Consider the following 57,671-nt stretch of genomic DNA (forward strand, 5'->3'; position numbering starts at 1 on the left):
CCATGGCTTCGCCGAGCTGACGAAGCTTGATCAGGGTGGTATTGGGATCATGACTGAAGGCGCGCTCGGCACTGGCGGTGAGTTCGATAAACACCGGATCATGCGCGGCGAGAAAACTGAAATTGCTGTCATCGCCACCGTGATCTACTTGCCTCTGCATGCATAGTCCCTGGTCCCAGTTGGCTCGGCAGCCACCGCCTGCTCTTGTAGCAGACTGAATCGGCATTACCCTAGCCTGCCACCAAAACATTATATGAGCCAGTCGGCGACAATGAGCCAAATCAGAGAGCTCATCTCATGCAAGCAATAAATCCCGCTAGTTCCCTTTTTCTATCCTGTACACATGTCGATGGCTAAGCATTGCTTACAACCGGACGCGCTCCATGAAGCCGCCCCAGAACAGGCGCTTGCTGTCGAAGGGCAGCCCGGCCTGGTTCATCATGTCGCTGAGACGCGGATCGTCCATCAGCTCGCTGTGGATACGGTCTCGCTCCTGGCGCGAGGCATAGCGGATCCAGGCGAAGATCACCGTTTCGCCCGTCTGTAGCTTGACGCTCTGCGGAAAGGAGGTGTGTTCGCCGGGCCGGATGTCATCTCCCACGCACTCGACGTATTCCAGGGCGCCATATTCCTTCCATAGCTCGCCGACTCGGCGGGTAAAGCGCAGGTAGTCGTCCAGCTGCTCGAGGGGTACCGGCAGTACAAAGCCGTCGATATAGCTCATGATCTTCGTCTCCATGGACGCGGTGGCAACGCGACGGGGCTGCCACCTTGCATCGCGTGTTCTTCATGGAGCATGGGCCAGTGAGCCCGGGTTCGCCAATCGCTGGCCTCAGCGCCGCAGGTGCTCGTCGAAAACCTTCATCAGTTCGCGCTTGTCCTCGAAGCCGATACCGGGCATCGCCGGCATGGCAACGCCACCCTCTTCGATCGGTGTGGAGTCGGCGAAGCCGCCGAACGGTGCGAAGACCCTCGGGTAGGACTCGTTGCCGCCCAGCTTGAGGCCGGCGGCAATGTTCAGGGCGAACTGGTGACCGCCATGGGGAATGCATTGACGCGGTGACCAGCCATGCTGATTGAGCACCTCGAGCATGCGCAGGTATTCCACCAGGCCGTAGCTGAGCACCGGGTCCATCTGTAGGATGTCGCGGTCGGCACGCATGCCGCCATAGCGCAGCAGGTTGCGGGCGTCCTGATGGGAGAACAGGTTCTCGCCGGTGGCCATGGGCGGGCCGTAGTGCTCGCCGAGCTGCTGCTGCAAGGCGTAGTCGAGCGGGTCGCCGGCCTCCTCGTACCAGCGGACGCCATAGGGCGCCAGGCCCTCGGCGAAGGCCAGCGCCGTCTTGAGATCGAAACGGCCATTGGCATCGACGGCGAGACGCGAGGCATCACCGACGACCTCGATCGCCGCCTCGACCCGCTCGAGGTCTTCCGCCAGGGGCACCCCGCCGATCTTCATCTTGGTGCAGGTGTAGCCCAGATCGAGATAGTCGCGCATCTCGTCCTTGAGGGCGCTGACCTGCTTGCCCGGATAGTAGTAACCGCCCGCCGCATAGACCGACACCTTCGCATCGGTCGTCCCGTCGCCATGGCGTTCGGCCAGCAGCTGCGCCAGCGATTTGTTCTCCACCTTGGCAACGATGTCCCACACGGCCATGTCGATGATGCCTACCGCCACCGAGCGCTCGCCGTGGCCGCCGGGCTTCTCGTTGGCCATCAACACGTCCCAGACCCGGAAAGGGTCGAGGTTGGTACCACTGTCATCGAGAAGCGCCTGCGGGTCGGCTTCACGCAGCCGGGGCAGGAAGCGCTCGCGCAGCAGGCCGCTCTGCGCATAGCGGCCGTTGGAATTGAAGCCGTAGCCCACCACCTGGCGGCCATCGACCCGCGCATCGGTATAGATCGCCAGCACCGACACATCCATCTTGGCGAAGGAGATGTAGGCGTTGGCGATGTCCGAGGCGATCGACACCCGCGCCTCACGTATATCGGTGATTCTCATGCATGACTCCTGCTATGGATTGACTAGAAGAACAGACCCGTGGGCAGGCGCACGTTGAGCACCTCCGTGAAGGTCAGGTAAAAGACGCTGACCAGCGCCAGGATGATTGGGGTCCACATCAGCATGCGCTGCCAGGTGACTACCGTCTCGACCCGGGCCAGGTACCAGGTGAGCGCAAAGAAGGCGATCAGCGTGGTCAGCAGGAAGCCCAGCACCTCGACCAGCCCCCACCAGAGAAAGAAGCCGATCATCACCGTGACCAGCCGCCGCGGGCTGCCGGTGATCTCGATCTGGCGGCCGCTGGGCCTGATGAAGCCCTTGACGACCAGGGCGACCGAGATCAGCGTCAGGATCAACAGGATGGCGCGCGGGAAGATGATGCTCAGTCGCCCGATGTCCGCCCGCGGGAACCACAGCACGGCACCGAACACCAGTCCCAGAACACCCGCGGCGATATCGGTATTGAGGCGCACAATCATGACGAGCCTCCGCTGTCCTCGTCTTCGACCTTGTCCAACAGCCCCTTGCGTGCCAGCCACATGGGCACCAGTGCGGTGGCCGCGCCCAGCAGCACCAGCCCGGCGAGCACCATCGAGAGCGGGTTGCTCACCAGCCGCAGCCAGGGAATCGGGTCGACCACCGCTGCCATCAGGGTCTGCACATAGCCTTCCTCGGCAATTCCCCCGAGAATCAGGCCAAGCACGATGGGGGCGGCCTGGATGCCGATCAGCCGCAGGAAGTAGCCGGCCGTGCCCAGGATCAGCATGATCCCGACATCCAGCATGCTGTTGCGCAGCGCGAAGGTGCCGAGGATGGTCACCATGGCGATGCTCGGCACCAGGAAGTAATAGGGCGTGCGAATCACCACGCGGTGAATCACGCGCCCGCCCATCAGCCCCACGGGCAACAGCATCAATGCCGCCAATCCCATCGAGAGAATAAATCCGTTGGTCAGCACCCCCGACTGGGTGAAAAGATCGAGCCCCGGTCGCAGGCCATGCATCAGCAACACTCCGAGGATGATGGCATCGGGGGGCGCGCCGGGAATGCCCAGCGTCAACAGCGGCACCATGCTGCCCGCGACCATCACGTTGTTGCTCGACTCCGACGCCACCACGCCATCGACGTTGCCCTTGCCGAAGCTCTTGGGGTCCTTGGAGAAACGCCGCGCCTCGTTGTAGGCCACCAGGCTGGTGACGTTCCCCCCGGCGCCGGGGATGATCGCGATGACCTGGCCGATCAGGCAGGAGCGGATCAGATTGACCGGCTTGCTGAAGATATGCTTCGCGACCTTGGCGATGGACACTTCTTTCTTGCGCAGTTCGCCACCGCCGGGCAAGGCCCCGCGCCCTTCCGCAGCCATGGTCAGCAACTCGGGGATCACGAACAGTCCGATCAGCGCCACGATCAGCTCGATGCCGCCTTGCAAGGGGGGATAACCAAAAGTGAAGCGACTCTCGCCACCGACCGGCGACACGCCGATCGTGCTGAGCAGGATGCCGATGCAGCCGCCCAGCAGGCCCTTGAGCAATGAATCGCTCGACAGACTGGCGACCAGCGTCAGACCCAGCATCGCCACCCAGAACATCTCAGATGGCCCGAAGGCGACCGCCAGTCGCGCCAGCGGCGGCGCGAGAATCAACAGGAATATGACCCCGACGATGCCGCCCACTACCGAGGCGATGGTCGCCGCGGCCAGGGCCTCGTAGGCGCGGCCCTGGCGCGCCATGGGGTAGCCGTCGAAGGTGGTGGCAATCGACGAGGGAGTGCCGGGGGTATTGATCAGGATGGCGGTGAACGCCCCGCCATAGATGGAGCCCATATAGACCGCGCCCAGCGCGATCAACCCCTGCAGGGCCTCCATCGAGAAGGTGAAGGGCAGCAGCATGGCGAGCGCCATCGTGGCCGTAAGCCCGGGCATGGCGCCGATGAACAGCCCCGCCGATACGCCAATCAGCACCGTGAGAAGGCTCTCGACGGTCAGCAGGGACGTCAGCGCCTCCAGTAACATCTCCATGGGTCACCCTCCTTGCGGCCACGCGCGCGCGGCCATCATGGTGTCAAGACATGGTGCCAAGAAAAGGGGCTCCGCTCGGGAGCCCCGCGGAGGGAGGTGTGTTACTCGGCCTCTTCGAGGATCGGGGCGTAGGCCTCACGCAGCATGGCCATCACCTCGTCAACCTCGTCGCCGGTGATGTATTCCATCACGAAGCCCAGCGGCTCCTGCTTCTCGGTGATCTGGCGATTGGCCTCGGCGAAGGCTTCCTCGAGGGTTTTCACGACTTCGTCGGGGGTGTCCTTGGGCACCGCGACGCCGCGATAAGCCCCGCCGACGATGTCGTAGCCCTGCTCCTTGAAGGTGGGCGCATCGGGCAGCGCCTTGACGCGTTCCTCGGCGGCTACGGCCAGCACCTTGACGCTGTCGGCCATCTCGGTGCCGAGCATGGTGTAATTGAAGATGCCGGCGACATGGCCGCCTTCCAGCGCACCCTTCAATGGCCCGGTGCCCGAGAAGGGAATGTAGGTCAGATCGATGCCGGCTTCCTTCTCGAAGCGCAGCATGTCCAGATGGTTGGCGCTATAGGTGCCGCTGCCGCCCAGGGTGATCGCCTCGGGATTCTCCTTGGCGTCCTCGACGAGGTCTTCCAGGGTGTCGTAGGGGCTGTCGTCGGAGACGATCAAGGCGTTGGGCGTGGAGTGGAAGAACGTCACGATCCGCCAGTTGTCGGTCTCGTAGCCGGCATCGTTACGCTGGATCGGCTGGCCGATGATATGCGGGATATTGACCCCGATGATCTCGTAGCCATCGGGCTCGGCGCTGTTCTGGAATTCGCTCCAGGCCACCGCTCCCCCGCCGCCCGGCCGGTGCGTGACGTTGACCGACACGCCCAGCACTTCTTCGAGGATCGGTTCCTGGAAGCGCGCCGTCACATCGGACTCACCGCCGGGATCGAAGGGAATGATGTAGGTGATGTCTTCTTCGGGGTACTCGGCCTGGGCCAGCCCGGCAAGGCCCATGGCGGCGACGGCCGTCACGGACATCGCAAGCGTCTTGTAGGTAAATGTCATGGCATGCTCCGACTCAGTTGTATTGTCTTGTGGAGTGGTGTCTTCGTCGTTGACGGTAGCCGCGCCAATGGTTGGCCTTGTGGTGTTCTGTCTGCGGTCTACCGGGCCACACCACCTCCAGCAGCGTGGGCGGCCTCATCATTCAAGCTAGCCAAGTTGTAAAAGTTGTCAAGTTTTATCCTTCGAAGACTCGCCGGCGTGAATTGCTCAAGTGGTGTTGCATGCAGTGCGCGGCACGCTCCGCGTCGCCGGCGAGGATGGCATCGTGAATATTGCGGTGCTCGACCTGCACCTCCGGCACGTGATGCTCGGGGCGCCGCAAGCCGAGGCCGCGTGCCAGGTTCTGGCCATAGGTAATCGCCGCCTGTAGCGACAGCAGAGTGTCAGAAAAGAAGCGATTATGCGTGGCATGGGCGATGCACAAGTGAAAACTGAAATCGGCATCCACCCCCAGCGCATTGTCGCGAATACGCTGCTCGAGCAGCGCCAGTGCTTGGGTCAGTGCCACGCGCTCCTCTTCCGTCGCCTTGGCCGCCGCGAGCCGCGCCGCCTCGGTCTCTACGGCAATGCGAAACTCGAAGCAGCGCTGGATATCCGCCAGGCTTTCCAGCGGCGCGAACTCGAGCATGGCCCGATCAGGCCGGCGTTGCACGAAGCTGCCCGAGCCGCGTTGCGAGCGAATCAACGCGTCATCGCGTAGCCTCGCCAACGCCTCGCGTATGATCGGACGTGACACGCCGTAGTGGGTGGCCAATTGCTCCTCGGACGGCAAACGGTCGCCCTCGCCGAATTCGCGCTGAATGATTCGATCGACGATATCGCCGTAGACCCGATCGCTCAGCTTCTGTCCCTTGCCATCCGACCTCCCGCCGGGCGAGTCCACCGGCGTGGTCTTCTGCGTAGATGACCGCATGCGTTTCCCCAAGACTGGTGTTCCGTCAGCACTCGTTGGCTCCCTGACAGCATACGTCATCGGCGGCGTAGCCTGCCCTGCCGGCACGCCAGCCAGGCCGTCAGGCATGATAGGCTTTTTGCCAGAACTTCCACCGAGAGCCTAACCATGACCGCTGCACGATTACTTGAACGCCTGGTGGGTTTCCCCACTGTCTCGCGTGACTCCAACCTTGCCTTGATCGAATGGGTCGAGGCCTATCTCGACGACCACGGTGTCAAACACTGGCGCATCGAGAACGACGACGGCAGCAAGGCGAACCTGCTGGCCCGCATCGGCCCCCCTGTCGAGGGCGGCGTGGTGCTCTCCGGACATACCGACGTGGTGCCGGTGGACGGTCAGCCGTGGACGAGCGACCCGTTCGCCCTGGTCGACAAGAGCGATGGCCGCCTTTACGGCCGCGGCACCTGCGACATGAAAGGCTTCATCGCCTGTGCGCTGGCCGAAGTGCCGACCTGGGTGGACCTGGACCTCAAGGTGCCAATCACGCTGGCGCTCTCCTATGACGAGGAAGTCGGCTGTATCGGTGCGCCACGCATGATCGAGCGCCTGCTGGCCGACCACCCGCGGCCGGCTGCGGTGATCGTTGGCGAGCCAACCCTGATGCAACCGGTCGTCGCCCACAAGGGCAGCACCAATCTGCGTACCACCGTCACGGGACGCGCCGCCCACTCCAGCCAGGTCAATCAAGGCGTCTCGGCGATTCATGTTGCCGCCCGCCTGGTCACCCGGATCGAGGAGGTGATGGCAGACCTGCGTGCCGAGGGTCGCGTGGACGAGGCCTTCAATGTGGTGCACTCGAGTCTTCATGTCGGCAGGATCGCCGGCGGCACCGCGATCAACATCATGGCGCGGGAATGCAGCTTCGACTGGGAGATCCGTCACCTGCCCCAGGACCGCTTCGAGGATTTGTTGGGACGCGTGAACGACACCGCCGCGGAGCTGGAAGCCGAAATGCGCCAGCGTGCGCCGGAGACAGGCATCGTAACCGAGACGCTCAACACCACGGTGCCGGCGCTGGCCGATGACAACAACGCCGAGATACTGGCGATGTGCCAGGCGCTACTCGGCCAGGGGCCTGCCGGCGCCGTGGCCTATGCCACCGAGGCCGGACAGTTCCAGCGTGAAGGCCTGCCCACGCTGATCTGCGGCCCGGGGAGCATCGGCCAGGCCCATCAGCCGGACGAGTATGTCGAGATCGCTCAACTCGAGGAAGGTGTGCGCTTCATGCAAGCACTGGGCGAGCGCTTGCAGCGGTCACCGACCTAGCCATCACCAGACGCAAAGACCCCCGCACCGAAACAACTCGGTGCGGGGGTCTTGATTTTCAGCTCACTCGATGCCGGGCCAGCGGCTGGCCCGGCCGCGATCAGGCCAGTTCGCGACGACGAATCGGCGCGTCACCCTCATCGCGGCGACGGCGCGGGGCGCGCTCGGCGACACCGCCATCCTCGCTGATTTCCAAGGGACGTCCGGCGACCCGGGCGCGGCCCATCTTGCTCAGGATGCTGGCCGGCAGCGAGCTTGGCAGCTCGACGACAGAGAAGGCGTTGCGGATGTCGATACGGCCGATACGCGCGCCTTCGATGCCGCCTTCATTGGCCAGTGCGCCGACCAGTTGGCCCGGCTTGACGCCATCCTTGTGGCCCACGGCGACACGATAGCGCGTCATGCCTTCGCTGCTGCCGCGTTCACGGCGGGCCGGCTTGGCGCCATCACGAGCGGAAGGAGCACGCTCCTTACGCGGCGCCTGCAGACGACCAATCGGTGCCTCGTCGGCACGCGCCAGGCGAGCAAAGGCACAGGCCAGCTCGATGGGATCGTGACCTTCCTCGACCAGACGCTCGACCAGCGCACGCTGCTCCTCGGCACCTGCGGTCAGGGCGGCGGTGACGCTCTGACGGAAGATCTCGTCGCGGTGGGCGCGGATGGCGGTTTCGTCAGGCACGGCCATTTCGCTGAGCTTCTGGCCGGTGGCCTGCTCGATCCAGCCGACCTTGCGCCCTTCACGGAACCCGACGAAGGTGATGGCGACCCCGGTACGTCCGGCACGGCCGGTGCGGCCGATACGGTGGGTATAGGCCTCGCTGTCCTGGGGCAGATCATAATTGATGATGTGCGTCAGGCGTGACACATCAAGCCCGCGGGCGGCCACGTCGGTGGCGATCAGGATATCGACCTTGCCACGCTTGAGACGCGTGATGGTGCGCTCGCGCAGGCTCTGGTCCAGATCGCCCGAGAGGCTTGCCACGTTCAGACCGCGTGCCGACAGCTGTTCCATCAGCGTGGTGCAGGCGGCACGGGTCCGCACGAAGACGATGGCGCCGTCGACGGGCTCGACCTCGAGAATACGGGCCAGCGCTTCCAGCTTGGCACCGCCGTCCACACGAACCAGGTACTGCTCGATGCTCGCCGCCGTACCGACGGCAGAGGCGATGGCGACCTTGACCGGATCGACCAGGTAACGATTGACGATACGCTCAATTTCCGCCGGCAGGGTCGCGGAGAAGAAGACGCGCTGCGCCTCCTTGGGGGTGTCGGCGACCACACGCTTGACGTCGTCGATGAAGCCCATGCGCAGCATTTCGTCGGCTTCGTCCAGCACCAGGGCGGACAGGCCGTCAAGCTTCAGGCTGCCGCGATCGAGGTGATCGATCACCCGGCCTGGGGTACCGACCACGACCTGGGCGCCACGCTTCAGGGCGCCGAGCTGTTCGCGGTATTCCTGGCCACCGCACAGCGTCGCTACTTCCAGCCCCTTGAGGTTCTGGCCGTACTTGCTGAAGGAAACGGCCACCTGCTGGGCCAGCTCACGGGTCGGCGCCAATACCAGCACCTGCGGTTGGCGGCGCGTCAAGTCAAGACGCGACAGCAATGGCAGGGCGAAGGCGGCGGTCTTGCCGGTCCCGGTCTGGGCCTGGCCCAGCATGTCGCGTCCTTCCAGCAGGGCGGGAATGGTCTGCGCCTGGATGGGCGAAGGCACTTCATAGCCTTGCGCCTCTACGGCGGAAAGAACATCAGGCAGGAGGGCAAGATCGCTGAAAGTCGGCGAAGCGACGGAAGTCGAGGTCATGAATCACACCTTGGTAAGCCGGTCTATCCGGCATAAAACATCAATGGCATCCCCTGACTCGGTCAATACGGTCAGTTGCCCTGCCAGAGGCAGAGCAGAACATCGGAGTCGGGGACGCCGGTCGCACCTGGCATACGGCTCGTGCCATCAACGTCGATGGCCCGATACCGCTGTGGCGACCGTCTGCGCCGGTCGGTCCTGCGAGAATCGCAAGACATCTGGAGGCGCTCCATCTACACAATTTCGAACGCGCGAAGCGAGTAGCTCGGCGTTGCCGCGATCGCCTCGTTCTCGGCTGAATCAGCAGGAGAAGAGGTCGCGTCGTCATGATGGCGGGGTCAACACATGCGAGGAGGACGTATACTACCATCGCCTAATGCCACTGACCAGTCTTATCTGACCACTTATCTCCTTGATAGGCTAGATATGCCAGCTCCCTTTGATCTGCTGGCGCGCCTTTAATCCGACGCCGCCCCGTCACGAATGCCCCGGCCCGTCAAACGCCCCCGGTCGTGGGGACGTTCGAGGCCCAGCAACGGACCCTTGGGGACGATCCGCGTCGGATTGATGGTGTCGTGGCTGTAGTAGTAGTGACGCTTGATGTGATCCAGCGAAACCGTCTCGGCCACTCCCGGCCACTGATAAAGCTCGCGAAGATAGTTCGAGAGGTTAGGATAATCCTCGATCCGCCGCAGGTTGCACTTGAAGTGGCCGTAGTAGACGGCATCGAAGCGCACCAGTGTGGTGAACAAGCGGATATCGGCTTCGGTCAGCCACTCGCCGGCCAGATAACGGTTCTCGGCAAGCCGCGCCTCCATGCGATCGAGTGATTCGAAAAGCGCCACCACGTGCTTTTCGTAAACCGCCTGTTCGGTCGCAAACCCCGACTTGTAGACGCCGTTGTTGATGTGGTCGTAGACATCCGCATTGACCGCATCGATGGTCTCGCGCAGGTCCTCGGGATAAAAGTCCAGATGGTTGCCGGTGAGCTCATCAAAGGCCCCGTTCAGCATGCGCAGCAGCTCGGCGGACTCGTTGTTGACGATGCGCTGCTGCTCTTTATCCCATAAGGCCGGCACCGTAACCCGGCCGGTATAATGCGGGTCGGTCAGGGTGTAGAGCTGGTGGTGATAGTCCACACCATTGATCGGATCGCCGCTCGAGCCCTCCTCCTCGTGGTAGGTCCAGCCCTTGTCGAGCATCAGGGGGCTGACGTGGGAGACCCCGATCACGTCTTCAAGCCCCTTGAGCTTGCGCATGATCAGCACGCGATGCGCCCAGGGGCAGGCAAGCGAGACGTAGAGATGGTAGCGCCCGGTCTGGGCCGGCAAGCCCGGTTGACCGCCGGGGGCGGCGCGCCCATCCGCGGTGATCCAGTCGCGAAGCTTGGAGGATTCGCGAACGAACTCACCGCCGTGCTTGGCGGTGTCATACCACTGGTCGTGCCAGACGCCTTCGATCAACAGGCCCATGAACGAACTCCCTGGAAAAGAATGATGGCACTCAGAATAGGCCGAATTCTCCATGGCTCAAGCGCATGTTTTGCGTGCACTCATTCGACCTGATCGAACGGTCTCTCGACTCGACATTGACCCACCGCTTCTTTCAGCGCCGCGGCCATGGCGTGGGTGGCTGGCCCGGCTCTGTCGCGATCGCGGTAGATCAGTTGGATCGGCGCCTCGCGGATGCCGCCGGCGGCGAGCGGCAGCGCGGCCAGCAGGCCCTTGTCGAGGTATGCACGGATGCGTGTCTCGGGGATCCAGGCAAATCCCAACCCCCGCTGGAGCATGTCAATGGACGACTCCAGATGGCTCAGCGTCCAGCGCTGTTCGGCCTTGAGCCAGCCGGCATCCATGGACTGTCGCAGGGCCGAGTCGCGCACCACCAGCTGGCGATGCTGCTCCAGGTCGCGCAGGTCGAGCTCGCGCGCCAGACGATGCAGGGGGTGGTCGGGATGGGCCACGGCAATGAAGTTGACGGTGACCAGCGGTTCGCCCAGAAACCCCTGGGCGGAAAGCCCCGACACCACCAGGTCGGCGCTGCCGTCGTAGAGCAACTCGATGCCGCCGTTGAGCACCGTCTCGTGGAGCTGCACCCGAACATAGGGGTAAGCCTCCGAGAAGGTTTCCAGCGCCAGCGCCAGGGCATCGGGAGGAAACATCTGGTCGATGGCCAGCACGATTTCGGCCTCCAGGCCTTCGGACAAGCGAATCGCCACCTCCTCCAGTGAGGCGGCACTCTCGATCAGCTGTCGCGCCCGGCGCAGCAACATCTCCCCCGCCTCGGTCAGGCGCACCTGGCGACCCACCGGCTCCAGTACCGCCACCCCTAGTTGCTCTTCCAACTTATGGACCGCATGGTTGAGGGTCGAAGGGCTCTTGTGAATCACGTCGGCGGCACGGGCAAAGCCGCCATGGTCGATCACCGCCGCAAGCATCTGCCATTGGGCCAGGGTGACACGAGACATTTCGATTTCCTCGAATCGACAAAACAAAAAGGTGCGCTTAATTTTCGAAAAATTCGACGTGAAATGCCAGCCATCGTGGTTTTGTCGCTGATGGCCTGGCTTGGCGGCGCTGTGCTGGCGCTACTGAGCAGGTCCTGTTTCACCTAAACGGGGAAATGAGTCAAAGGGAGCCTTGCAACTTTCCCTTTATTACGATTAACATGATTACGCTTCTTAACAAACACCGTTCACTCGGTAATTAACCTCATGCACATCTGACGCTGCGTGACGGCTGACAGCTGCCCTGTACATCGATACAGTCTAGGCACGTCATACGTCATGGGGTATGGTTCGGTTGCCTTTTGTTTTCTTTCATCAGTCACTGGCCATTATATAATGTTGCGAATCCTTCATTCGCTGCCCCGCACGCACAAATTCTTATTGTTACCGGTTGCCACCATGGTCACCGTGCTGGGTGCAGAAAAAATCGTTTCATCGTTACAGGATGTCCAGCGCGAGAACCAGTCGCCCGACACCGTCTTTATCCCTCTCGCTCCTGATGCTCGCCCCGGCCTGCCTTCCTTGAACCTCGACCGAAGCCCGGTCGCCGACGCCATTGAAATCGCGTCCCAGGCCCTGGACGCCACCCGCGAGCACGTGCCGATTTCCCGCCTGTCGCCCACCGAAGTGGTCGATCTGTCCTTCGTTGAATCGGCCAGCGCCTCGGGTGAGGCGGCCGACAACGCCGATATGCCGGCAGCGACCAGTGAGCCGGCCTTCATGGCCGTCACCGACGAGCAAGCCACCTTCGACGATGGGGCGCTGCACATGGCCATCGTCGTCGGCACTATCTCCAGCGGCATGCTCGACCTCGATCAAGACACGCAGGTCGTGGCAGGCGCCACTTCTTACGACGACGTCTCCGAGCAGGAACTCGACCTGTTCGCGGAAGGCCCGATCATTCTGGAGGAAGAAATCGCCGCCAGCGATGCCTTCGTCCCCGAGTGGCAAACCTACACGGTCAAGCAAGGCGATACCTTTGCCATCCTCGCTCAGAATCGCCTGGGCCTGGGCTACCGCGAAGTGTTGAACATGCTTGAGTCCATCGATGAGCCACGGGTCCTGACGCATTGGCCCGCCGGTAAGCGCTTCGAGTATCAACTCGACGCACAGGGCAAGCTGCTGACCCTGCGCATGATGATTAATGCGCGCAGTGGCCTGTTGATCGAGCGTGAGCAGGACGCCTTCGAGGTAGCCGCCATCGAGCGCTCCGGCGAGCCGACCCAGCGTCTTTTCGCCGGCACCGTCAGCGGTAGCTTCGCGCGCTCGGCCCAGTCGACCGGCCTCAACAGCACCGAGGTCGCAGAATTGGCCAACGTGCTGGAGAAAAAGCTCGATTTTCGCCGCGACACCCGTCGCGGCGATCGTTTCCAGGTGTTGATCGAGTCCGACATCATCGACGGCGAAACGCTGGACTCGCGCGTGCTGGCGGTACAGTACGAAGGCGAGCGCATGGACCTGACGGTGGTGCGCAACACCGAGGACAACAACTTCTACACCCCGGATGGACAGAGTCTCGACCCGGCCTTCAGCCGCTACCCGTTCGATGGCCGTTACCGGCTGAGCTCCAACTTCAACCCCAACCGCAAGCATCCGGTCACCGGCCGAGTCAGTCCACACAAGGGAACCGATTTCGCCATGCCCATCGGGTCGCCGGTGCAGTCGCCGGCTGGCGGACGAGTGGAGAAGGTCGGCAATCATCCGCTGGCCGGTCGCTATCTGGTGGTACGCCACGACAATGGCTACAAGACGCGCTACCTGCACCTCTCCAAACCGTTGGTCAAGCGCGGCGATAGGGTCGAGATGAACCAGCGGATAGCGCTCTCCGGCAATACCGGGCGCAGCACCGGCCCTCACCTGCATTACGAGGTGCTGGTCAACGACAGCCAGGTGGACGCCATGAAGGTCGCCCTGCCTGAGAACCAGAGCCTTGAAGGCGATCGCCTGATGGCCTTCAAGGGCGAAGCCGAACCCATTCTGGCCGTGCTGGAAAGCGGTGAGACCGGCACCGTGGTCGCAAGCACCGGCGCTGCCGAAGACGATGATGGCTAAGCGCCTGCCGGAATAGCTCGCGACACCCCAAGCGCCCCGCTCCTCTCGAAGCGGGGCGCTTGGTTTGGGTAGACTATCGCCCCCTCCACGCTTCACTGTCGCCCTCCAGGCCGGGAGTCTTCCGTTTGGTCTCATCGAGCACGTCCCCTGCCCCGCCCGCCGAGGGTAGCCGCCTGGCCCGATTTTTCGGCGTGTTCCGCTACAGCCGCCGGGCGCTGGGCCTGGTCTGGCAGACCTCGCGTCCGCTGACGCTGGGGCTGGCGCTCTGCACGCTGGTCGCCGGCGTCCTGCCTGCGGTCGCAGCCTGGCTCGGGCAGTTGATCGTCGACGCCGTGGTCGCCGCCATGGAGATGCACCGCGAGACGGGACAGGTGGAATGGTGGAGCGTGCTGCGCTATGTGCTGGCCGAGGCCGGCGTCATCACCCTGATCGCCCTGGCCCAGCGCGGCCTCTCGGCCCAGCAGTCGCTGTTGCGCGCCCTGCTGGGCCAGAAGGTCAATGTGATGATCCTCGAGAAGGCCGGCGAGCTCTCGCTCACGCAGTTCGAGGACTCGGAGTTCTACGACAAGCTGACCCGGGCGCGGCGCGAAGCCTCGACGCGTCCGCTCGGCCTGGTCAACAAGACCTTCGCGCTGGCCCAGAACGCCATCTCGCTGGCGAGCTTCGGCGTCTTGCTGGTGGGCTTCTCGCCGTGGGCGCTGCTGGTCCTGACGATCGGCGCGCTGCCGGTCTTTCTCTCCGAGGCCAAGTTCTCCGGCGATGCGTTCCGCCTGTTTCGCTGGCGCTCGCCCCAAACGCGCATGCAGATGTACCTGGAAACCGTGCTGGCCCGCGAGGACAGCATCAAGGAGGTCAAGCTATTCGGCCTGGAGCCGCTGCTGCTGGGCCGTTACCGCGACATCTTCACGACACTCTACCGCGAGGACCGCCGGCTGACGCTTCGCCGCGAGAGCTGGGGGTTCCTGCTCGGCCTGCTGGGCACCCTGGCCTTCTACGGTGCCTATGCCTGGGTGGTGATCGAGACGGTCACCGGGCGGCTGACGCTCGGGCAGATGACCATGTACCTGATGGTCTTCAAGCAGGGCCAGGCGGCCCTGTCGGCAAGCCTCACGGCCATCGGCGGCATGTACGAAGACAACCTCTACCTGTCGAACCTCTATGAGTATCTCGAGCAACCGGTGGCCGCCGAGGCCGGCACACTCACCCAGGGCGCCAGCCCCGGCGACGGTATCCGCTTCGAGAACGTCAGCTTCACCTACCCCGGGGCTCAGACGCCCGCGCTGAAACACATCAGCCTTCATCTCCTGCCTGGCCACAGCCTGGCGCTGGTGGGCGCCAACGGCTCGGGCAAGACCACCCTGATCAAGCTGCTCACCCGCTTATACGTTCCCAGCGAAGGCCGCATCCTGCTCGATGGCAGCGATCTTGGCGACTGGGATATTCGCTGTCTGCGTCGGCGCATCGGGGTAATCTTCCAGGATTTCGTGCGCTACCAGATGAAGGTGGGCGAGAACCTGGGCGCCGGCGATGTCGAGGCCTTTACCGACGAGACACGCTGGAAGGATGCCGCCCAGCGCGGGCTGGCCGACGACTTCATCAACGCGATGCCGGATGGCTATCACACGCAGCTGGGTCGCTGGTTCAAGGGCGGGCAGGAACTCTCGGGCGGTCAATGGCAGAAGATTGCCCTGTCGCGGGCCTGGATGCGCGACAGTGCCGACATCCTGGTGCTCGATGAACCCACCGCGGCCATGGACGCCGCCGCCGAGGCGGCCGTGTACGCCGACTTCCGCGAGCACAGCCGCGACAAGATGACGGTGCTGATCTCGCATCGCTTTTCCACCGTCCGTGCTGCCGATCATATCCTGGTGGTGGACGGCGGCGAGATCATCGAGCAGGGCGATCACGACCACCTGATGGCAGCCAACGGCCGCTACGCCCGCCTGTTTCGCCTCCAGGCGCGGGGTTATCAGTAGGCACGGCTTGTCCAAGCACGCTTGTCTATAAGCACGGCTGTCCAAGCACGGCCACCCAAGCACCAGGGCAGCGCATGCCCCACCCCTCGTGCTTCATCTTGCAGCGCAGCAGCGCTGCCATACAAATACAAGCAGACCACCCCTCGCCGTAGGTAATTGTTATTAAAGTATTTTATAAAAAATGGCCGAAATACTGCTATCTAACTGAGTAGATATTGGTAGGCGTGGACCAGGCTCCCTAGGCGTCGAATGACGGGGGTACGAGTGCGTCGAACCTGACCTTCAACGCCGAAGGACACGTTCCCGGATTCGCTACTCCGCCACGCGAGGCCTGCCCTATGGAAATTCTCAATAAAGCGAACAGGATTCGCCTGTTCAGTTTCAACACTCCGCAAATGCGCGCCTTCCACTTCTCGTGGTTCGCCTTCCATATCTGCTTCTTCGGCTGGTTCGGCATCGCCCCGCTGATGGCGGTGGTACGTGACGACCTCGGTCTGACCAAGACTCAGATCGGCAACACCATCATCGCCTCGGTGGCGATCACCATCGTCGTGCGCCTGTTGATCGGCGTGCTCTGCGATCGTATCGGGCCGCGCCGCGCCTATACCTGGCTGCTCTGCCTGGGCTCGCTGCCGGTGATGGCGATCGGCTTCGCCGACAGCTTCGAGTCCTTCTTCCTGGCGCGCCTGGCCATCGGTGCCATTGGCGCCTCCTTCGTCATCACGCAGTACCATACGTCGATCATGTTCGCGCCCAATGTGGTGGGAACGGCCAACGCCACCTCCGCCGGCTGGGGCAATCTCGGCGGCGGCACCACCCAGATCCTGATGCCGCTGATCTTCTCGGGGCTGTTGATGCTCGGGGTCAACGAAGCCTTCGGCTGGCGGCTGGCCATGGTGGTGCCGGGTATCGTGCTGTTCGTCACCGGTGTTTGTTACTACTTCTTCACCCAGGACGCCCCCAACGGCAACTTCGCGGAGCTGCGGGCCAGGGGCGAGCTGCCGGCGGCGAGCGGCGAAAGTGGCGCCGCCCAGACCTTCATGGCCGCCGCGAAGGATTACCGCGTCTGGGCGTTGTTCGTGGTCTATGCCGCCTGCTTCGGCGTTGAGTTGACCATCAACAACATCGCCGCCATCTATTTCTTCGACAATTTCGACCTGACGCTGGCCACCGCCGGCATGATTGCCGGCCTGTTCGGGTTGATGAATCTCTTCGCCCGCACCCTGGGCGGCATCTTCTCCGACCTCTTCGCCAGCAAGGGTGGCCTGAAGGGACGGGTACGCTGGTTGTTCATCGCCATGCTCTGCGAAGGCGTCGCCTTGCTGTTCTTCTCGCAGATGCATGTGCTGACGCTGGCCATCGCGATCATGCTGGTCTTCAGCCTGTTCGTGCAGATGGCCGAGGGCGCCACGTTCGGCATCGTCCCCTTCATCAACAAGCGCGCCCTGGGCGCCGTGGCCGGCATTGTCGGCGCGGGCGGTAACGCCGGGGCGGTGGCGGCCGGCTTCCTGTTTCGCTCCGAATCGCTCAGCTACCAGCAAGGGCTCTTCTACCTGGGAATCGCGGTCATTATCGCCTCGCTGTGTGTCCTCGTGGTGCGCTTTTCCCCTGAAGTGGAAGCCGAGGAGGCCAAGGCCTACGCGGACGCCGCAGGTGAGGACACCGGCGCCGGCGCCCTGTCGCTGCGCTAACGGCCTTGGCCGTATCGGAAGGCCGCCCTCTCGGGGCGGCCTTTTGATGTACGGAGGGTTTGCGCCACCGTCGACAACTGACCATGCTGATAACTTTTCCGGCAAGAGGAAAATGTCATGGAGGAAAGTGTCATGCAGGATCGCGTCTTGTTGATCACCGGCGCCTCGAGCGGCATCGGCGCCGCCACGGCTCGCGCCGCCGCTCGTGAAGGCTACCAACTGGTGCTGGCCGCCCGTTCCACCGATAAGCTCGAGGCACTGGCAAGAGAGCTCGGGCCAGAGAACGTGCTCTGTGTCAGCGTTGATGTCACCGTCATGGCGCAGCAGGAGGCTATGGTAGAAGAGGCACTGGAGCGCTTCGGGCGCATCGATGGGGTCTTTGCCAACGCCGGCCGCGGCGGGACACCGGGCGGTTTCAGTGGCGCCGATCATGACGGCTGGCGGGAGATGATCCTCACCAACGTCTACGGTGTCGGGTTGACGCTGCAGGCCACCCTGCCCGCCCTGCGCAAGAGCCGCGGCCATGTGTTGCTGACCGGCTCGGCGGCGGGTCGTGCCACCATCCCGGGCTCGATGTACAGCGCTTCCAAGTGGGCCGTGACCGGGATTGGCTACAACCTTCGCGAGGAGCTTCGCGGCAGCGGCATCCGCGTCACCCTGATCGAACCCGGAATGGTCGACACGCCGTTCTTCGATGAGCCCCCGAGCCATGCCCTGCAGGATCGCGATATCGCCAATGCCGTGCTGTATGCCCTGGGTCAGCCACCCCATGTCGATGTCAACGAAATACTGGTTCGTCCGACTCCGCCTATCGAATGAGAATTTATAACCTACGTTATATCAATGAATTAAACATAGCATTGGCTCAACTAACTCTTTAGTAATTTATACGAGAATTTAATGTGCATTAACGTACATAGCGTTTTTAGCGGACATACTGGAATCCGTTGAGCATGGAGCGCTCACGCAAGGAAGCTCGGGCCAGGAAGGCCCATCTGCCAAGGAGCGCGGACAGGAGGTTCGCGAAGAGGCGACAGGGAGGATGCTGGAAGCGTTGGCCCGGTCTTCGCGCAAGGCCGGGCCTTTTATTAGCTACGCCATGCCTAGGCTAATTGCCTGATAAAAATGACGTTATTTTATTAAGCAGCGAGAAAGCATGATATCCGCCGTAAAACAGCAACTTTTACGCCAAGGTAACGAGTTACGACTGCGTTTTTACCCTACACTGTTAACCTAGGTTACTATTTCTTACGGCGTTACCGTTGAGGGAACCAACGTTAATCAAGCAGGTGGTTACATAAACGACTCCATCAAACCTCTCGTGACGAAGTTGAACAATTTCCAGACCCACACCTCAGAGGATATTAAATTACTCGAAGGTGCGGTGTGCGAGGAAAGAGCCTTCGGCAAGGACGAGGACGTGATTCGGGAAGATAGCACGGCAAACCATGTCTATCTTGTCGTCAAGGGCTGGGTGAGTCGCTACCGGACGAACAGACACGGGAAGGTACAGACACTCAACTTCCAGATTCCCGGCGATTTCTGCAACCTGCATACCAACCTGACCCAGAAGATCGAATACTCCATTGGCACTCTCGTGCCCTCCGTCATTGCCTATATTCCGCATGACAGGATTGAAGGCATCTACCGAAATCATATTCGCCTGACTCGCTCCTTCAACTGGCTGGCGTTCAATGAAATCTCGATCCTGCAGGAATGGTTGATCAACGTGGGCTCGCGCGCCTCCCACCAGCGTCTTGCGCACCTGCTCTGTGAGCTGCTCATCCGCGCCCGGGCCGCCGGGCTTACGGTGGATCACTGCTTTCATCTGCCGCTCACGCAAGCCCAACTGGGCGAGGCCATGGGCATCACCCATATCCATACCAACCGCGTCATGAAGCGGCTGCGCGCGGAGGGCCTGATCACCTTTGAGAACCGAATTCTGGATATCAAGGACTGGGCGGGGATCAAGGAATACGCCGACTTCGATCCACGCTACCTGCAACTGGACAACGCGGAACCGGAACTGATCAGAGATCTGTAAATTGCCAGCATGACGGCTGCGGCGGTATTGCATGGCGGCTCAGGCGATAAAGAGGCGCCGAACCCGGCCATTCAAGCGTTCAAGCCACATTGATGGCTTCGGGCTTTGATTGAGAATGCGCATGACTCCCCTCCTCTTCGGTACTTTCTTTGATAAGGGACTCTTCGATAAGGGATTTCAATTCGGGAAGACAGCTACCGCACTGGGTGCCGCAGGCCAGCCGCGCCCCGAGCGCCTCGACGCTGGTGTCGCCGGCACGGATGGCGGCGACGATAGCGGCCTGGCCGACCTGGTGGCAGCTGCAGACCAGCGGTCCGCTAGCGGCATTGCCGTCGTCGCAGCCGGCCAGCAGCCGACGCCGGCGCTCGACACTCAGGGCCTGACCCTGCGCCGCCTCATCGAAGCGAGCATCCAGCCAGGCCAGCCCTGGCAGCTCTGCCGGGGGGCCGACCATCAACCACCAGCGCAGGCGATCATCGGCGAGGCCGGCGGCGCGCAACCGGCCACTCGACGGGTCCTCGCTCCACAGCGCAACGGGGTCGGGCAGGTGTTCGGCCAGCCAGGCCAACCAGTCCCGGGTTGCTTCGGACGCCTGGGGCGCTCCGGCCAGCTGCCAGCGCTGGCAATGCGCCAGCGGAATGCGCGCCCAGTAGGCGCTATGGTCGAGGATGGCGTCGCCGACCGGCACGCCAGGGGCTACCACCAGGGTGGCCTCCCACTGGGGATGGCAGGGGGCGAGCGAGACAGTGCCGTGCTTGAGCTCCGGCTGGCCCGACAGCGGGTCCAGATGGGCCGCGAGCAGCGCGCCCATGCGCGCCATGCCACTGAACTGGTCGGTCCAGTGCATGGGCACGAAGACCTCGCCGCGCCGCTGGCCGTTGGCAAGGCGTACCCGCGCCACATAGTCGCCTCCCGCCCCCTGCAGGCGGGCCAGCTGTTGGTCGTTGACGCCATGCGCGGCGGCATCGTCTGGGTGCACTTCGATGAACGGCTCGGCCCGATGGTTCATCAGCCGTGGCGCGCGGCCGGTGCGGGTCATTGTGTGCCACTGGTCACGCACCCGGCCGGTATTGAGGCGCAGCGGGCGCGCCGTGCTGAGCCTCTGAACGGGACCGCGGGGGCGCACCGCCACCAGTCGCGCCCGGCCATCCGGGGTGGCGAAGCGGCCATCCTCGAACAACCGTGATGTGCCGTGAGGCGCCTTGGCCGTCACCGGCCATTGGATGGGCGCCAGGGCGTCGTAGCCTTCACGGCCGAGCCCGGCGAGGCCGGAAATGTCGAACGCGCGGTGGCCCTCTCCTTCGGGAGCGTTCTCGAAGCCCGACAGGCGAGCATGCTCGTCGAAGATCTCACCGGGATGGCCATAGGCGAAGGCCTCGCCGAACCCCAGCCGCTTGGCCACTTCGACCATGATCCACCAGTCGTGGCGCGCCTCGCCCGGCGGCGGCAGCAACCCGCGCTGGCGCGAGATGCAGCGCTCGGAGTTAGTGACGGTGCCGTCCTTTTCCGACCAGCCGGAAGTGGGCAGCACGATATCGGCGTAGGGCAGCAGGTCGGTCGCCGCCGCACACTCGGAGACGATCACCAGCGGGCACTGGGCGAGCGCATGGCGCACGCGATTGCTGTCGGGCAGGCTGACCGCCGGGTTGGTGGCCATGATCCATACCGCTTTTACCTCTCCCCGTTCGATCGCCTCGAAGAGCGCGATGGCCTTGTGGCCGGGCCCGTCGGGCAAGGTCGGTATCTGCGTCGGGGTGGACCAGAATCGCGTGACCCGGTCGAAGGCGCCCGGTGTGGGGTAATCCATGTGCGCGGCGAGCTGGTTGGCAAGCCCGCCCACCTCGCGGCCGCCCATGGCGTTGGGTTGGCCGGTGATCGAGAAGGGGCCGGCGCCGGGCAGGCCGATCTTGCCGCCCGCCAGATGGCAATTGATGATGGCGCCCGCCTTGTCGGTGCCGCTCGAGGACTGGTTGATGCCCTGGGAGAACAGCGTCACCACGTGCAACTGACTGGCGAACCAGAAGAAGAAGGTTTCCAGCCGCTCCGGATCGACATCGCAGTCGGCGGCGATGGCCGCCACCGAGGTATCGTCTTCGCGGGCCGCGGCCAGGGCGTCCGCCAGGCCCTGGGTATGCCTTTCCAGGTAGATGGTGTCCAGCCGCCCCTTGTCGGCCATCCAGGCCAGCAGGCCGTTGAACAGCCGGGCGTCGGTACCCGGCGCCAGGCCGAGATAGAGATCGGCGATCTCGCAGCTGTCGGTGACGCGCGGGTCGATCACCACCACGCGCAACAACGGATTGCGGCTCTTGGCAGTGCGCAGGCGCTGATACAGCACCGGGTGGTTCCAGGCCAGATTGGAGCCCACCAGCACCACCAGCTCGGCCTCCTCGAGATCCTCGTAGCAGCAAGGCACGGCGTCGGCACCGAAGGCACGCTTGTGCGCCGCCACCGCCGAGGCCATGCACAGCCGCGAATTGGTATCCAGATGCGGCGTGCCCAGAAAGCCCTTGAAGAGCTTGTTGGCGACGTAGTAGTCCTCGGTCAGCAACTGACCGGACAGGTAGGCCGATACGGCCTGATTGCCGTGCGCCCGACGCACGCTCGAGAGGCGTTCGGCTACCGTTTCCAGGGCCGTGTCCCAATTCACTTCCACACCGTCGACCCGGGGTCGCAGCAGGCGGCCGTGGTCGCCAAGCGTCTCGTGCAGGGCCGAGCCCTTGACGCACAATCGGCCGTAGTTGGCGGGATGTTCGCCATCGCCAGCGACGCCAGTGATCCGGCCGCCGTCGACCTGAGCCAGCACACCGCAGCCGACGCCGCAGTAGGGGCAGGTGGTTCGGGCCTGATGCATGACGACCTCCTCGAGGTGTTAGGCCTATAAACGACGACGCCCACCACGACTCCCGGAGGAGCCCTGTGATGGGCGTCGTTGCCTTTAGTCGTTGCCTTTAAGAGAGACGACACTGCCTCTCCGATGTATGACTGCCTATGAGTAAGCAATCCCTGTGCCAGAAATACCCAAGCCCCACTCCCAGGCGGTTGAAGAGTCGCAAGGGAAACGCCACCGGCGCGCCGCTGCACCACAAGCGCCAGCTGCGCGACAGCTCATGCACTGCTGCGGTGCAATATCGCCGCGCTCGACCACCGCCCGCTCATGCCAATCCCGCTGGCCGCGGCTCAAGACAACACTGAGCTTTGTCGGAAAAGTCGTCGAGCGAAGGCCAGACAAGGCAAAAATCGGCGAAAAGGCGGAGTTTACGCGGTGTAAATGAGTATTTTGAGCCAATTTTTAACGCCGTATGACCGAGCGCAGGCAGTTTTCAGATAAAGCGTGGAATGCATCTTGCAGGACAAGGGCGAAACATCCCTACGAGCGATAAGAGTCCATGTCACCACCCCTGAAGATCCTGCTGGTCGATGATGAAGTCGTCCGCGCCGCCATGGTCGAGGAAGCCTTGTCCAACGACGGCCACGCGGTCGTCTGTCGCCTGCAGAGTCCCGCGAGCCTCAACGAGATGGTCGTTCGTCATCAGCCCGATGTGGTGATCATCGACATGGAATCGCCGGACCGCGACACCCTCGACAGCATGGCGCTGCTCCACCGCGAAAACCCCAGACCCGTAGTCTTCTTTGCCGACCAGCACGACCCCGACACCCTGCAGGCGGCATTGAAGTCCGGCGTCAGTGCCTATGTGGTCGATGGCCTGGTGGCCGGCCGGGTCAAGGCGATTATCGACGTGGCCATCGTCCGCTTCGACGCCTTCCAGTCGATGCGCCAGGAGCTCGACAAGACACGTAACCAACTGGTCGAGCGCAAGCGCATCGAACGCGCCAAGGGCCTGTTGATGAAACATCAGGACTGCGACGAGGAGCAGGCCTACCGCATGCTCCGCAAGCTGGCCATGGACCGTGGCCAGCGCATCGCCGAGGTGGCCGACAGCGTCGTCGCCATTCTCGAACGCCTGGACCTTCGATCGCCGGAATAAGAGCCTCACATGACGACTCCATCGCTACCCGAATCCTCACCCCACCAGAGCTCGACGCCTGAACTCGCGCGTCTGACCCTGGGTTTCATTCCATTGCTGGATGCCGCGCTGCCGGTCATCGCCCGCGAGCGCGGCTTCTTCGCCGAGCAGGGCCTGGACGTCTCGCTGTCACGCGAAAATGCCTGGTCGACGCTGCGCGACAAGGTCGCCGCCGGCCTGCTCGATGGCGCCCATATGCTCGCGCCGATGCCGCTGGCGATGAGCCTGGGGCTCGGCCGAGCGCCCTGCGATACCCTGGCGCCCATCACCCTGAGCCGAAACGGCAACACCCTGACCTTGTCGCCGGCGCTGGCCGACGCCAGCGGTGCCTGCCTGACCGAGAATCCCGCCGCGAGCGCTCGGGCACTGGGCGATTGGCAGCGACGCACCTCGCCCGGACGCCCCTTGCGCCTGGCGATGGTCTATCCCTTTTCCTGCCAGCATTATCTGCTGCGCGAATGGCTGGCCCTGGACGGTCTCGATCCCGAGCGCGACGCCACCCTGGTCGCGCTGCCACCGCAACGCATGGTCGACGCCCTCAAGACGGGCGAGATCGACGGCTTCTGTGCCGGTGAACCCTGGGGCAGCCTGGCCAGACACCAGGACATCGGACGCATCGTGGCGACCGGCCACCAGCTGTGGCCGGACCACCCGGAAAAGGTACTCGGCGTGACGCGCTCCTGGGCAAACCGTTACCCCGCCACCCTCGCCGCCTTGATCCGCGCCCTGACGAGCGCCGCCGACTGGCTTGCAGCGTCACCCGAGCATTGCCTCCAGGCGCGCCACTGGCTCGCCCTCCCGCCATATCTGGATCGCGCCGTCTCTCATCTCCCGACCCTGCCCCTGAACGCCCCGCCGATCCAACAACGACTCACCGGCCTGACCATGCTGCGTCCCGACGCGATATCCACCGCACGATTCGCCGAGCCGATCGATCGTCACATGAAAGATGACGGCCGCTGCCTGGACCAGAACACGCTGGCGGCGTGCTATAGCCCCGTGCATTTCGATGCTGCAACGCACCCATAACGTGCAAATTATCGCTTTATAGACAGCGTTGGCGTCAACCATTCAAGTTATAACCAACTAATAATAAAAGACAAACCACGGTTTATCGGCGAATGGGCCCGCTTCTTGAATGACTAGTCGGTAACCCGCGATCAACGGCGATCGCATGATCCCTGGATCTCTTATCAAATTGGACAACGACGTCTTGTCTCTCCCTCTCTGCAGGGCAGTGACGAGGCGTCTTTTTATTCGTGTCAGTTGACCGAAAAGTCGACGGAAAAGTTTACGAAAAAGAGGTGAGCCCAATGCATCACCAACACCACACAGCCCATCGCACCGGCGAGCACCTGGTGATCGTCGGCAACGGCATGGCCGGCCATCGGCTGGTCGAGGCGATGCGCAAGCGGCTCGACGACCCGCTGCGCATTACCGTGCTCGGCGACGAACCCACCGCCGCCTACAACCGCATCATGCTGTCGCCGTTGTTGGCGGGCGACATGGATCGCGAGGGCCTGACCCTGAATGACGCCGACTGGTACGCCGAGCAGGGCATCGAGCTGATCCTCGGCGAACGGGTCGCGTACCTTGATCGCCAGGCCAAGCGCCTGATCACCGACACCGGCCGCCAGATCGCCTTCGATCGCCTGGTCCTGGCCACCGGCTCGCGCCCGACGATGTCGAATATCGAGGGCATCGCTCTCTCAGGTGTGCACGGTTTTCGCGACCTCAAGGATGCCGCCGCGCTGACGGCTGCCGCCAAAAAAGGTGGCCACGCCGTGGTCGTCGGCGGCGGCCTGCTCGGGCTCGAAGCCGCCGAGGGACTGCGTAAACGCGGCCAGGGCGAGATGGCCGTCAGCGTGCTGCAACGCGCCGACCACTTGATGAATCGTCAGCTCGACGCCACCGCGGCGGGCCTGCTGGAAGCCGAACTCATCAATCGCGGTCTCGAAATCCATACCGGGGCTCGCCTGGCGACCCTGGAGGGCAACGCCGAGGGGCGTGTCGTCGCGGCACACCTGGAGGATGGCCAGCGCCTGCCCGCCGACTGCGTGGTGATCGCCGCCGGGATTACCCCCAACGATCAGCTGGGACGTCAGGCCGGCCTGGCGGTCGACCGGGCTATCGTCGTCGACGACACCCTGACCACCTCCGACCCGGCCATCCATGCCCTCGGCGAGTGCTGCCAGTTCGGGGGTACGACCTACGGTCTGGTGGAGCCGATCTGGCGCCAGGTCGAGGTGCTCGCCGAGCATCTGGCGAGCCAGGCCAGCGGCGCCGACAGCCAGGCCCGCTATGTCGAAAGGCCCAGCGCCACCCAGCTCAAGATCGGCGGCATTTCGCTCTACGCCTTCGGCCCCATCGAGCCCGACGCCGACCACGACGTCCTCTGCTACCACGACCCTGCCCAGGGCGACTATCGCCGCCTGCTGCTGCGCCATGGCCGGCTCGAGGGCGTCGTGCTCTACGGCGACACCGCCATGGGCCCCTGGTATTTCGCCCAGGCCCAGGCAGGACGCGACCTCGGCGCCTGCCGCCAGGCCCTGCTGCTGGGCAGCGCCGATGCCGATGCGCTGCTCGACGCTCACGACATCCGCTTAGACGATCACGAACGCCCCCAGAAGGAGGCTGCATGAACACGCCCGCGAAACCGCAATTGATCATCATCGGTAACGGCATGGTCGGCCATCACCTGGTCGAGCAGCTGATCGAGCAAGGCGCCACCGAGCGCTATACCATCACGGTCTTCGGCGAGGAGCGCCATCGTGCCTACGACCGGGTTCACCTCTCCGAGTACTTCACCGGCCGTGACGCCGACTCGCTCGCCCTCTCGGACGCCGACTGGTACGCCGCCAACGGCGTCGAGCTGCGCCTGCAGGAGGCGGTCACCGCCATCGACCGCGACGCCAGCGAGGTCGTTACCGACCAGGGCCGCTACGGTTATCAGCGGTTGGTGCTCGCCACCGGTTCCTATCCCTTCGTGCCGCCGATGCCCGGCAGCGACCGTCCGGGCTGCCTGGTCTATCGCACCCTGGACGATCTCGACGCCATCCGCGAGGCCGCCGAGAGCGCCTCCACCGGCGTGGTGGTGGGCGGCGGCCTGCTCGGCCTGGAAGCCGCCAACGCCCTGCGCGGGCTCGAGCTCGACACCGCCGTGGTCGAATTCGCCCCGCGCCTGATGCCCATGCAGGTCGACAGCGAGGGCGGCGAGCTGCTGCGCGACAAGATCGAGGCCCTCGGCGTGCAGGTCCACACCGACCGCGCGACCCAGCGCATCGAGGACGGCGTGGACGCCGTCCACCGCATGGTCTTCCAGGACGACAAGGTGCTGGAGACCGACCTGATCGTCTTCTCCGCCGGCATCCGGCCTCGCGACGAACTCGCCCGCGACTGCGCCCTGGAGATGGGCGAGCGTGGCGGCGTGGTGATCGACAACCAGTGCCTGACCAGCGATCCGGCCGTCCTCGCCATCGGCGAGGTGGCGCTGTGGAACAACAGCATCTTCGGCCTGGTGGCGCCCGGCTATCAGATGGCCAAGGTCGCCGCCGCCACCCTGCTGGAGGGCGGCGAAAGCTTCCGGGGCGCCGACATGAGCACCAAGCTCAAGCTGCTCGGCGTCGATGTCGGCGCCATCGGCGACGCCCACGGCGACCGCACGCCCGGCGCCAAGATGTTCCGCTATCTCGACCAGATCAAGCAGCAGTACCGCAAGCTGGTCGTTTCCAGCGACGGCAGGCGGCTGGTCGGGGCCATGCTGGTGGGCGACAACAGCGTTTACGACACCCTGATGCAGTACTACAGCAACGGGCTCGACCTGCCCGAGGACCCGGCCGCGCTGATCCTGCCCAGCAGCGAAGGCGCGCCGACCCTGGGCCCCGATGCGCTGCCGGAAACGGCGACGATCTGCTCCTGCCACAACGTCAGCAAGGGCGATATCTGCGCGACGCTGGATGCCGGCGCCACCGACCTCGCCGCCGTCAAGGGCTCCACCCGCGCCAGTACCGGCTGCGGCGGCTGCGCGGCGCTGCTCAAGAGCGTGGTCGATCATGAGCTCGAAGCCCGCGGCGTGGAAGTCGACCGCTCGATCTGCGAGCACTTCGCCCATACCCGCCAGGCGCTCTACGACATCGTGCGGGTCGAGGGCATCAAGACCTTCGGTGCGCTGATCGAGAAGCACGGCAACGTCGATACCCATCGCCTCGGCTGCGATATCTGCAAGCCGGCGGTGGCGTCGATTCTCGCCTCATGCTTCAACGAGCCGATTACCGACGCCGCGCATATCCCGCTGCAGGACACCAACGACACCTTCATGGCCAACATGCAGAAGAACGGCACCTACTCGGTCGTGCCGCGTGTCCCGGGTGGCGAGATCACCCCCGACAAGCTGATCGTGCTGGGCCGGGTGGCCGAGACCTACGGCCTGTACACCAAGATCACCGGCGGCCAGCGCATCGACCTGTTCGGGGCGCGCCTGGAAGACCTGCCGGACATCTGGAGCGAGCTGCTCGACGCCGGCTTCGAGACCGGCCACGCCTACGCCAAGTCGCTGCGTACCGTGAAATCCTGTGTCGGCAGCACCTGGTGTCGTTACGGCGTTCAGGACAGCGTGGGCATGGCGATCCGTTTGGAAGAGCGCTACAAGGGTCTGCGCTCGCCCCACAAGCTCAAGTTCGGCGTCTCGGGCTGTACCCGCGAATGTGCCGAAGCGCAGGGCAAGGACATCGGCGTGATCGCCACCGAGAACGGATGGAACTTATATGTATGCGGTAACGGCGGCATGCGCCCGCGCCACGCCGAGCTGTTCGCCACCGACCTCGACGACGAGCGCCTCATTCAACTGATCGATCGCTTGTTGATGTTCTATGTGCGCACCGCCGATCGCCTGCAGCGCACGTCGGTGTGGCGCGAGAACCTCGAGGGCGGCCTGGACTATCTCAAGGAGGTGGTAATCGACGACAGCCTGTCGATCGGCACGGAACTGGAAAGCCAGATGCAGACGGTCATCGACAACTACCGGTGCGAGTGGGCCGATGCGCTGAACGACCCCGAAAAGCTCAAGCGCTTTCGCAGCTTCGTCAACGACAGCCGCCCCGACCCGGACATCGTCGTGACCGAAGAGCGCGGCCAGCTTCGCCCTGCCTAACGGAAATCGCTGCGTGAGCGAATCGCGTTGTTGCGCGGCACCTCGAAGGCTCGCCTAACACCCAGTTATGTCTCGCCTTCGGTGCGCCGCGCGCCTAGCGCTTCATCTCGCTCGCCGATTTCCCGCCAACTATCAGGAAGCATTCATGAATACTGCTACCGCGGCTAAGCCCCAGACCTGGCAAGCCCTCTGCACCCGCGCCGACCTGGTGCCCTATTCCGGTGTTGCCGCCTGGGTGGAGTCCGCCGAAGGCCCCGTCCAGGCGGCCCTATTCTACCTTCCCGGTCATGAGCCGGAGCTCTATGCCATCGACCACCACGACCCCATCGCCGGGGCGAATGTCATCGCCCGCGGCATCGTCGGTGATCTCAAGGGCGAGGCCGTGGTGGCGTCACCGATCTACAAGCAGCACTTCCGGCTCGAGGACGGCCAGTGTCTGGAGAATCCCGGCCTGCGCCTGCGTACCTGGCCGCTGCGCCTTGACGGCGAAAAGGTACTGATACAGGCCTGAAGCTGGCCGCTGCCCGTCGCGACCTCTATGCTGATTGTCCTAATGCATTGCAGCAAATCGCGACCGAGGGTGTGGCATGACCGACAAGAAGCGCATCGACCTGGCGCTCCAGGGCGGCGGCGCCCATGGCGCCTTCACCTGGGGCGTCATGGACTGCCTGCTGGAAGACGAACGAATCGAGATCGAGGGCATCAGCGGCACCAGCGCCGGCGCCATGAACGGCGTGGTGATGGCCGACGCCCTGACACGTGGCGACGAATCCACCGCGCGCGAGGCGTTGAGCGGTTTCTGGCGTGCGGTCAGTCAGGCCGGCATGACGAGCCCCGTCAAGCGCACGCCGCTGGATATCCTGCGGGGCAAATGGAGCCTCGACACCTCACCCGGCTATATCGCCATGGATTTGATGAGCCGGCTGGTGTCGCCCTACCAGTTCAATCCGTTCAATTTCAATCCTCTGCGCCACATCGTCGACGACCATGTCGATTTCGCGCGGGTGCGCGCCTGCCAGGACCTGAAGCTGTTCGTCACCGCCACCAACGTGCGCAGCGGCAAGCAACGGGTCTTCACGCGGGAGGAGATGAGTCTCGATGCGGTCATGGCGTCGGCCTGCCTGCCGACCGTCTATCAGGCGGTGGAGATCGATGGCGAAGCTTACTGGGATGGTGGCTACACCGGCAATCCGGCGCTGTTTCCGTTGATGGAACATTGCGATTCGCGCGATATCGTCATCGTGCAGATCAACCCCATCTATCGCGAGGAACTGCCCACCAGCGCCGCGGCGATCATGAACCGTCTTAACGAGATCACCTTCAATGCCTCTTTGATCAAGGAGGTCCGCATGGTCGCCATGATGCAGCGCCGTCTCATCGACGCCGATCACGATATCGGCTGCTTCGCCGAGACGCTGTTTCATCGCATCAGCGCCGACGACACCGTGTCGGACCTGTCGGTCTCGAGCAAGCTCAACGCCGAGTGGGCCTTCCTCTGCTATCTGCGCGATCGCGGACGTGCGGCAACTGCCGACTGGCTCGACGCCCACTACGCGGACCTGGGAAACGTCTCCTCGCTGGACGTGGAGAGCGTCTATCGCGAAACCGAGACAGACCCGTAGCGCCCGGCGCGGAGTTCACCGCCCGGCGGGTTCCCGTAGCGTGGAAAAGATTTTTCCCGCATTGCTTTGCAGCATGACAAATCTGTGTCCATGCTAAGCACAGAGCCAGGTCAGGAGGTTTCCTGGCTCCCTTACGGTGTTGGTTCACAGGGATTGATGACCAACGTTTCCCCACCACAGGTTTGACCCAAAGAGGAGGTGAAGACCGCGCCGAGCCACGGCACCGTTGGAGCCCCTGTCACCTGCCTGACATCGCGCACTGACAGTGTCGAATACGAGACGCTTATGTGACGTCTCCGACGTGAAATTCAGGAGAGCTGCGCCGATGGTACGCATCGACAAGAAAGCCACCCGACTCTACGTGCTGGACACCAACGTTCTGATTCACGACCCCTCAGCCCTCTATCAATTCGACGAGCACGAAGTGGTCATCCCCATGACCGTTCTCGAAGAGCTCGACAAGCACAAGAACGGCATCCGCGAAATCGCCCGCACTGCCCGCCAGGTCAGCCGCACGCTGTCGGACCTGACTGCCAATGTCGACATCGATCAGATCCGCAACGGCATTCCCATCCAGCGCATGGCCGGCCCGGACGGTATGCTGCGCCTGCTCTGCTACCGAGACCTCGAACCCCTCGACCCGCTCGCGGACAGCCCCGACAATCGTATCCTTGCCGAGACCTGCCGGCTGCGCGACGAGCGCACCGACGCCTCGGTGATACTGGTCACCAAGGACATCAATCTCAGGGTCAAGGCCGCGGCCCTGGGCGTGCCGGTGGAGGACTACCTCAACGACCGGGTGTTCGATGACTCGGACGCCATGATCGACGGCGCACGCATCTACCCGGATGCCGGGCACGACGGCAGCGGGCTATGGGACAGCCTGAGGGTGGATGTGCGCGTCGAGCGCCAGGACCAGCGCGTCATCTACCGCCTCGCCGGCGACATCCCCCCCGAGTGGCACCTGGGCATGCTGGTGTCGGACAGCGACAACGGCGCGAGCTTCGAGGCCATCGTCCGCGACGTGGGGCCCAAGCATGCCCACCTGGAGCTGCTGACCAACTACCGGCACGGCGCCAGCGTCTGGGGCGTGCATGCCCACGACAGCCGGCAGAACTTCACGCTCAATCTGCTGATGGACGACGACATCGACCTGGTCACCATCGCCGGCAGTGCCGGCACCGGCAAGACCTTCATGACGCTGGCGGCCGCCTTTCAGCAGACGCTGGACAGCAAGCGCTTCGAGCGGATCGTCTTCACCCGCGCGCCGATCACCATGAGCGAGGACATCGGCTTCCTGCCGGGCACCGAGGAAGAAAAGATGTCGCCGTGGATGGGTGCCTTCCACGACAACATGGACAACCTGCTGCGCGACGAGGAAGGAGGCTCCAGCTGGGACAACGGCGCCACCCGCCAACTGCTCGGCTCCCGGGTGCAGATCCGCGCCCCCGGCTTCATGCGCGGACGTACACTCAACGACACCTTCCTGATCATCGACGAGGCCCAGAACTTCACGCCCAAACAGCTCAAGTCCCTGGTCACCCGCGCCGGGCGCAACACCAAGATCGTCTGCCTGGGCAATGTCGGGCAGATCGACACGCCCTACCTGACCGCCAATACCTGCGGCATGGCGGCGGTGGTGCAACGCTTTCGCAACTGGCCCTACGCCGGCCACGTCACCCTGAAAAGCGTCGAGCGCTCTCGACTGGCGCTGGCGGGAGAAGAGCTCCTCTAGCGCCCTCACTACTTCGCCCCGGCCGCTCAAGGGGCGGCCAGCATGATGATGGCCAGCAGCAGCGCGCTGGCCATCATCAATACCGCGCTGTGGCGTCCCAGCCACTGCTCGCCGCGGGCCAACACGCCAAGGCCGTCGATCAGCCAGCGCTCCAGCGCCTGCAGGCGCCTGACGACCGCCGCCACCGACATGCCGAGTCGTGACAGGCCATGCACCATTTTCGCCGATATCGCCCGATAGCCCCTTACCAACGGCCACCAGAGATCGCCCGGCGGCAGCGTCTCGATGATCCCGGGGAGACGCTGACGGGCCGCCAGCCCGATCGACACGGCCAGCGCTACGCCCAGTGCCGCCGGCCACCAGAGCCCGACGAGCTCACCGGGTGGCGGCCAGGCGGTCCGCCCCATGGGCAGCCACCACGGCAAGGTGGCCGCCGCCAGCAGACTGCCCAGCCAGGCCACCGGCATCGCACCGCTCAGTGGCATCAGGTCGTCGTGACGAGCCTGTCGCTCGGCCCGCCACTGCCGCCACAGCGCGCGGGCCATCAGCAGGGTCGTCCCCACCGCCGCCAGGCTGAGCCATAGCACCAGGTGCTTGTGATCGGCGTCGTAGAACACCGTCTTGTAGGCCCACTTGCTGGCGAGCCCCGAGCCCAGCACTCCCGCCAGTGACAACCCCGGCAGCACCAGCAGGATCCACAGCAGCCAGCTCGGCAAGCGGGGTGGGTGCTCACTGACCCCGACCCCCAGGAAGAGCGCGCCCTTGGTCAATCCATGATGACAGGCGAACAGGATCACGGCGGCCAACAGCGCCGGCCATCGGTCGGGAACGATCAACCCCATGGCCACCAGCGCCGTGAGCATGCCCATCTGGCTGACGCTTGAGTACGCCAGCACCGCCTTGGGCTGTGGCTGGCAGGCACCGTACAGCGCCGCGCCGAAGGCCGCCGCCAGGCCCGCCACCAGCATCACCCGGCCGAGCATGACGAAGGCCTCGCCCGCGCCGGCATGCCCTAGCGGCAAGGTCATCAGCCAGCCCAGCAGGCCGGCCTTGATCATCACACCGCTGAGCACGGCGCTGGCCGGCGTCGGTGCCACCGGATGGGCGAGCGGCAGCCACATGTGCAGCCCCACGACACCGGCCTTGACGCCGAAGCCGAGCCACAGGAGAGCGGCCATCCAGACGCCCTGCTCGGCCTCGACGAGCCCCTCGCGCAACGCATCGAGCATGGTTGTCTGAGCGCTGCCGGCGGCCCACAAGAGCCCAGCCAGGATCATGCCTTCTCCCATCACCGCCATGACCAGATAAGCAAGGCCGCCGGTCCGGGCATCACGCGTGCCGGCATGGACCACCAGGGCGTAGGCGGCGAAGGTCATCGTCGCAAAGCCCAGATAGAAGCTGGCGATATCCTCGGCGACGATCAACAGCAGGTTGCCGGCAAGGCACAGCGGCCAGAACAGCGCGAAATATTGTAGCCGTCGCCCCGCATCGTCGTCGCCGGCATTCTGTCGATGCTGCTCGCTCGCCAGGTAGCCGCATGCATACAGGCCGGAAAGGCCCCACATCACGACCGCCACGGCAAGCAGCGAACGGCGCGGGTCATCGAGCGACCAGACACCCCCGAGCAGCCACCATGACAACGTCAGCGAAGGCTCTGACCAGGGCAGCAAGAGGGCCAGCGCCGGCAGTGGCGCCGTGCACCACCAGCCGTCCAGCCAGACCCGCGACGGGCTCGATGACGTCACCCAGCCACGCAGCGGCACGCGCATCGCCAGCCATAGCGGCCAGAGCAGCGCGGCGGCGATCACGCCGGCAAACGGCAGGCCGCTCATAGCAAATACTCCTGCGAGGCGACGCGGGTCGCCCATTCCAGCGGGCTGAATGGCATGCTGGCCAGAAAGCCGGCCAGCAGGCTGAAGGCAGCGGTCGCCAGCGTCGGCCACAGCAGCCAGCCGCTGGTTTCCAGCCGCCCCAGCCGGCGCTCGTCCGGCCACTCGCCCTGGCCATGCGCCGGGCCCGGTCGAAACCATAGACGCTGCAGGATGGGCAGGAAATAGGCGGCATTGAGCAGGCTGCTGGCGGCCAGTACGGCGATCAACCAGGGCATGCCGGCCTCAACGGCGCCTAGGCCCAGGTACCATTTGCTGATGAAGCCCACCGTCGGCGGCAAGCCGATCATGCCCAGCGCCCCCACCGTGAAGGCGAGACTCGTCAGGGGCATGCGCCATCCCGCGCCGTCGAGTTCGTCGATGCGATGAATCCCCAGTTCTTCCGCGTAATTGCCGGCGCAGAAGAACAGGGTCGCCTTCATCAGTCCCTGGTGAAGCAGATGAGACAATGCGGCGACGGTCGACAGCGGGCCGAATAGCCCCACCCCGAGCACGATGTAGGAAACCTGGCTCACCGTCGAGAAGGCCAGCCGCGCCTTGAGCTCCTGCTGGGCCAGTGCGCGAAGCGAAGCGTAGAGGATGGTCAGCGCCGAGATGGCGACGAGCCCGTGCAATAGCCAAAGCTGGTAACTGAGCTCGATGCCATAGACGTCATAGACCAGCCGCACGATGCCGAAGGCACCGGCCTTGACCACCGCCACGGCATGCAGCAGGGCGCTGACGGGCGCCGGCGCCACCATGGCCCTGGGCAGCCAGCCATGCAGCGGCACCAGCGCGGTCTTGACGCCCAGACCCAGGATCATGACCACGAACAGGCCCACCAGGATCGGGTACCACTCGGCGCCCAGGTCGGCGAGGATTTCGCGCTCGCCGAAGCGGATATCGCCAGCCAGCACGTGCAAAGACACCACGCCCAGCAGCAGCGCCAGCCCCCCACTCAGCGTATAGCGCAGGTAGACGCTCCCTGCGGCCAGCGCCTTGCGCGTGCCCCGGTGGACAACCAGCGGGTAGGTCGAGAGCGTGAGCATCTCGTAGAAGATCAGGAAGGTAAAAAGGTTACCGGCGAGGCTGATCCCAAGCGTGCTGGCGACACACAGGCTGAAGAAGCCGAAGAAGCGCTTGCGATTGGGGGAGTCCTCCAGATAGCCGATCGCATAGAGCGTCGTGAACAGCCACAGCAGCGAGGAGAGCCCGGCGAACATGATGCCCAACGCATCGGCGCGCAGCACGAAGCTAACCCCTGCCGCCACCGGGAACTCGACGGCATACTCGAGCCCGCGATGCAGCCCCCAGATCATCCAGCCCACCAGGCCCAGCTTGATCAAGGCCGCGCCCAGGTTGAGCGAGGTCCGGGCCAGCCAGGCTCGCTCCGGCAACGCAAAGATCAGCGTTGCCGCCAGCAGCGAGGTCGCAAGCGTAGCGACCGGCAACCAGGCACCGCTCATGTCCTGCCTCCCCACGGCCACAGAAGCTCCAACGGCCAGTCGGCCACCAGCCCCAATGCCAGGGCCGCCAGCGCCAGCAGCAGGGCCATCATGTCCATCCCAAGCGGTAGGCGCCGGTACGTCAGATGCGGGGCCTGCTCGTCGAAGGAATGACGAAACATCCGGAAGAGGTAGGCAGCGGTCAGCATGGTCCCGAGGACCAGCACCCCTATCCACAGCCACTGCTCCCCGCGTATAGCCGCCTGCAACAGCAACCACTTGGCGGTGAAGCCGGCACTCGGCGGCAAGCCCATCAGCGTCACGGCGGCCAGGCCGAAGACCAGCAACGGCAGGGGCAAGCGCCGGCTGGTGCCGGCCAGCTCGACCAGCTTGCTGCGGCCGGTGGACAGCACCAGACTGCCCACGGCCATGAACATGGCGGCCTTGGCCAGTGCGTGACCGGCGAGGTGAAGCCAGGTGCCCCGCCAGGCCAGCGCGGCGACCGCCTCGCTGGTGCCGATCAACAACGGGAACGCCAGCATCAGGTAGCCGAGCTGACCGACCGTGGAGAAGGCCACCAGCTCTTTCAAGCCCTGAGCGCGCCAGGCCAGAATCCCACCCCACAGCACCGCCAGGCTGCCCAGGCCACCCAGTAACCATGCAGCGGCCATCTGCCCCGGCGCCAGCAGCAACCACAGCTTGAGCAGAATAACGAACGACGCCTTGATCACCAGCGCCGCATGGACCGCACTCACCGGTATCCAGGCCGCACCGTGCACCGGGGCAAGCCAGGCATGCAGCGGGAAGATGGAGGCCTTGAGCAGCAATCCCGCCGAGAGCAGTGCCACGGCGAGCGTGGTGACCGCGCCAGGCTCGGCCACCGCGGCCAGGCCCGCCAGGTCCAGCCGTCCCCAGGCACCCAGCAACAGCGACACGCCCAGCAGCCAGGCCAGCGAACCGACCAGCGCATAAAGCAGGTAGCGCATGCCGGCGGCCAGGGCTTCGGCCTCGCCGGGCAGCAGCATCAATGCCACGGCACAGAGCCCCATCAGCTCGAGCCCCACGTAGAGCGAGAGCAGGTCGGCGGCGATCCAGATCAAGGTCAGCCCGCTACTCAATCCCCCCAGCAGCGGCCATAGCCAGGCAGCGGGTCGTGATGGAAGCTCAGCCGTGCGGCAATACCCGACGGCAAAGACAGCGCTTGCCATCAGCACGGTTTGCGTTAGTAACAGCAGGAGGATGGCGAGACCGTCGAGATACCAGGTCAGCGTCAGCTCGCCGAGGGAAAGGCTGGCATGTCGTGGCCCCGATACCGCGATCGTAGCGACCAGCCAGCCGGTTGCGGCCATCACCGGCAGATAGGCTGCCGCTGCCGTCAGCATGCGATGCGGGGGGAAATACAGCGCCACCAGACCGAGCAGCAAAGGCCCCCACACTATCAGCCACACCACAGCCCACAGCGATGGCGTCAGATGCAGTGCCTCATCACCCAGGACGGCCAGGGCGTTCATTCCTTGCCTCCGGTCCCGCTGCCGAGTGCCAGGCGTCCGTCCAGAATGAAAAGGCGCCGGATCAGTGACGCCCCCAGCAACGAACCGAACAGTGCCACGATCAATCCCGTCAGGATCAGCGCCTGGGCTTCTATCCGCGGCCCGGCCACCTCCGCCAATACCAGAAAGATCCCGGAGCCCAGCACATTGAAGGCCAACAAGCGACGCAGCAGATGGCGATGCCGAACGAACCCCCAGAGCCCCAGCCCGATGATGGCTAGACCCACCAGGGCCAGGGGGCCGAGTACCGCAAGGGCTTCCGACAACCTCGTCCCCACGTCATCGACAAGCAGCAGACTGGCCGCAGCAGCCATGAACCACCAGGTAAGCGGCAGCAACCACGACCTCACGCCGGAAGGCGAGGCGCCTGGCAAGGTGTCGCGACGGGGAAGCCGATGATGCGCACCGAAGCCCAGCGCGAAAAAGAGACTGAACCCCGTCAACAGCGCCCCCAGCACGGCCTCCACCGCCGCCAGCCAAGGCGCCCGCAGTTGCCACCAGGTCAGCGCCATCAGCACAGCAAAGCAAACGAAACTGCGACAGGCACGCCGAAGGTAACGATCGACAAGGCAGGCCAGCGCCATGAGCAGCAGCAGAAGGGCAAGCATGACCTCCAGCGCCGCCGCCAAGGCTTCGGGAAGTATTGCCATGGAAAGCTTGACTCAGCCGGCGGAGCGAGGGCGCCGCCAGGCTAAGCGTCTGGCTCGACGTGATGAATACAGCAGCCTGGCGCCACGCCGGGAGGCTGGCTCATACCTGACGCTCTTCGGCCCGGGCTGCTTCGGGAGCGTGGGCAGCGTGCAGACGAGAAATCAACTGATCTTCGAGAGTGAAGCGCTCGGTCAGTCCCTTGGCCAGGCGATCGAGCCAAGCGGGAAGCCGTGCCAGATGCTGCTTGCAACGCACAGGGCTTGCATAGTCGGCATCGAAATCGAGCACCAACTCGGTCGACATCTCCAGCCGTTCAAGCAGTTTATCGGCCAGTAACAGGCCCTCGTGATCATCAAAGGCCTTCGACTCCTCGCGCAATTGCGGATAGACCTCGAAGTGACCGGCGCTGATGTAATCCATCAACAGCTCGCTGAAGGCATCGATGCGAGACTTGCTCACCGCTTCGAGCTCGATGTCGCAAGCTTGCTTGAGCTCCACGAAGTCCACCAGCAGCTCGCGCCGCTCGTCGAGCCAACGGTCGATCAGGCTGTGTACGCCACCCCAGCGTTCCAGTGCATTCTTGCAATCTTCCAGCATAGGAGACTCCCTGACTCCATGGGGGCCGGCAGCGATGCGCCACCCGACCGCACCTACACAGATTCACCCCTGCCAGGGGCGGTGTCAATCCTGCGGACGACTAGCCCTGCCAGCGATAGATATACGGCCTGACGACCACGCGAAGCAGCATGCCCAGGGGTGCCAGCATGAGCAGCAGGAAACCCAGCAGGGTCCAGCCCGGCAGCGAGATACCAAGCAGCATGAAATCGATCTCGGCGCACTCCCCGGAGCCGGTAAACACCGTGGCAAGCACTTCCTGCAGCGGCATGATCTCCATCATGTAGTCCAGGCCCGGGCCGCAGGTCGGCACCTCGTCCGCCGGCAGCGACTGCAGCCATAGGTGCCGTGACACGATACCGATACCGCCCAGCACGGCGGCCAGCGACAGGCTGCCATAGACGCCCGCGCCGAGGCGCCCTTTGGGGTTGTGAATGGCTGCCACGGCAAACACCAGAGCGGCCGACAGTACGGCAATACGCTGGAAGATACACAGCGGGCAGGGCTCGAACCCGCCGAGATGCTCGAGCCCCAGCGCCACCGCCATCATGACGATACAGAAAGCCAGGCCCGCCAGGCTCCACTGCCGAACCGAGACACGCGACAGGGTCGTCGTCATGAGGCCGCCTCATCGATCAGCCGGGCTTGCCGGGCGCGGTGGAAATAATCGGCGAGAAAATCATCGAAGGGCTCGAGGTCGGCGGTCTCGATATCCCGCTGCTGTTGATGGGAGGTGCGAGCGAGCTGGTCGAACAGTGCCTCTTGCGCACTTTCCATCGGTGTTTCACGCAAACTGGCGGCCTGCTCGGCGGCGAGTGACAGCATGTCATCGCTGAACTCCCCACCGCTTTCGCGTAACCGCGCGAGCAACTGCCCCGATGGGGTAAGCGAGGGGTCGCCGAGTCGCGGCGCCAGCGCTGCCAGTGCCGCCTGGTGCGGTGCGCCCTCTTCCAACAGGTCGAGCAGCGCGGCGACCTGGCCGAACTCGGCGAACATCTCGCCGCCCCAGTCGGCAATGGCGCGGAAATTGCCATGTTGCTCCAGACGCAGCTCGGGGTCACGGCCGCGCTCCACCACCCGACGACGGTTGTCGTCCAGTCGATCGCACTCCTCGTCGGGAATCCACGGGCTCTCCGACAGCAGGCACCACACCAGGAAGGTGTCCAGGAAACGGATCTGGGTCTCGTCGATGCCCAGCGTCAGCAAGGGGTTGAGGTCTAGACAGCGCACTTCGATGTATTCCACCCCGCGGGCCTCGAGTGCCTGGCTGGGCGTCTCGTTGTGGCGCGTCACCCGCTTGGGCCGGATATCGCTGTAGTACTCGTTCTCGATCTGCAGGATATTGGCATTGAGCTGATGCCAGCCGTCCGGCTCACGCACGCCCAAGGACTCGTAGGGCGGCCACGGCGTGGATATGGCGTGTCGCAGGGTGTTCACGTAATTGGAGAGCGAATTGAAGCAGATCTTGAGCTGCTCCTGAACCTTGTTCTGATAGCCCAGATCCGACATGCGCAGGCTGGTGGCATAGGAAGACACCAGCGTCTCGCTGCCATGGGGCTCGAGCTTGTCGGGGATATTGCCGCCGGACAGGAAGCTGCGATCCAGCGCCGGTGAAGCGCCGAACAGATAGAGCAACAGCCAGCTATGGCGTCGGAAGTTGCGAATCAGTCCGAAATAACGCGTCGAGCGGTACTCATTCAGCGGTGTTTCGCTCGCCCCATCGATTTCCTGGAGGCGGCGCCACAGATCGTCGGGAAGCGAGAAGTTGTAGTGCACGCCGGCGATTGACTGCATGATCCGCCCGTAGCGCACGTCGAGCCCCTTGCGATAGACGTGCTTCATAGTGCCTATGTTGGAGCCGCCGAAGTCGGCGATGGCCACGCTGTCGTTGCCGTTCAACCGTGACGGCATGCTGGCCGGCCAGATCAGCTCGTCACCCAGGTGGTGATAGCTGTATCGGTGCAGGTCGCCCAGGAACGCCATGGCGTCTCGTGGGCGACAGCTGACCGGCGTGATGTACTCCAGCAGCGCCTCGGCATAATCGGTCGTGATATGCGGGTGGGTGAGCTTGGAGCCCAGGGCGGCCGGATGCGGCGTGGAAGCGATGCGACCCGCCGGATCGACGCGCAGCCCCTCCTTCTCGATGCCGCGCCGCAAGCGACCGAACAATCCCTGTCGTGCCGACGCTTCGAGTCGCTCGATACGGGTGGCGAGAGAGTCTGACAAGATGAACACCCCATGTCGTGGAAGCCGCCAGTGGGCCGTGCTTCACGGTTCGCATTGGATACGCCCGTCCGGGGCGCCCGTAAAATCTCAGATTATGGTGCCGTCGAGCACCGATGCAAAGTCACCGGCCTTTTTTCGCCTGCAGAAGCGCGGCGCCGAGCGCGCCCATCTGCCCATCCGACTGGCCTTTCCCGGTCCCGGACTGGCGGGGCTGGCCGCCCTTGCGCCCCGCCTTGTCTTGCCCACCTCGACGGCCTTCCGAGTTTCCGCGCCGCGACCGGTCGGCCCCGGCGTCTTCCAGCGGATCATCGAGGCGCATGGTAAGGGCGATGCGCGCGCGTTCAAGGTCCACGCTCATCACCTTGACGCGCACGATGTCTCCGGCCTTGACCACCGTTCGCGGATCCTCGACGAATCGCTCGGAGAGCGCCGAAATATGTACCAGGCCGTCCTGATGAACGCCGATATCGATGAAGGCGCCGAAGTGAGTAACGTTGGTGACGCCCCCCTCGAGGATCATGCCGGGCTCGAGGTCCTTGAGCGTCTCGACGCCCTCACGAAACTCTGCCGCCTTGAACTCGGGTCGCGGGTCGCGGCCGGGCTTGTCCAGCTCCTTGAGGATATCGCTGACGGTGGGCACGCCAAAGCGCTCATCGGCAAACTCGGCTGGCACGATCGCCTTGAGGGTCACACTGTCGCCGATCAGGCCGCCCAGCTCGCGACCGTTGCGCTTGGCGATCCGCTCGACCAGCGGGTAGGCCTCGGGGTGAACCGCGCTGGCGTCCAGCGGGTTGGTGCCGTTCATGATGCGCAGGAACCCGGCGCACTGCTCGAAGGTCTTGGGGCCCAGCCGGCTGACGTCGAGCAGCGCGCGGCGGCTGAGAAACGCCCCCTCGGTATTACGCCGCGCGACGATGGCCTCGGCCAGCGCCGGGTTGAGGCCGGCGACCCTCGAGAGCAACGCGCTCGAGGCGGTATTGAGATCCACGCCTACCGCATTGACACAGTCCTCGATCACCGCCTCCAGGCTCTTCGACAGTTGCAGCTGAGAAACGTCGTGCTGGTACTGCCCCACCCCGATGGACTTGGGCTCGATCTTGACCAGCTCGGCCAAGGGGTCCTGCAGGCGCCTGGCGATGGAGACCGCGCCACGGATCGTCACGTCGAGGTCGGGAAATTCGCGCGAGGCATACTCGGAAGCGGAATAGACCGAGGCGCCGGCCTCGCTGACCATCACCTTGGCCAGCGCGCGCTTACCGTGCCCTTTATGTGCAGCGAAGCGCTTGACCAGGTCGCCGGCGAGCCGGTCGGTCTCGCGACTGGCGGTACCGTTGCCAACGGCGATCAGCGCCACGTCGTGCTTTTCGACCAGTGCGGCGAGTTCAGCAAGCGACGCGTCCCAGCGGTTCTGGGGCGCATGGGGATAGATGGTGGTGTGCGCGAGGAACTGACCGGTCGCGTCCACCACCGCCACCTTGCAACCGGTGCGCAGGCCCGGGTCGATGGCAAGTGTGGCCTTCTGGCCCGCCGGTGCCGCGAGCAACAGGTCCTTGAGGTTGGCGGCAAAGACGTCGATGGCGGCCTGCTCGGCGCGCTCGCGCAGGCGGCTCAGCAGCTCGGTCTCGAGCTGGGTATAAAGCTTGACCCGCCAGGTCCAGCGCACCACGTCGCGCAGCCAGGTATCGGCCGCACGCCCCTCGTCACGGATGGCAACATGACGGGCGATCATCACCTGGGCCGGATGGATCGGCGCGTCCTGCTCGCCGGGCAGGCGGATCGACAGCGCGATCACTCCCTCGTTGCGGGCGCGGAACATCGCCAGCGCGCGGTGTGAGGGGGTCTTGGCCAGCGGCTCGTCATGCTCGAAATAGTCGGAGAACTTGGCGCCCTCACGCTCCTTGCCTGCCAGCAGCCGAGCGCTCAGCTCGCCCTCGCCCCACAGGCGCTCGCGCAGCTGCCCAACCAGCTCGGCGTCCTCGGCGAAACGCTCCATCAGGATCTGACGCGCGCCATCCAATGCCGCCTTGGTGTCCTCGACGCCCGGCGTGTCGCCTTCCGTGGGACGAAGATAGCCCGCCGCCTCGGCCTGCGGGTCGCGGGTCGGGTCGGCCATCAGTGCATCGGCCAGCGGCTCGAGCCCCGCCTCCCTGGCGATCTGGGCCTTGGTGCGGCGCTTCTTCTTGTAGGGCAGGTAAAGATCTTCCAGGCGCTGCTTGGTATCGGCAGCCTGCAGGCGCGCCGCCAGGTCGTCGGTCAGCTTGCCCTGCTCATCGATGGCGGCGAGCACGGTAGTGCGCCGCTCCTCCAGCTCGCGGAGGTAACGCAGGCGTTCGTCGAGCTGACGCAGCTGGATGTCGTCGAGCCCGCCGGTCACTTCCTTGCGATAGCGAGCGATGAAGGGCACGGTGGCCCCGCCGTCGAGCAGTTCGACCGTGGCGGTGACCTGCTGCGTCCTGACGCCGAGCTCGTCAGCGAAACGCGTAATGATGCGGTTGGTGGCGTCCATGTAACCCCTGTCGCTGCTTCAGGAAACGAATCGCGACAAGGTATCACAAACCATGCTCAGGCGGGGACGAATGACAGTGCCAGACCGTTGTTGCACCAGCGCAGGCCGGTGGGCTCCGGTCCATCGTCGAACACATGGCCCTGATGGCCGCCGCAACGGGCGCAGTGGTATTCCGTACGCGGCCAGATGGCCTTGTAATCGACCTTGCTGAGCAGGTGCCCCTCGACATGCTCGAAGAAACTCGGCCAGCCGGTGCCGGAATCGTACTTCATGGCACTGGTGAACAGCAGCAGGTCACAGCCGGCGCAGCGAAACTCGCCCTCGCGGGTTTCCTTGTCCAGCGGGCTGGAGAAGGCCGGTTCGGTGCCCTCCTCGCGCAGAATTTCGTACTGCGCCTCACTCAGCCGCTCCCGCCACTCGGCCTCGGTGAGCTCCAGGGTCTCGAGCCCGTCGGCGCGCTTGAGGTCGGGTTTGGGCCTGGCGCTCGCTATGCTAGGCAGCAAGCCCGCCAGCCCTCCGGCGCTCAATAACCCCAGAAAATGACGACGCTTCATCGTTGACCTCCCTTGCATACATGACATCGAGCGATAAACCGCCACGATACTTTTATAAAGACATCGCAATGACTGTGCAGTGCCCCGACAGCTGGATGCATAAAAAAACGGGGCGAGTCTCGTGACTCACCCCGTTTCGACCCTGCGTTCGCCACAGGGTTCTCTCATCGATTGAGCGTCAGCTAATCAACGCTGCGGCCCCGCCGCGATGATGGCCGAGTCGACACCGGCAAACTTCTCGAAGTTTTCGACGAACTTGGTGGTCAACTCCTGCAGTTGCCGGTCATAGGCAGCCGAGTCTTGCCAGGTCCGGCGAGGGTCGAGCAAGCGCGAGTCCACGCCCGGCACTGCTACCGGCACCTCCAGGTTGAGACCCTCGATATGCCGGGTCTCGACATCACGCAGCACACCGGCCTGGATCGCGGCGATGATGGCACGCGTGGTGGGAATCGAGAAGCGCGCCCCGCCTTCCCCGAAGGCACCTCCGGTCCAGCCGGTATTGACCAGGTAGACCTGGGCGTCCTTGGCCTCGACCCGCTTTATCAGTAGATCGGCATATTCGCGGGCCGGGCGCGGAAAGAACGGCGCGCCGAAGCAGGTGGAGAAGGTCGCTTCTAGGTTGCTGGAGGAGCCCATCTCGGTCGAGCCGACCTTGGCGGTGTAGCCGGAGAGGAAATGGTAGGCCGCCGCCTCCTTGGAGAGCACCGATACCGGCGGCAGCACACCGCTCATGTCGCAGGTCAGGAAGACGATGGCGCTGGGCTCCCCGGCACGATTTTCGGGAACGCGCTTTTCCACGTGTTCCAGCGGATAGGCGGCGCGCGAGTTCTGGGTCAGGCTGCCGTCGGCATAGTCGGGTTCACGACGATCATTGAGCACCACGTTTTCAAGCACCGTGCCGAACTTGATGGCGTTCCAGATCACCGGCTCGTTCTTCTCGGAGAGATCGATGCACTTGGCGTAGCAGCCGCCCTCGATGTTGAAGACCGTGCCGGGCCCCCAGCCGTGTTCATCATCGCCAATCAGGTAGCGCGCCGGGTCGGCGGAGAGCGTGGTCTTTCCGGTCCCCGAGAGGCCGAAGAACAGCGTGGTCTCACCGTCCTCGCCAACGTTGGCCGAGCAGTGCATCGGCAGCACATCGGACTCGGGGAGCAGAAAGTTCTGTACCGAGAACATGGCTTTCTTCATTTCACCGGCATAACGCATGCCGGCAATCAGCACCCGCTGACCGGCAAAATCAAGAATCACGCAGCCGTCGGCGTTGGTACCGTCGCGCTGCGGATCGCATTCGAAGTATGGCGCATTGAGAACGGTCCACTCCTGCTTCAAGGCGGGATTGAACGGCTCGGGACGCACGAACATGGTACGACCGAAAAGGTTATGCCAGGCCGTTTCGGTCGTCACGCGCACGGGCAGATAGTGCTCGGGGTCGCTGCCCACATGCAGTTCCGAGACATACTGCTCACCGTTAGCCAAGTAGCGCTCGACGCGGCGCCACAGGGCCTCGAACTTGTCGGCATCAAAAGGCAGATTGACATTGCCCCAATCGATTCGGCCGCTGGTGGAAGGCTCATCGACGATGAACCGATCCTTGGGCGAGCGGCCGGTACGCAGCCCCGTGTTCACCACCAATGCACCATTGGCGGCCAGGCGGCCTTCGCCATTGCTCACGGCGCGCTCGATCAGCTCCGCGCTACTGAGATTGACGTGAGTGCAAGGAGTGGCGGCTGGCTGTGCGCTGACAGCCTGGGATGCGGCTTGGGTCATGGTCATATCAATTCCTTGGCCTGGCGGCCGTTCTCTCTCGTGAGCCGGGCGTCGTCGACGCAGCTAAGCTGATGCCTTCGAACCACCAGGTGCGGGTCTTCCCGTCTTGTTCCGTGGTGATCCTTTCATTGTCGTGTTACGGAAGCGGCGGTCATTATGACAAAAACAACTGTCGCGGGGAACGGCGTTTTTGGACGAAGATCTTGTAGTTTTACTACTACATCGGCGATCTTCGCATACCTTACAAATGTTCACAAATGAACATCGTATACCTATGTTGCCAGCGCGCGTACAACGACAAAGAGAAGGTCAACACGAGCCGGTCAAGCAGAGAATCAGTGGATGACCGGCGGCTCGTCATCGGCAGCCACCAGCAGCGCCTCGATATCGGCAGGCGAAAACCGATAGCGACTATGGCAAAAATGACACTGGGTCTCGATCTCCCCCTGCTCCGCCAACACCTCACGCAACTCCGCTTCGCCAAGCGTCAGAAGCCCTTCGCCGATTCGCCGGCGTGAACAAGTGCACGCAAAACGCAATGACTTGGGCTCATACACTCTCACCGTCTCTTCGTGATACAGCCGATACAACATGTCGCGCTGTTCGAGACCGAGCAATTCGTCTGTGGTCAGCGTAGCCGCTAGCTGGACGGTCCGCCCCCAGGCATCGTCATCCTGGTTCTGCGAGCCCTCGGGCAGGCGCTGCAACAGCAGGCCCCCGGCGCGGCTATCGCTCGCCGCCAGCCACAGGCGTGTCGGCAACTGCTCGGATTGGGCAAAATACGCCTCGAGACATTCCGCCAGGCTGTCGTGTTCCAGGGCCACGATGCCCTGGTAACGCTGTCCTTCCCTGGGGTCCAGGGTGATCATGATCTGGCCGTCGCCAATCAACTCATGAAAGCTCATGTCATCGGTCGGAGGCTCGGCATCTTCGGCCAAGCGCGCGATCGCCCGCAATTCCCCGCCGGGATTGGACTCGGCCATCAGCAGCGCCAGGGCTCCCTTGCCGCGCACTTCGATGCTCAGGGTGCCGTCGAGCTTCACGGTATCGGTAAGCAGCGCCACCGCAGCCAGCAACTCGCCCAGCAAGTGATTGATGGCCGGCGAGTAGTGATGACGCTCGAGCACGTCCTGGTAGGCCTGCTCAAGGGTGACGATCTCGCCGCGCACGTTGGTACGATCGAAAAGGAAACGCTGAATCTGGTCATTCATGACGCGTGGGGACCTGAAAGTTGATGGCTGGAAAGGTGTGATTAAAAAAAGAAGTGACTGGAAAGTAGTGTCTGGAAAGTAGTGTCTGGAAACCGGTGACTGACGATTGATGGCTGCCGTCACGAATAGCCGACAGGACTCAATCCTCGCCCTGATTGCGCTGGAAGCGCTGAATCTCGCGTCGCTGCTTCTTGTCGGGACGCTTGAGGGGATGCTGCATGACCTGATTGGTCAGACGACGCGCCTCGGCCTCGCGCTCGCGACGCGCGACACTCTCCGGTGTCTCTGCATAGAGAGTGCGGGCTTCGGGGGCGCCGCGTCGCTGGTCGGAAAGCGCCAGCACCTCGACCTCGAGGATATCCCAGCCCTGCGGCACGCGCACCAGCGCTCCCACCTCGACGGCCTTGCTGGTCTTGGCCCGAGCACCGTTGTATTGCACCTTGCCACCCTCGATGGCCTTCTTGGCCAGCGCCCGCGTCTTGAAGAAGCGCGCCGCCCATAACCACTTGTCCAGACGCACGCTATCCATGAGTGCCGTCTCCTGTGTCCTCACCCTGCAGCGGCGGCAGGTTCTGCGGCAGAATCGACGCGAAACGATCAAGAACGATGAATTCCTCGAGCTCCTTCTCGGGCCGCGTGCTGTCGGGCTGCTTGATGCCGAGCAAATGGCGAATACCGAACTCGCGCGCGCTCTCCAGCACCGATGGGTTGTCGTCGATGAACAGGGTGCGCTGGGGGTCGAAGGGCTCGACTTCCTGCAGGGCAAACCAGAAGGCCTGCTCTTCCTTGGGAACACCAAGATCGGCCGACGAGACGATGGCGTCGAGATAGGTCTCCAGGCCCGTGAGCGGCAGCTTGAGCTCGAGGCTCGCCCGGTCGGCATTGGTCGCAAGCACCACGCGAGGATGGGCCTGTTGCAGCCACTTGAGAAAATCCAGGGCATCGCCGCGCAACCCGATCAAGTGCTGGATTTCGCGCTTCAGCGCCACGATGTCGACATCCAACTCGCGACTCCAGTACGCCAGGCTGTACCAGTTGAGCGTGCCCTTTTCATGAATGATTCGCGAACGTAGCTGCGCCTGGGTCTCTTCATCCAGTCGATGAAGCTCGACGTAACGACGCGGCAAGTGTTCGAGCCAGAAATGGCTATCGAAGTGCAGATCCAGCAGGGTCCCGTCCATGTCCAGCAGGACGGTATCGATGGCGTGCCAGTCGATCATCGCAACTCCGGATGGCATCGTTGATGGCGTGAGGCGTAATATTGTACCCAAACAGGGACGGCGACGCATGGGCCGGCCCGCCACGTCGGTGAAAGGAGTCATCAAGATGCAAGAGAGCGACCCGACGAGCCCGCAAGGCGCGACCCACTGGCCGGAAAAACCCAAGGTGCTTTCGCGCCACACCGTCGCACGTAGCCGGCTGTTTCATATCGAATCGCTGGACTTGCGCTTCGCCAACGGCGAGGAGCGCTGTTTCGAGCGGCTGACCGGCAGCGATCATGGCGCGGTGATGATGGTCGCCATGCCCGACCCCGAGCATGTGCTGCTGATCCGGGAATATGCGGCGGGCTTCGAGGACTACGTGCTGACCCTGCCCAAGGGACTGGTCGACCCCGGCGAGGACGTGATCAGCGCCGCCAATCGCGAACTCATGGAGGAATGCGGTTTCGGGGCACGGCGTATCGAGCCACTGGTGGAGCTGTCCCTGGCCCCCAACTACATGCGCCATCGCATGCAGGTCATGCTGGCGACAGACCTCTACCCCAAGCGCCTTCCCGGCGACGAGCCGGAACCGCTGATCGTCGAGACCCACGCCATCCAGGAACTGCCGGCCCTGCTCGCCCGCGAGGATTTCCATGAGGCCCGGGCCATTGCCGCCCTGTACATCGCGCGTGATCGGTTGCGCAACGAAGAGATCACCCCGTCGCTGTGGTAACACCTACTCATGGCGGCGCCGGCACTGACGCGCCAAACGTGCCCGACACGCCAGCAAGCCGCTACTTGAGATTGATCCAGCGCTTCTGGCGGTGACTGTCCAGCCCCACCTCCAGCAGGGTCATCACGGCGATTGCCTCATCGACACTCACCGGGGGCGGGGTGCCTTCCAGAAGCGCCGAGGCGATTCCCGCATAGTAGGCGAGATAATCCCCGGGTGGCGACGGCGCACGGCGCTCGCTAAAACCGGCCTCGCCATTTTCCAGCGTCAAGCGACCCGGCCAGGGGTCGACGCCCCACTCCGGCGTGGGCCTGCGGCCTTCCTTGAGCCATCCCTCCTGAGGATCGAGGCCGAACTTGACGAAGCTGCCGCGCGTGCCGTTCACACGAAATCTCGGCGTTTCTTCGGCGGCCAGGGTACCTGCCTGCAGCACCACCCGCTTGTGGTCATAGGCCAGCATCGCCAGGAAATCGTCGTCGACCTGGGCGCCATCACGCAGCGCCGACAATTCCACGAAAACGGCCTTGGGCATGCCGAACAGCAATATCGCCTGGTCGAGCAGGTGGGGTCCCAGGTCGTACCAGATCCCACTGCCCGGTTGGTGTCGCTCACACCAGCGGTCCGCCGGCACCATGGGACGAAAACGGTCGAAGCGCGATTCCAGACTCGCCACCCGCCCCAGCTCGCCCGCCGCGATCACCTCCTGCAGGGCCAGGAAGTCACTGTCCCAGCGACGATTATGAAAGACACTGAGCATGCACTGCGCATTGGTGGCCAGGCTTTTCAGCAGCCTGGCCTCGGAGAGTGTGATCGTGAGCGGCTTGTCGACCACCACATGCTTGCCCGCCCCCAGGGCGGCCTTGGCCAGGGCGAAGTGCGTGTCGTTGGGGGTCACGATCACCACCAGATCGATATCTGCTCGGGCGAACAGCATGGCCGCCTTGGGCAGCACCTCGACCGACGGCAGGTCGGCCTTGACCTTGTCGGCGTCACCACTGACGACAGCGGTCAGCTCGAGGGCCGGGGTCGCCTCGATCAGCGGGGCATGAAAGGCCTTTCCCGCCATGCCATAGCCGACCAGGCCGACCTTGAGTGTCTGAGTCATCATCGATCCCCTGTACGAGTGGATGCGCTTCGAGTTTGTCATGGGCGACAGGGGCTTGCCAGCCGCCCCAGGACCGCGCCTTGCTGTTCGTCATCTATTCGATGGCACAGCAGGAATCGCCGAACTAATCTGTATTCGACGCAACAGGAATCGCGTCAGGCTGGGGCCCCCACGCATCGTCAGCTGGGACAGCCTCGTCAGCTTTACTGCTTTTTACAAGAAACACATTCTTGTAAAACAAGGAGTTAAGAAAATGAAAAGGATTCATGATACCCACTCTACCCTGCGCGCCTTCGGTATTTCCCTGTTGCTGACCGGGCTGCTCGGCGCCGGCGCGGCGTTGGCCGATGACGCTTCCGGCAGCGGCAGCACCGGTCAGGAAGCCACGCAAGGCGGCATGGGCCAGGAGGGCATGGCAGAGGATTGCCCGGAAGAGATGAAAGAAGAGGATGGAGAATGCCCCGCCGACTGGCCTTCCGACAGCCTTGGCGATGAAATGCCCCAGGAAAATGGCGGCAAGGGCACGACGGACGACACCGGCGACACACAGACCGAGGGGACCGGCACTGATTCCGACCGGACCGGCACCGGCGGCTCTGGCGGTACCGGCACCGATGGTACGGGCACCGACAGCATCGGGACCGGCGGTACGGGAAGTGGTACCGGAACCAGCGGCACCGGCAGCGGCGGCACTGGCGCTGGCGGCATGGGCACGGGTGGCGGCAACTGATGCCGGATATGGCAACAGGTTCCGCTGAGCCTACCTCAACCCCCGAGCGGCCCAGTGTCGCTCGGTCTATTTAGCGGCGCTCAAGATTCGTCAAGATCCAGAGCTCAGCCGAATACCACCTTCGCGACATCCGGGTAGCGGCCGGCGAAGTGGACCGTCATTCCCTCCTTGAGATAGTCAGGTAACTCCCCGTAGTCCCGGCGGTTGGCGTCGGGCAGGATCAGCTCGAAGATGTCGCTGCGTCGAGCGGCGATTACCTTCTCGCGAATCCCGCCTACCGGCAGCACCTGCCCGGTAAGCGTCAACTCCCCGGTCATGGCCAGCGGCCGTTCGATGGCACGATGCAGGGCCAGGGACAGCAAGGCGGTGGTCATGGTGACCCCGGCCGACGGGCCGTCCTTGGGTGTGGCGCCCTCCGGCACATGCAAGTGCACGAACGCCGAGTCGAAGAAGTCGCTATCGGCACCGTACTCGTTCAGGTGTCCCAGCACGTAGCTGTAGGCGATATTGGCCGACTCTTTCATGACGTCGCCGAGCTGACCGGTGAGCTTGAAGCCGCGATCCAGTGAGTGGACCTTGCCGGCCTCGATGGACAACGTCGCCCCGCCCATCGAGGTCCAGGCGAGGCCAGTGACGACGCCCTGGCCCTTCATGACCTGATCCTTGCGGAAGAGGGGCGCCCCGAGGAAATCCTCGAGATTGTTCACTGATACCCGCACCGACTTCTGATCGTTCTCGAGCATCTTGACGGCCGCCTTGCGCACGATGCGGTGCAACTGTTTCTCGAGTTGGCGCACCCCGGCCTCGCGGGCATAACCCTCGATCACCTGCCTGAGTGCCGAGTCGGAAAGATTGATGCGCTTCTTGGGAATCCGGTCGCGCTTGAGCAGCTTGGGCCAGAGGTGATTCTTGGCAATCGCCAGCTTTTCCTCGGCGATATAGCCCGAGAGACGAATCTGCTCCATGCGATCCAGCAGCGCCGGCGGAATCGAATCCAGCGTATTGGCCGTACACACGAACAGCACCTTGGAAAGGTCGAGGCGCACGTCCAGGTAGTGGTCGAGAAAGTCGATGTTCTGTTCCGGGTCCAGCACCTCGAGCAGCGCCGAGGCCGGATCGCCCTGGAAGGATTGCCCCATCTTGTCGATTTCGTCGAGCATGATCACCGGATTCTCGACCTCGACTTCCTTGAGCGACTGCACCAGCTTGCCCGGCATCGCGCCGATATAGGTGCGCCGATGTCCTTTGATCTCGGCCTCGTCGCGCATGCCGCCCACCGAAAAGCGATAGAACTTGCGGCCCAGCGCCTCGGCGATCGAACGCCCCACCGAGGTCTTGCCCACCCCCGGCGGACCGACCAGCAGCAGAATGGACCCGCCGACATCGCCCTTGAAGGTCCCCTCGGCGAGAAACTCGACGATCCGCTCCTTCACATCGGTGAGGCCGTCGTGGTCGCGGTCGAGTACCTGGCGCGCATGGGCGAGGTCGAGCTGGTCAACGCTGTGCACGCCCCACGGCATCGAGGTGAGCCAGTCGAGATAGTTGCGCGTCGTACCGTATTCGGGGGAGCCGGTCTCCAGCACCGAGAGCTTGTCGAGCTCCTCCTCAATGCGCGTCAACACCTTGGGCGGCACCGTCAGCCCCTCGAGGCGGTCGCGGAAGGTGTCGACATCGTTCTCGCGGTCGTCCTTGGAGATGCCGAGCTCGCGCTGAATGACCTTGAGCTGCTCGCGCAGGAAGAATTCCCGCTGGCGCTTCTGCATCTGGGCGTTGACCTGGTCGCTGATCTCGCTTTGCAGCAGGGCAACGTCGATCTCCTTGCGCAGCAGCGGCAACACTTTCTGCATGCGCGGCATGACCGCCAGGGTCTCCAGCACATCCTGCAGCTCATGGCCCTTGGCCGAGGTAATCGCCGCGGCAAAGTCGGTCAAGGGACCCGGCTCATGGGGGCTGAAGCGGTTGAGGTAATGCTTGAGTTCCTCGCCATAGAGCGGGTTGATCGGCAGCAGTTCCTTGATGCCGTTGATCAATGCCATGGCATAGGCGCGGGTCTCGTCTTCCTCGACGTTGACCGGCTCGCGTGGGTAGGACACTTCGACCAGGTAAGGCGGCGTCTTTGACAGCCAGCGCTGGATGCGAAAGCGCTGCACGCCACGGGCAATGAACTGGAACTGCTGATCCTCGGCCTGAAGCTTGTGCACCTTGACCGCGGTGCCGATTTCGGGGAAATCCCCCGGCCCGATCTCCTCGACACCCGCCTCACCCACAAAGGCGAGCCCGACCACTTGATGCGGGGTATCGGCGACGCGACGCATGGTGTCTTCCCAGCGTTCGCGATTGATCACCAACGGCTGAACCTGGGCGGGGAAAAAGGGCCGATTGTGGATCGGCAACAGGTAGATACGCTCGGGCAGAGTATCGCGCGCGGGCACCATGGCATTACGCCCCTGGTTCCCTTCTCGGGAAGCGAAGTCATCGCCGGTGTCGTCGGGCTCTCGAACCCAGTCCTGTATCTCGGGGTCCTGGAAGCTATCCTGCTCGTCGCTCATGGGCTAATCGTCCTGATCCGATGTGACTGCAATAAGGCAAACTGATCAATCAATGCGGGCAGCCAGCAACGAGTTCAAGTCAGACGGCTGTTTTAACCATGCACCATCAACGCCAGAGCGGCGGCAACGGCCGGCCGTTGACCCGCACTCGGCCCCGAATCACATCGATTTCAAGGTCGCGGGTATCGAGTGGCAACCCCAGCCACAACGCCACGACCGCGGGAACGCCAGGCCAGTCGAAGTCGCCGTCCACACGCGATAGCCAGCGCTGCCGTTCGTTCTGATCGGGGAGGCGCCGCAGGCTCAACTCATCAAGGTTTCGCGCGTCGAAGAACAAGGCCCCGTTGCCCTGGACGCTGATGCCGAGCATGGGGCTGTCGAGCGCCACGGCCGAGACATCCAATCGCGGAGAGTCCTTGAGCATGTCGATCAGATAGGGCTCGAGCGTCTCCAGCAGCTCGTGTCCTTCCCGGGCCGCCTTCCCCTGTGCCGCCTCGCCGCGCAATACGGTCAACCCCTGGCGCAGGGCATCGGCGTTGATACGCGACAGCGACAGCGCCACCCGACCGGTCAGCAGCACCTGCTCGGCCGCCAGCACCTCGCTGATGGTCAGTTCGCTATCGATACGCAGTTCACGATCATCGAGGGTCATCTGGCTCTGGTAGACCAGGTCGCGTGCCGTGATGCCGAGGTCCGGCTGCTGCCAGTTGAGTGCTTCGACACGCAGCAGATCGTGTTGGGTGAAGTGGTAAGCGCCCTCCGTATAGGCGTAACGGCTCTCGAGCATGACCGGGCCGATGTCGAGCCTTGCGCTGCCGTCGGTGAGCCGCAGGGACGAAATACGGGCGCGTCCACGCCAGTCGCCGTACTCGCCATCGAAGGCCATCTCACCGCCCTGGAAATCCAGCTCACGCTGCCCCTGGCGGATCACGAAAGGGGCCAGCTGAATCGAGCCTTCCAGGGTGCCGCTCAGCGTGTGGTATCGCGCATGCCAGCTCGGTGGATTCGACGGCAGCGCCTCGCCGAACACGTGGGTCTGCCGTGGCCCCATCAGCGGCATTGCCAGCCCCTCGACACGGGTACTGAGTATCCCGTGATCGGCCTCATAGCTCAGCGCAAGATGCCAGGCATCGCCCAGCACCGGCGCAAGGTGAATAGTCCCATGGGATGTCAGCCAGCCTCGCTCGACGCCGCTGCGCTCGACGACAAGCTCACCGCGCGCCTCCAGATCGTTGACCGCTCTTGCCAACTCGCGCTCGAACAGCAACCCGGCAAGATATTGGGCCGCGGCCCAGGCCATGGCGACGATGATCAGGACCGGGACGATCAAACGTTCCTTGCGTACCATGGTTTCCCTTATTCACGACGGCACCTCGCCTCGCGGGCGACGCTGTCGTTCCCCGTGCCGGCATTCATTGCCCTCGCTGCACTTGATCAGTGCTTTTGGTCAGTGCAGCCAGAACCAGATATGCATCGTACTCCAGGCATATATGCCTGCAAGGACATCGTCGATCATGATGCCAAACCCCCCCGCCACTCGCCGGTCCGCCCAACGAATCGGCCAGGGTTTGAAGACATCGAAGACTCGGAAGATCACGAACCCCCACAGCGCTGCCTCCCAGGAAAAAGGCACGGCCGTCATGGTGATCCAGTACCCGACGAATTCATCCCAGACGATGCCGGAATGATCGTGTACCCCCATGTCCTGGGAAGCCTTGTCGCAGAGCCAGACCCCCCATACGAAGGTCACGACCAGCAGGGCCATATACCAGTTGAGCGGTAATTCGGAGATCAGCCAGTAGAAGGGAATCGCCGCCAGGGTACCAAAGGTTCCCGGCGCGAAGGGGACGGCACCGCTGCCCAGCCCGAAGGCGAGAAAGTGGGTCGGGCGGTGCCAGACGCTGGCAGGGGCGCGATTCATGGCGTGACTCCGTCGACAGCTTGCCCGGAAAAATGCTGCCATCCACCCTGCAACGCCTCATCAAAACCGGCGATGCCTGGGGTAGTGGTGGTGCGGCCGATGACCGTCAACGCAAGGCCCGTCGTCGCCACCCGCTCGCGAGCCTCATCGAGGCGCTCGGCGGGCAGGCTTATCAGCAGTTCATAGTCGTCGCCGCCGCTGAGGGCCGCCTCTTGTGCATGCGCTTCGCCCAGTGCCGCGACCAACCCTTCGGCCAGCGGTAACGCGGCGATGTCCAGCTCGGCACCGACGCCTGAGCTTGCCAGCAGGTGCTTGAGATCGGCATGCAGACCATCGGAGATATCGATCGCCGCGGTAGCCAGGCCCGCCAGCGCCTCGCCGGCCGCGAGGCGCGGCTGGGGCAGCAGGTAGCGCGCCAGTAGCGGGTGGGTGAGGTCGCGCTCGCCTTGCTGCCAGAGGGCAAGCCCACCGGCGCCCCCACCCAGCGCGCCGGTTACCGCCAGCAGGTCGCCGGACCGCGCGCCACTCCGGGTCAGCGCCGCGGCGGGCGACACCTCGCCCATGACGGTGACTCCGACCGCCAGTTCGCCCTGTGTGGTATCACCGCCGACCAGCGCGGTCCCGGTGGCATCGCACAGGGCGTGAAAGCCCTTGGCGAAGCCTTCGAGCCAGTCGGCGTCCGCGCTCGGCAGGGTCAGTGACATCAGGCACCAGCGCGACCTGGCGCCCATGGCGGCCAGATCGCTCAAGCTCACCGCCAGGGCGCGATGGCCAATGGCCTCGGCGGGTGCGTCGGCGGGAAAGTGCACATCGACCACCGAGGTATCCACACTGACCGCCAGGCGCTGGCCCGGTGTCGGCGACAGCAAGGTGCAATCATCGCCGACGCCCAGGGGCACCCCGGCCCCGACCTGCGGCGGCGCGGGAGTCAAGAAACGCGTGATCAGGTCGAATTCGCTGTGCATCACAGAGCGCCCATCAGCGACGACGGGCGGCGACCTCGGCACCACGCAAGCGGCCGGCGAGCTTGTCGAGGATGCTGTTGACGTACTTGTGGCTGTCCGTGGCACCGAAGGACTTGGCCAGTTCCACCCCCTCGTTGATCACCGCGCGATACGGCACCTCGAGGCGGCGCGACAGCTCGTAGGCGCCCAGGCGCAGGATGGCAAGCTCGATGGGGTCGAGCTCCTCGAGGCGGCGATCGAGCAGGGGCGAGATGTCCGCGTCGAGATCCGCCTTGAAGCGCACCACGTTATGCAGCAGCTCATGGAACAGCGCCAGGTCGGCGAACGCCATGACCTTGTGCCAGTTCTCGTGGTCTTCCATGTCCTCGTCGGCCACCTGGCTGCGGAATTCCGCCTCGACCGCGGTGATCGACTTGCCGGTCATCTGCCACTGGTAAAGCCCCTGCACCGCCAGCTCGCGCGCGGCATGCCGCGACTGCTGAGCCGCCGAGGGGGCACGGGGTTTGTCGCCTTTCATGCCTTGTCCTCTGCGTGCGGGTCCTGGTCGTCATCATTGCCGAAGCAGCGCAGTAGCGAGACCATCTCCATGGCGGCCATGGCCGCTTCCGCGCCCTTGTTGCCGGCCTTGGTACCGGCACGCTCGATGGCCTGCTCGATGGAGTTGACGGTGAGCACGCCATTGGCGATGGGTGTCTCGAACTCGAGTTGCAGGTTGCCAAGCGCAGCGTTGCAGCCACCGGCCACGTACTCGAAGTGCGGCGTGCCGCCACGGATCACCGCCCCCAGCGCAATCACGGCATCCGGACGCGCCACTTGAAGGACCTTCTTGACCGCCAGGGGCAGCTCCCAGGCGCCGGGCACGTGGACGATATCGATGTTGTCGCCCTCGACGCCGTGGCGCATCAGGATATCCACCGCCCCTTCCACCAGGCTGTCGACCACATGATGGTTGAAGCGGCCCACCACGATGACGTAGCGGCCGTCGATGTCGACGAAGGTTCCTTCGACTTGAGAAATCGGTTGCATGGTTTCAGGTTCCTCGTGAACTCAGTCCGGCTGAATCCGGGCACGGCCGGGCCATGCCGTTGAAAGGGGTGACTGCTGCGCTCACTCGTCGGCAGCGCTCTGATCGGTGGCAATGTCATCGGGACCCAGGCGCTCGACCACTTCAAGGTCAAAGCCGGAAAGTGCCGAGAACTTCCAGGGTGAACTGAGCAGGCGCATCCGGCCCACGCCGAGATGGCGCAGTATCTGTGATCCGGTCCCGATGGTCAGGTAATTGCCGGCACCGTCCGAACCGCTGTGGCGCGGGGTACGACGGCGCCCTAGGAAGACTTCGAGCTGATCACGGAAATCCTGATGGGGGCGTCCGTCATCGAGCAGCACGAAGACCCCTTGATCGACGCGAGCAATTTCCTCGAGGGCCGCGTGGGTCGACCAGTGGCCGCCTTCGCCCTTCTGCAGGCCGAGCAGGTCGCGCAGCGTATCAGCCAGGTGCACGCGTACCGTGGTCGGCTTTTCGGGCGTCGGCTGCCCCTTGACCAGCGCCAGATGGTGCGCCCCCTGGATGCGATCGCGAAAGACATGCAGCGTCAGTTCGCCGAAGGCGGTCTGAACCGGGGTCGACTCCACCGGCTCAACGGTCTGCTCGTTGTGGATGCGGTAGTGGATCAGATCGGCGATGGTGCCCATCTTGAGGTCATGCTCGGCGGCAAATTGCTCGAGCTCGGGACGACGCGCCATGCTGCCGTCGTCATTCATGACTTCGCAGATCACCCCGCTCGGCTCGAAGCCGGCCAGAGCGGCCAAGTCGCACGCCGCTTCGGTATGCCCGGCGCGGCGCAGCACGCCGCCCGGCTCGGCCATCAGCGGGAAGATATGTCCCGGCTGAACAATATCTTCCGGCTTGGCATCGCGCGCCACTGCCGCTCGCACGGTGCGGGCCCGGTCAGCGGCAGAAATACCCGTGGTGACACCTTCGGCAGCCTCGATGGAGAGCGTGAACTTGGTGCCAAACCCCGAATTGTTGTCGCGAACCATCAGCGGCAGCTGCAGATGTTCGCAGCGGCTGCGCGTCATCGGCAGGCAAATCAGGCCACGCGCATGACGCGCCATGAAGTTGATGTGCTCGGCCTCGACCTTCTCGGCGGCCATGATGATATCGCCTTCGTTCTCGC

The 57,671-nt window shown here is 64.0% G+C and carries 47 protein-coding genes (2 of these 47 cut by a window edge); 15 read left to right on the top strand and 32 right to left on the bottom strand.

Going from position 1 to position 57,671, the window contains the following annotated elements:
- The 7 genes from hsdR to BM341_RS03595 all read right to left on the bottom strand — a co-directional run.
- Positions 1 to 160, bottom strand: partial view of a type I restriction-modification system endonuclease gene (hsdR, locus tag BM341_RS03565; protein WP_089792988.1) — the beginning only. The gene continues 3,356 nt to the left of window position 1, outside the view; only the first 160 of its 3,516 coding nucleotides appear in the window; the start codon lies at positions 158 to 160; its stop codon lies beyond the left edge, outside the window.
- Between the two features lie 204 nt (positions 161 to 364).
- Positions 365 to 724: a DUF1428 domain-containing protein gene (locus tag BM341_RS03570; protein WP_089792990.1), complete on the bottom strand. Its 360-nt coding sequence runs from the start codon at positions 722 to 724 to the stop codon at positions 365 to 367.
- Between the two features lie 108 nt (positions 725 to 832).
- Positions 833 to 2,002 carry a mandelate racemase/muconate lactonizing enzyme family protein gene (locus tag BM341_RS03575; protein ID WP_089792991.1) on the bottom strand — a complete coding sequence of 390 codons (1,170 nt, stop codon included), beginning with the start codon at positions 2,000 to 2,002 and terminating at the stop codon, positions 833 to 835.
- Between the two features lie 23 nt (positions 2,003 to 2,025).
- A complete protein-coding gene (locus BM341_RS03580; RefSeq protein ID WP_089792993.1) occupies positions 2,026 to 2,481 on the bottom strand; it encodes a tripartite tricarboxylate transporter TctB family protein in 456 nt (151 codons plus the stop codon).
- Positions 2,478 to 4,019, bottom strand: a complete 1,542-nt coding sequence (locus BM341_RS03585) for a tripartite tricarboxylate transporter permease (protein WP_089792995.1) — start codon at positions 4,017 to 4,019, stop codon at positions 2,478 to 2,480. The genes BM341_RS03580 and BM341_RS03585 overlap by 4 nt, the downstream gene beginning before the upstream one ends.
- 101 nt (positions 4,020 to 4,120) lie before the next feature.
- Entirely contained in the window at positions 4,121 to 5,071 is a 951-nt protein-coding gene (locus BM341_RS03590; RefSeq protein WP_089792997.1) for a Bug family tripartite tricarboxylate transporter substrate binding protein, read from the bottom strand.
- Between the two features lie 175 nt (positions 5,072 to 5,246).
- Entirely contained in the window at positions 5,247 to 5,984 is a 738-nt protein-coding gene (locus BM341_RS03595; protein WP_089792999.1) for a FadR/GntR family transcriptional regulator, read from the bottom strand.
- A gap of 147 nt (positions 5,985 to 6,131) precedes the next feature.
- On the opposite strand from BM341_RS03595, the gene argE reads away from it, so the two are divergent.
- A complete protein-coding gene (argE, locus tag BM341_RS03600; protein WP_089793001.1) occupies positions 6,132 to 7,292 on the top strand; it encodes an acetylornithine deacetylase in 1,161 nt (386 codons plus the stop codon).
- Positions 7,293 to 7,392: 100 nt separating this feature from the next.
- Here argE and BM341_RS03605 read toward each other — a convergent pair whose 3' ends face one another.
- From BM341_RS03605 to BM341_RS03615, 3 genes are all read right to left on the bottom strand, one after another.
- Positions 7,393 to 9,096, bottom strand: coding sequence for a DEAD/DEAH box helicase (locus BM341_RS03605; RefSeq protein ID WP_089793003.1), 1,704 nt, complete (start codon positions 9,094 to 9,096; stop codon positions 7,393 to 7,395).
- 458 nt (positions 9,097 to 9,554) lie between these two features.
- The gene (locus BM341_RS03610; protein ID WP_089793005.1) at positions 9,555 to 10,568 is read right to left on the bottom strand and encodes a glutathione S-transferase family protein; all 1,014 of its coding nucleotides are present in this window, start codon (positions 10,566 to 10,568) and stop codon (positions 9,555 to 9,557) included.
- An 80-nt stretch (positions 10,569 to 10,648) separates the two neighbouring features.
- Entirely contained in the window at positions 10,649 to 11,563 is a 915-nt protein-coding gene (locus BM341_RS03615) for a LysR family transcriptional regulator (protein ID WP_089793007.1), read from the bottom strand.
- Between the two features lie 375 nt (positions 11,564 to 11,938).
- On the opposite strand from BM341_RS03615, the gene BM341_RS03620 reads away from it, so the two are divergent.
- The 5 genes from BM341_RS03620 to BM341_RS03640 all read left to right on the top strand — a co-directional run bounded on the left by BM341_RS03620 (position 11,939) and on the right by BM341_RS03640 (position 19,365).
- The gene (locus BM341_RS03620; protein ID WP_089793009.1) at positions 11,939 to 13,654 is read left to right on the top strand and encodes a peptidoglycan DD-metalloendopeptidase family protein; all 1,716 of its coding nucleotides are present in this window, start codon (positions 11,939 to 11,941) and stop codon (positions 13,652 to 13,654) included.
- A 125-nt stretch (positions 13,655 to 13,779) separates the two neighbouring features.
- Positions 13,780 to 15,630, top strand: coding sequence for an ABC transporter ATP-binding protein (locus BM341_RS03625; RefSeq protein WP_281246478.1), 1,851 nt, complete (start codon positions 13,780 to 13,782; stop codon positions 15,628 to 15,630).
- A 338-nt stretch (positions 15,631 to 15,968) separates the two neighbouring features.
- The gene (locus BM341_RS03630; protein ID WP_089793010.1) at positions 15,969 to 17,321 is read left to right on the top strand and encodes a NarK family nitrate/nitrite MFS transporter; all 1,353 of its coding nucleotides are present in this window, start codon (positions 15,969 to 15,971) and stop codon (positions 17,319 to 17,321) included.
- Between the two features lie 132 nt (positions 17,322 to 17,453).
- Positions 17,454 to 18,140 carry an SDR family oxidoreductase gene (locus BM341_RS03635; RefSeq protein ID WP_089793426.1) on the top strand — a complete coding sequence of 229 codons (687 nt, stop codon included), beginning with the start codon at positions 17,454 to 17,456 and terminating at the stop codon, positions 18,138 to 18,140.
- 511 nt (positions 18,141 to 18,651) lie between these two features.
- Complete coding sequence (locus BM341_RS03640; protein WP_139232967.1) at positions 18,652 to 19,365, top strand: Crp/Fnr family transcriptional regulator; 714 nt, start codon at positions 18,652 to 18,654, stop codon at positions 19,363 to 19,365.
- 79 nt (positions 19,366 to 19,444) lie between these two features.
- On the opposite strand, the gene BM341_RS03645 is transcribed toward BM341_RS03640, so the two are convergent.
- The gene (locus BM341_RS03645) at positions 19,445 to 22,216 is read right to left on the bottom strand and encodes a nitrate reductase (protein ID WP_089793015.1); all 2,772 of its coding nucleotides are present in this window, start codon (positions 22,214 to 22,216) and stop codon (positions 19,445 to 19,447) included.
- A 535-nt stretch (positions 22,217 to 22,751) separates the two neighbouring features.
- Between BM341_RS03645 and BM341_RS03650 the strand changes: the two genes are divergently transcribed.
- From BM341_RS03650 to BM341_RS03680, 7 genes are all read left to right on the top strand, one after another.
- Positions 22,752 to 23,351: an ANTAR domain-containing response regulator gene (locus BM341_RS03650; protein ID WP_089793017.1), complete on the top strand. Its 600-nt coding sequence runs from the start codon at positions 22,752 to 22,754 to the stop codon at positions 23,349 to 23,351.
- A 9-nt stretch (positions 23,352 to 23,360) separates the two neighbouring features.
- Positions 23,361 to 24,419 carry a CmpA/NrtA family ABC transporter substrate-binding protein gene (locus BM341_RS03655; protein ID WP_089793019.1) on the top strand — a complete coding sequence of 353 codons (1,059 nt, stop codon included), beginning with the start codon at positions 23,361 to 23,363 and terminating at the stop codon, positions 24,417 to 24,419.
- A 284-nt stretch (positions 24,420 to 24,703) separates the two neighbouring features.
- Positions 24,704 to 26,032 carry an NAD(P)/FAD-dependent oxidoreductase gene (locus BM341_RS03660; RefSeq protein ID WP_089793021.1) on the top strand — a complete coding sequence of 443 codons (1,329 nt, stop codon included), beginning with the start codon at positions 24,704 to 24,706 and terminating at the stop codon, positions 26,030 to 26,032.
- On the top strand, positions 26,029 to 28,539 hold the full coding sequence (gene nirB, locus BM341_RS03665) for a nitrite reductase large subunit NirB (RefSeq protein ID WP_089793023.1): 2,511 nt from the start codon (positions 26,029 to 26,031) through the stop codon (positions 28,537 to 28,539). The genes BM341_RS03660 and nirB overlap by 4 nt, the downstream gene beginning before the upstream one ends.
- Before the next feature lie 145 nt (positions 28,540 to 28,684).
- Positions 28,685 to 29,050, top strand: a complete 366-nt coding sequence (nirD, locus tag BM341_RS03670; RefSeq protein ID WP_089793025.1) for a nitrite reductase small subunit NirD — start codon at positions 28,685 to 28,687, stop codon at positions 29,048 to 29,050.
- Between the two features lie 76 nt (positions 29,051 to 29,126).
- Positions 29,127 to 30,161 (top strand): patatin-like phospholipase family protein, encoded by a 1,035-nt coding sequence (locus tag BM341_RS03675; protein WP_089793027.1) that lies wholly within the window; start codon positions 29,127 to 29,129, stop codon positions 30,159 to 30,161.
- A 325-nt stretch (positions 30,162 to 30,486) separates the two neighbouring features.
- Positions 30,487 to 31,896 carry a PhoH family protein gene (locus BM341_RS03680; RefSeq protein ID WP_089793029.1) on the top strand — a complete coding sequence of 470 codons (1,410 nt, stop codon included), beginning with the start codon at positions 30,487 to 30,489 and terminating at the stop codon, positions 31,894 to 31,896.
- A gap of 26 nt (positions 31,897 to 31,922) precedes the next feature.
- Here the strand turns inward: BM341_RS03680 and BM341_RS03685 are convergent, their stop codons facing one another.
- From BM341_RS03685 to yrfG, 13 genes are all read right to left on the bottom strand, one after another.
- A complete protein-coding gene (locus BM341_RS03685) occupies positions 31,923 to 33,728 on the bottom strand; it encodes a complex I subunit 5 family protein (RefSeq protein WP_089793030.1) in 1,806 nt (601 codons plus the stop codon).
- On the bottom strand, positions 33,725 to 35,230 hold the full coding sequence (locus BM341_RS03690; protein ID WP_089793033.1) for a complex I subunit 5 family protein: 1,506 nt from the start codon (positions 35,228 to 35,230) through the stop codon (positions 33,725 to 33,727). The genes BM341_RS03685 and BM341_RS03690 overlap by 4 nt, the downstream gene beginning before the upstream one ends.
- Positions 35,227 to 36,720, bottom strand: coding sequence for a complex I subunit 5 family protein (locus BM341_RS03695; RefSeq protein ID WP_089793035.1), 1,494 nt, complete (start codon positions 36,718 to 36,720; stop codon positions 35,227 to 35,229). The genes BM341_RS03690 and BM341_RS03695 overlap by 4 nt, the downstream gene beginning before the upstream one ends.
- A complete protein-coding gene (locus BM341_RS03700; protein WP_245784146.1) occupies positions 36,717 to 37,409 on the bottom strand; it encodes an NADH-quinone oxidoreductase subunit K in 693 nt (230 codons plus the stop codon). Before BM341_RS03700 ends, BM341_RS03695 begins: the two co-directional genes overlap by 4 nt.
- Positions 37,410 to 37,509: 100 nt before the next feature.
- Positions 37,510 to 38,007, bottom strand: coding sequence for a sigma D regulator (rsd, locus tag BM341_RS03705; protein WP_089793037.1), 498 nt, complete (start codon positions 38,005 to 38,007; stop codon positions 37,510 to 37,512).
- 100 nt (positions 38,008 to 38,107) lie between these two features.
- The gene (locus tag BM341_RS03710) at positions 38,108 to 38,644 is read right to left on the bottom strand and encodes a disulfide bond formation protein B (protein ID WP_089793039.1); all 537 of its coding nucleotides are present in this window, start codon (positions 38,642 to 38,644) and stop codon (positions 38,108 to 38,110) included.
- Positions 38,641 to 40,251: a glutamate--cysteine ligase gene (gene gshA / locus BM341_RS03715; RefSeq protein ID WP_089793431.1), complete on the bottom strand. Its 1,611-nt coding sequence runs from the start codon at positions 40,249 to 40,251 to the stop codon at positions 38,641 to 38,643. The genes BM341_RS03710 and gshA overlap by 4 nt, the downstream gene beginning before the upstream one ends.
- Positions 40,252 to 40,372: 121 nt before the next feature.
- A complete protein-coding gene (locus BM341_RS03720; protein ID WP_089793041.1) occupies positions 40,373 to 42,757 on the bottom strand; it encodes a Tex family protein in 2,385 nt (794 codons plus the stop codon).
- Between the two features lie 56 nt (positions 42,758 to 42,813).
- A complete protein-coding gene (gene msrB / locus BM341_RS03725) occupies positions 42,814 to 43,311 on the bottom strand; it encodes a peptide-methionine (R)-S-oxide reductase MsrB (RefSeq protein ID WP_089793043.1) in 498 nt (165 codons plus the stop codon).
- Positions 43,312 to 43,497: 186 nt separating this feature from the next.
- The gene (locus BM341_RS03730) at positions 43,498 to 45,084 is read right to left on the bottom strand and encodes a phosphoenolpyruvate carboxykinase (protein ID WP_089793045.1); all 1,587 of its coding nucleotides are present in this window, start codon (positions 45,082 to 45,084) and stop codon (positions 43,498 to 43,500) included.
- A gap of 329 nt (positions 45,085 to 45,413) precedes the next feature.
- On the bottom strand, positions 45,414 to 46,289 hold the full coding sequence (hslO, locus tag BM341_RS03735; protein WP_089793047.1) for an Hsp33 family molecular chaperone HslO: 876 nt from the start codon (positions 46,287 to 46,289) through the stop codon (positions 45,414 to 45,416).
- A 139-nt stretch (positions 46,290 to 46,428) separates the two neighbouring features.
- Positions 46,429 to 46,818: a ribosome-associated heat shock protein Hsp15 gene (gene hslR, locus BM341_RS03740; RefSeq protein WP_089793049.1), complete on the bottom strand. Its 390-nt coding sequence runs from the start codon at positions 46,816 to 46,818 to the stop codon at positions 46,429 to 46,431.
- Positions 46,811 to 47,509, bottom strand: a complete 699-nt coding sequence (yrfG, locus tag BM341_RS03745; protein ID WP_089793051.1) for a GMP/IMP nucleotidase — start codon at positions 47,507 to 47,509, stop codon at positions 46,811 to 46,813. The genes hslR and yrfG overlap by 8 nt, the downstream gene beginning before the upstream one ends.
- Before the next feature lie 106 nt (positions 47,510 to 47,615).
- Here yrfG and nudE point away from each other — a divergent pair, with 106 nt between their 5' ends.
- A complete protein-coding gene (nudE, locus tag BM341_RS03750; protein WP_089793053.1) occupies positions 47,616 to 48,224 on the top strand; it encodes an ADP compounds hydrolase NudE in 609 nt (202 codons plus the stop codon).
- 61 nt (positions 48,225 to 48,285) lie between these two features.
- Here the strand turns inward: nudE and BM341_RS03755 are convergent, their stop codons facing one another.
- Positions 48,286 to 49,329, bottom strand: a complete 1,044-nt coding sequence (locus BM341_RS03755) for an oxidoreductase (protein WP_089793054.1) — start codon at positions 49,327 to 49,329, stop codon at positions 48,286 to 48,288.
- Positions 49,330 to 49,582: 253 nt separating this feature from the next.
- Between BM341_RS03755 and BM341_RS19175 the strand changes: the two genes are divergently transcribed.
- Positions 49,583 to 50,059, top strand: coding sequence for a hypothetical protein (locus BM341_RS19175; protein ID WP_089793056.1), 477 nt, complete (start codon positions 49,583 to 49,585; stop codon positions 50,057 to 50,059).
- A 104-nt stretch (positions 50,060 to 50,163) separates the two neighbouring features.
- Here BM341_RS19175 and lon read toward each other — a convergent pair whose 3' ends face one another.
- The 7 genes from lon to ribBA form a co-directional block, all read right to left on the bottom strand.
- A complete protein-coding gene (lon, locus tag BM341_RS03765; RefSeq protein ID WP_089793058.1) occupies positions 50,164 to 52,608 on the bottom strand; it encodes an endopeptidase La in 2,445 nt (814 codons plus the stop codon).
- A gap of 106 nt (positions 52,609 to 52,714) precedes the next feature.
- On the bottom strand, positions 52,715 to 53,956 hold the full coding sequence (locus BM341_RS03770) for a DUF945 family protein (protein WP_089793060.1): 1,242 nt from the start codon (positions 53,954 to 53,956) through the stop codon (positions 52,715 to 52,717).
- Positions 53,957 to 54,055: 99 nt separating this feature from the next.
- Entirely contained in the window at positions 54,056 to 54,529 is a 474-nt protein-coding gene (locus BM341_RS03775; protein ID WP_089793062.1) for a phosphatidylglycerophosphatase A family protein, read from the bottom strand.
- Positions 54,526 to 55,494: a thiamine-phosphate kinase gene (thiL, locus tag BM341_RS03780; protein ID WP_089793064.1), complete on the bottom strand. Its 969-nt coding sequence runs from the start codon at positions 55,492 to 55,494 to the stop codon at positions 54,526 to 54,528. Before thiL ends, BM341_RS03775 begins: the two co-directional genes overlap by 4 nt.
- Positions 55,495 to 55,507: 13 nt before the next feature.
- On the bottom strand, positions 55,508 to 56,011 hold the full coding sequence (gene nusB / locus BM341_RS03785; protein ID WP_089793066.1) for a transcription antitermination factor NusB: 504 nt from the start codon (positions 56,009 to 56,011) through the stop codon (positions 55,508 to 55,510).
- Positions 56,008 to 56,520 (bottom strand): 6,7-dimethyl-8-ribityllumazine synthase, encoded by a 513-nt coding sequence (gene ribH / locus BM341_RS03790; RefSeq protein WP_089793068.1) that lies wholly within the window; start codon positions 56,518 to 56,520, stop codon positions 56,008 to 56,010. Before ribH ends, nusB begins: the two co-directional genes overlap by 4 nt.
- 81 nt (positions 56,521 to 56,601) lie before the next feature.
- On the bottom strand, positions 56,602 to 57,671 hold the 3' portion of the coding sequence (gene ribBA, locus BM341_RS03795; protein WP_089793069.1) for a bifunctional 3,4-dihydroxy-2-butanone-4-phosphate synthase/GTP cyclohydrolase II. It continues 97 nt past the right edge of the window; only the last 1,070 of its 1,167 coding nucleotides appear in the window; its start codon lies off the right edge, out of view; it ends in the stop codon at positions 56,602 to 56,604.

The organism is Halomonas korlensis, from assembly GCF_900116705.1.
Classification (GTDB): Bacteria; Pseudomonadota; Gammaproteobacteria; order Pseudomonadales; family Halomonadaceae; genus Halomonas; species Halomonas korlensis.

Excerpts from the sequence above, each read along its gene's own strand:
- BM341_RS03570 (WP_089792990.1), bottom strand. The coding sequence starts at position 724 with ATGAGCTATATCGACGGCTTTGTACTGCCGGTACCCCTCGAGCAGCTG.
- BM341_RS03575 (WP_089792991.1), bottom strand. The coding sequence starts at position 2,002 with ATGAGAATCACCGATATACGTGAGGCGCGGGTGTCGATCGCCTCGGAC.
- BM341_RS03580 (WP_089792993.1), bottom strand. The coding sequence starts at position 2,481 with ATGATTGTGCGCCTCAATACCGATATCGCCGCGGGTGTTCTGGGACTG.
- BM341_RS03585 (WP_089792995.1), bottom strand. The coding sequence starts at position 4,019 with ATGGAGATGTTACTGGAGGCGCTGACGTCCCTGCTGACCGTCGAGAGC.
- BM341_RS03590 (WP_089792997.1), bottom strand. The coding sequence starts at position 5,071 with ATGACATTTACCTACAAGACGCTTGCGATGTCCGTGACGGCCGTCGCC.
- BM341_RS03595 (WP_089792999.1), bottom strand. The coding sequence starts at position 5,984 with ATGCGGTCATCTACGCAGAAGACCACGCCGGTGGACTCGCCCGGCGGG.
- argE (WP_089793001.1), top strand. The coding sequence starts at position 6,132 with ATGACCGCTGCACGATTACTTGAACGCCTGGTGGGTTTCCCCACTGTC.
- BM341_RS03605 (WP_089793003.1), bottom strand. The coding sequence starts at position 9,096 with ATGACCTCGACTTCCGTCGCTTCGCCGACTTTCAGCGATCTTGCCCTC.
- BM341_RS03610 (WP_089793005.1), bottom strand. The coding sequence starts at position 10,568 with ATGGGCCTGTTGATCGAAGGCGTCTGGCACGACCAGTGGTATGACACC.
- BM341_RS03615 (WP_089793007.1), bottom strand. The coding sequence starts at position 11,563 with ATGTCTCGTGTCACCCTGGCCCAATGGCAGATGCTTGCGGCGGTGATC.
- BM341_RS03620 (WP_089793009.1), top strand. The coding sequence starts at position 11,939 with ATGTTGCGAATCCTTCATTCGCTGCCCCGCACGCACAAATTCTTATTG.
- BM341_RS03630 (WP_089793010.1), top strand. The coding sequence starts at position 15,969 with ATGGAAATTCTCAATAAAGCGAACAGGATTCGCCTGTTCAGTTTCAAC.
- BM341_RS03635 (WP_089793426.1), top strand. The coding sequence starts at position 17,454 with ATGCAGGATCGCGTCTTGTTGATCACCGGCGCCTCGAGCGGCATCGGC.
- BM341_RS03645 (WP_089793015.1), bottom strand. The coding sequence starts at position 22,216 with ATGCATCAGGCCCGAACCACCTGCCCCTACTGCGGCGTCGGCTGCGGT.
- BM341_RS03650 (WP_089793017.1), top strand. The coding sequence starts at position 22,752 with ATGTCACCACCCCTGAAGATCCTGCTGGTCGATGATGAAGTCGTCCGC.
- BM341_RS03655 (WP_089793019.1), top strand. The coding sequence starts at position 23,361 with ATGACGACTCCATCGCTACCCGAATCCTCACCCCACCAGAGCTCGACG.
- BM341_RS03660 (WP_089793021.1), top strand. The coding sequence starts at position 24,704 with ATGCATCACCAACACCACACAGCCCATCGCACCGGCGAGCACCTGGTG.
- nirB (WP_089793023.1), top strand. The coding sequence starts at position 26,029 with ATGAACACGCCCGCGAAACCGCAATTGATCATCATCGGTAACGGCATG.
- nirD (WP_089793025.1), top strand. The coding sequence starts at position 28,685 with ATGAATACTGCTACCGCGGCTAAGCCCCAGACCTGGCAAGCCCTCTGC.
- BM341_RS03675 (WP_089793027.1), top strand. The coding sequence starts at position 29,127 with ATGACCGACAAGAAGCGCATCGACCTGGCGCTCCAGGGCGGCGGCGCC.
- BM341_RS03680 (WP_089793029.1), top strand. The coding sequence starts at position 30,487 with ATGGTACGCATCGACAAGAAAGCCACCCGACTCTACGTGCTGGACACC.
- BM341_RS03685 (WP_089793030.1), bottom strand. The coding sequence starts at position 33,728 with ATGAGCGGCCTGCCGTTTGCCGGCGTGATCGCCGCCGCGCTGCTCTGG.
- BM341_RS03690 (WP_089793033.1), bottom strand. The coding sequence starts at position 35,230 with ATGAGCGGTGCCTGGTTGCCGGTCGCTACGCTTGCGACCTCGCTGCTG.
- BM341_RS03695 (WP_089793035.1), bottom strand. The coding sequence starts at position 36,720 with ATGAACGCCCTGGCCGTCCTGGGTGATGAGGCACTGCATCTGACGCCA.
- BM341_RS03700 (WP_245784146.1), bottom strand. The coding sequence starts at position 37,409 with ATGGCAATACTTCCCGAAGCCTTGGCGGCGGCGCTGGAGGTCATGCTT.
- rsd (WP_089793037.1), bottom strand. The coding sequence starts at position 38,007 with ATGCTGGAAGATTGCAAGAATGCACTGGAACGCTGGGGTGGCGTACAC.
- BM341_RS03710 (WP_089793039.1), bottom strand. The coding sequence starts at position 38,644 with ATGACGACGACCCTGTCGCGTGTCTCGGTTCGGCAGTGGAGCCTGGCG.
- BM341_RS03720 (WP_089793041.1), bottom strand. The coding sequence starts at position 42,757 with ATGGACGCCACCAACCGCATCATTACGCGTTTCGCTGACGAGCTCGGC.
- msrB (WP_089793043.1), bottom strand. The coding sequence starts at position 43,311 with ATGAAGCGTCGTCATTTTCTGGGGTTATTGAGCGCCGGAGGGCTGGCG.
- BM341_RS03730 (WP_089793045.1), bottom strand. The coding sequence starts at position 45,084 with ATGACCATGACCCAAGCCGCATCCCAGGCTGTCAGCGCACAGCCAGCC.
- hslO (WP_089793047.1), bottom strand. The coding sequence starts at position 46,289 with ATGAATGACCAGATTCAGCGTTTCCTTTTCGATCGTACCAACGTGCGC.
- hslR (WP_089793049.1), bottom strand. The coding sequence starts at position 46,818 with ATGGATAGCGTGCGTCTGGACAAGTGGTTATGGGCGGCGCGCTTCTTC.
- yrfG (WP_089793051.1), bottom strand. The coding sequence starts at position 47,509 with ATGATCGACTGGCACGCCATCGATACCGTCCTGCTGGACATGGACGGG.
- nudE (WP_089793053.1), top strand. The coding sequence starts at position 47,616 with ATGCAAGAGAGCGACCCGACGAGCCCGCAAGGCGCGACCCACTGGCCG.
- BM341_RS03755 (WP_089793054.1), bottom strand. The coding sequence starts at position 49,329 with ATGACTCAGACACTCAAGGTCGGCCTGGTCGGCTATGGCATGGCGGGA.
- BM341_RS19175 (WP_089793056.1), top strand. The coding sequence starts at position 49,583 with ATGAAAAGGATTCATGATACCCACTCTACCCTGCGCGCCTTCGGTATT.
- lon (WP_089793058.1), bottom strand. The coding sequence starts at position 52,608 with ATGAGCGACGAGCAGGATAGCTTCCAGGACCCCGAGATACAGGACTGG.
- BM341_RS03770 (WP_089793060.1), bottom strand. The coding sequence starts at position 53,956 with ATGGTACGCAAGGAACGTTTGATCGTCCCGGTCCTGATCATCGTCGCC.
- BM341_RS03775 (WP_089793062.1), bottom strand. The coding sequence starts at position 54,529 with ATGAATCGCGCCCCTGCCAGCGTCTGGCACCGCCCGACCCACTTTCTC.
- thiL (WP_089793064.1), bottom strand. The coding sequence starts at position 55,494 with ATGCACAGCGAATTCGACCTGATCACGCGTTTCTTGACTCCCGCGCCG.
- nusB (WP_089793066.1), bottom strand. The coding sequence starts at position 56,011 with ATGAAAGGCGACAAACCCCGTGCCCCCTCGGCGGCTCAGCAGTCGCGG.
- ribH (WP_089793068.1), bottom strand. The coding sequence starts at position 56,520 with ATGCAACCGATTTCTCAAGTCGAAGGAACCTTCGTCGACATCGACGGC.